Annotated in this window: 48 protein-coding genes and 1 pseudogene (1 of these 49 only partly in view); 19 read left to right on the plus strand and 30 right to left on the minus strand. The window is 69.8% G+C overall.

Features of this window, described 5'->3' with window-relative positions:
- Nucleotides 1-154 precede the first annotated feature (154 nt).
- Nucleotides 155-1537 carry an ATP-dependent RNA helicase DbpA gene (gene dbpA / locus ACW5E8_RS13370; RefSeq protein ID WP_456966023.1) on the minus strand — a complete coding sequence of 461 codons (1383 nt, stop codon included), beginning with the start codon at nucleotides 1535-1537 and terminating at the stop codon, nucleotides 155-157.
- Between the two features lie 161 nt (nucleotides 1538-1698).
- On the minus strand, nucleotides 1699-3591 hold the full coding sequence (locus tag ACW5E8_RS13375) for a DUF885 domain-containing protein (protein ID WP_456966024.1): 1893 nt from the start codon (nucleotides 3589-3591) through the stop codon (nucleotides 1699-1701).
- Nucleotides 3592-3711: 120 nt separating this feature from the next.
- Here ACW5E8_RS13375 and folE point away from each other — a divergent pair, with 120 nt between their 5' ends.
- On the plus strand, nucleotides 3712-4314 hold the full coding sequence (folE, locus tag ACW5E8_RS13380; protein ID WP_456966025.1) for a GTP cyclohydrolase I FolE: 603 nt from the start codon (nucleotides 3712-3714) through the stop codon (nucleotides 4312-4314).
- On the opposite strand, the gene ACW5E8_RS13385 is transcribed toward folE, so the two are convergent.
- Nucleotides 4292-4627, minus strand: coding sequence for a hypothetical protein (locus ACW5E8_RS13385; protein ID WP_456966026.1), 336 nt, complete (start codon nucleotides 4625-4627; stop codon nucleotides 4292-4294). The genes folE and ACW5E8_RS13385 overlap by 23 nt on opposite strands.
- 190 nt (nucleotides 4628-4817) lie before the next feature.
- On the opposite strand from ACW5E8_RS13385, the gene ACW5E8_RS13390 reads away from it, so the two are divergent.
- On the plus strand, nucleotides 4818-5048 hold the full coding sequence (locus ACW5E8_RS13390; protein ID WP_456966027.1) for a hypothetical protein: 231 nt from the start codon (nucleotides 4818-4820) through the stop codon (nucleotides 5046-5048).
- A gap of 7 nt (nucleotides 5049-5055) precedes the next feature.
- Here ACW5E8_RS13390 and ACW5E8_RS13395 read toward each other — a convergent pair whose 3' ends face one another.
- Genes ACW5E8_RS13395 through ACW5E8_RS13410 form a run of 4 tightly spaced genes read right to left on the minus strand, consistent with a single transcriptional unit; the run spans nucleotide 5056 to nucleotide 6856 of the window.
- Nucleotides 5056-5478: a barstar family protein gene (locus tag ACW5E8_RS13395; RefSeq protein ID WP_456966028.1), complete on the minus strand. Its 423-nt coding sequence runs from the start codon at nucleotides 5476-5478 to the stop codon at nucleotides 5056-5058.
- On the minus strand, nucleotides 5475-5960 hold the full coding sequence (locus ACW5E8_RS13400) for a ribonuclease domain-containing protein (protein WP_456966029.1): 486 nt from the start codon (nucleotides 5958-5960) through the stop codon (nucleotides 5475-5477). The genes ACW5E8_RS13395 and ACW5E8_RS13400 overlap by 4 nt, the downstream gene beginning before the upstream one ends.
- Nucleotides 5961-5969: 9 nt before the next feature.
- Nucleotides 5970-6308 (minus strand): I78 family peptidase inhibitor, encoded by a 339-nt coding sequence (locus ACW5E8_RS13405; RefSeq protein ID WP_456966030.1) that lies wholly within the window; start codon nucleotides 6306-6308, stop codon nucleotides 5970-5972.
- 56 nt (nucleotides 6309-6364) lie between these two features.
- On the minus strand, nucleotides 6365-6856 hold the full coding sequence (locus ACW5E8_RS13410) for an MgtC/SapB family protein (RefSeq protein ID WP_456966031.1): 492 nt from the start codon (nucleotides 6854-6856) through the stop codon (nucleotides 6365-6367).
- 152 nt (nucleotides 6857-7008) lie between these two features.
- On the opposite strand from ACW5E8_RS13410, the gene ACW5E8_RS13415 reads away from it, so the two are divergent.
- Nucleotides 7009-8355: a lytic murein transglycosylase gene (locus ACW5E8_RS13415; RefSeq protein WP_456966032.1), complete on the plus strand. Its 1347-nt coding sequence runs from the start codon at nucleotides 7009-7011 to the stop codon at nucleotides 8353-8355.
- A 6-nt stretch (nucleotides 8356-8361) separates the two neighbouring features.
- Here ACW5E8_RS13415 and ACW5E8_RS13420 read toward each other — a convergent pair whose 3' ends face one another.
- Nucleotides 8362-9021, minus strand: a complete 660-nt coding sequence (locus tag ACW5E8_RS13420; protein WP_456966033.1) for a glutathione S-transferase family protein — start codon at nucleotides 9019-9021, stop codon at nucleotides 8362-8364.
- 266 nt (nucleotides 9022-9287) lie between these two features.
- Between ACW5E8_RS13420 and ACW5E8_RS13425 the strand changes: the two are divergent.
- A pseudogene (locus tag ACW5E8_RS13425) lies at nucleotides 9288-10887 on the plus strand (M28 family metallopeptidase).
- 4 nt (nucleotides 10888-10891) lie between these two features.
- On the opposite strand, the gene ACW5E8_RS13430 reads toward ACW5E8_RS13425, so the two are convergent.
- Nucleotides 10892-12337 carry an Hsp70 family protein gene (locus ACW5E8_RS13430; protein ID WP_456966034.1) on the minus strand — a complete coding sequence of 482 codons (1446 nt, stop codon included), beginning with the start codon at nucleotides 12335-12337 and terminating at the stop codon, nucleotides 10892-10894.
- Nucleotides 12338-12457: 120 nt separating this feature from the next.
- On the opposite strand from ACW5E8_RS13430, the gene ACW5E8_RS13435 reads away from it, so the two are divergent.
- Entirely contained in the window at nucleotides 12458-13078 is a 621-nt protein-coding gene (locus tag ACW5E8_RS13435) for a DUF938 domain-containing protein (RefSeq protein WP_456966035.1), read from the plus strand.
- A 108-nt stretch (nucleotides 13079-13186) separates the two neighbouring features.
- On the opposite strand, the gene ACW5E8_RS13440 is transcribed toward ACW5E8_RS13435, so the two are convergent.
- The 5 genes from ACW5E8_RS13440 to ACW5E8_RS13460 form a co-directional block, all read right to left on the minus strand.
- Entirely contained in the window at nucleotides 13187-14086 is a 900-nt protein-coding gene (locus ACW5E8_RS13440) for a glycerophosphodiester phosphodiesterase (RefSeq protein ID WP_456966036.1), read from the minus strand.
- Nucleotides 14083-14253 carry a hypothetical protein gene (locus ACW5E8_RS13445; protein WP_456966037.1) on the minus strand — a complete coding sequence of 57 codons (171 nt, stop codon included), beginning with the start codon at nucleotides 14251-14253 and terminating at the stop codon, nucleotides 14083-14085. The genes ACW5E8_RS13440 and ACW5E8_RS13445 overlap by 4 nt, the downstream gene beginning before the upstream one ends.
- Nucleotides 14253-17390, minus strand: a complete 3138-nt coding sequence (locus ACW5E8_RS13450; protein WP_456966038.1) for a TonB-dependent receptor — start codon at nucleotides 17388-17390, stop codon at nucleotides 14253-14255. The genes ACW5E8_RS13445 and ACW5E8_RS13450 overlap by 1 nt, the downstream gene beginning before the upstream one ends.
- A 74-nt stretch (nucleotides 17391-17464) precedes the next feature.
- Nucleotides 17465-18325, minus strand: a complete 861-nt coding sequence (locus ACW5E8_RS13455; protein WP_456966203.1) for a FecR family protein — start codon at nucleotides 18323-18325, stop codon at nucleotides 17465-17467.
- A 35-nt stretch (nucleotides 18326-18360) separates the two neighbouring features.
- Entirely contained in the window at nucleotides 18361-18972 is a 612-nt protein-coding gene (locus tag ACW5E8_RS13460) for an RNA polymerase sigma factor (protein ID WP_456966039.1), read from the minus strand.
- Between the two features lie 153 nt (nucleotides 18973-19125).
- Between ACW5E8_RS13460 and ACW5E8_RS13465 the strand changes: the two genes are divergently transcribed.
- The 3 genes from ACW5E8_RS13465 (at nucleotide 19126) to ACW5E8_RS13475 (ending at nucleotide 21632) form a co-directional block, all read left to right on the plus strand.
- Nucleotides 19126-20073 carry an aldo/keto reductase gene (locus ACW5E8_RS13465; RefSeq protein ID WP_456966040.1) on the plus strand — a complete coding sequence of 316 codons (948 nt, stop codon included), beginning with the start codon at nucleotides 19126-19128 and terminating at the stop codon, nucleotides 20071-20073.
- Nucleotides 20074-20207: 134 nt separating this feature from the next.
- Nucleotides 20208-21275, plus strand: coding sequence for a DUF5694 domain-containing protein (locus tag ACW5E8_RS13470; protein WP_456966041.1), 1068 nt, complete (start codon nucleotides 20208-20210; stop codon nucleotides 21273-21275).
- A gap of 120 nt (nucleotides 21276-21395) precedes the next feature.
- Complete coding sequence (locus tag ACW5E8_RS13475; protein WP_456966042.1) at nucleotides 21396-21632, plus strand: hypothetical protein; 237 nt, start codon at nucleotides 21396-21398, stop codon at nucleotides 21630-21632.
- A gap of 94 nt (nucleotides 21633-21726) precedes the next feature.
- Here the strand turns inward: ACW5E8_RS13475 and ACW5E8_RS13480 are convergent, their stop codons facing one another.
- Nucleotides 21727-24825 carry an ESPR-type extended signal peptide-containing protein gene (locus ACW5E8_RS13480; protein WP_456966043.1) on the minus strand — a complete coding sequence of 1033 codons (3099 nt, stop codon included), beginning with the start codon at nucleotides 24823-24825 and terminating at the stop codon, nucleotides 21727-21729.
- Nucleotides 24826-25118: 293 nt separating this feature from the next.
- On the opposite strand from ACW5E8_RS13480, the gene ACW5E8_RS13485 reads away from it, so the two are divergent.
- Nucleotides 25119-26474 (plus strand): sensor histidine kinase, encoded by a 1356-nt coding sequence (locus ACW5E8_RS13485; protein ID WP_456966044.1) that lies wholly within the window; start codon nucleotides 25119-25121, stop codon nucleotides 26472-26474.
- A 27-nt stretch (nucleotides 26475-26501) separates the two neighbouring features.
- Here the strand turns inward: ACW5E8_RS13485 and ACW5E8_RS13490 are convergent, their stop codons facing one another.
- Nucleotides 26502-27248: a response regulator transcription factor gene (locus tag ACW5E8_RS13490; RefSeq protein WP_456966045.1), complete on the minus strand. Its 747-nt coding sequence runs from the start codon at nucleotides 27246-27248 to the stop codon at nucleotides 26502-26504.
- 74 nt (nucleotides 27249-27322) lie between these two features.
- Nucleotides 27323-31057, minus strand: a complete 3735-nt coding sequence (locus ACW5E8_RS13495) for an indolepyruvate ferredoxin oxidoreductase family protein (protein ID WP_456966046.1) — start codon at nucleotides 31055-31057, stop codon at nucleotides 27323-27325.
- Between the two features lie 259 nt (nucleotides 31058-31316).
- Between ACW5E8_RS13495 and ACW5E8_RS13500 the strand changes: the two genes are divergently transcribed.
- Nucleotides 31317-31955: a tetratricopeptide repeat protein gene (locus ACW5E8_RS13500; RefSeq protein WP_456966047.1), complete on the plus strand. Its 639-nt coding sequence runs from the start codon at nucleotides 31317-31319 to the stop codon at nucleotides 31953-31955.
- Nucleotides 31956-32002: 47 nt separating this feature from the next.
- Here ACW5E8_RS13500 and ACW5E8_RS13505 read toward each other — a convergent pair whose 3' ends face one another.
- Nucleotides 32003-32722: an ankyrin repeat domain-containing protein gene (locus ACW5E8_RS13505; RefSeq protein ID WP_456966048.1), complete on the minus strand. Its 720-nt coding sequence runs from the start codon at nucleotides 32720-32722 to the stop codon at nucleotides 32003-32005.
- A gap of 30 nt (nucleotides 32723-32752) precedes the next feature.
- Entirely contained in the window at nucleotides 32753-34288 is a 1536-nt protein-coding gene (locus ACW5E8_RS13510; RefSeq protein WP_456966049.1) for a lipase family protein, read from the minus strand.
- A gap of 121 nt (nucleotides 34289-34409) precedes the next feature.
- On the opposite strand from ACW5E8_RS13510, the gene ggt reads away from it, so the two are divergent.
- On the plus strand, nucleotides 34410-36137 hold the full coding sequence (gene ggt / locus ACW5E8_RS13515) for a gamma-glutamyltransferase (protein ID WP_456966050.1): 1728 nt from the start codon (nucleotides 34410-34412) through the stop codon (nucleotides 36135-36137).
- 90 nt (nucleotides 36138-36227) lie between these two features.
- A complete protein-coding gene (locus ACW5E8_RS13520) occupies nucleotides 36228-37256 on the plus strand; it encodes a hypothetical protein (protein ID WP_456966051.1) in 1029 nt (342 codons plus the stop codon).
- 38 nt (nucleotides 37257-37294) lie between these two features.
- Here ACW5E8_RS13520 and ACW5E8_RS13525 read toward each other — a convergent pair whose 3' ends face one another.
- From ACW5E8_RS13525 to ACW5E8_RS13570, 10 genes are all read right to left on the minus strand, one after another.
- Complete coding sequence (locus ACW5E8_RS13525; RefSeq protein WP_456966052.1) at nucleotides 37295-38020, minus strand: ankyrin repeat domain-containing protein; 726 nt, start codon at nucleotides 38018-38020, stop codon at nucleotides 37295-37297.
- 122 nt (nucleotides 38021-38142) lie between these two features.
- Complete coding sequence (locus ACW5E8_RS13530) at nucleotides 38143-39801, minus strand: Mbeg1-like protein (protein WP_456966053.1); 1659 nt, start codon at nucleotides 39799-39801, stop codon at nucleotides 38143-38145.
- Nucleotides 39802-39898: 97 nt separating this feature from the next.
- Nucleotides 39899-41257, minus strand: a complete 1359-nt coding sequence (locus tag ACW5E8_RS13535; protein WP_456966054.1) for a putative porin — start codon at nucleotides 41255-41257, stop codon at nucleotides 39899-39901.
- Nucleotides 41258-41291: 34 nt separating this feature from the next.
- On the minus strand, nucleotides 41292-42638 hold the full coding sequence (locus ACW5E8_RS13540; RefSeq protein WP_456966055.1) for a DUF3100 domain-containing protein: 1347 nt from the start codon (nucleotides 42636-42638) through the stop codon (nucleotides 41292-41294).
- Nucleotides 42639-42691: 53 nt separating this feature from the next.
- Nucleotides 42692-42889: a tautomerase family protein gene (locus tag ACW5E8_RS13545; RefSeq protein WP_456966056.1), complete on the minus strand. Its 198-nt coding sequence runs from the start codon at nucleotides 42887-42889 to the stop codon at nucleotides 42692-42694.
- Between the two features lie 3 nt (nucleotides 42890-42892).
- Nucleotides 42893-43660: a 2-keto-4-pentenoate hydratase gene (locus tag ACW5E8_RS13550; protein WP_456966057.1), complete on the minus strand. Its 768-nt coding sequence runs from the start codon at nucleotides 43658-43660 to the stop codon at nucleotides 42893-42895.
- Nucleotides 43657-44682 carry a 4-hydroxy-2-oxovalerate aldolase gene (gene dmpG / locus ACW5E8_RS13555; protein ID WP_456966058.1) on the minus strand — a complete coding sequence of 342 codons (1026 nt, stop codon included), beginning with the start codon at nucleotides 44680-44682 and terminating at the stop codon, nucleotides 43657-43659. Before dmpG ends, ACW5E8_RS13550 begins: the two co-directional genes overlap by 4 nt.
- Complete coding sequence (locus ACW5E8_RS13560; RefSeq protein ID WP_456966059.1) at nucleotides 44682-45623, minus strand: acetaldehyde dehydrogenase (acetylating); 942 nt, start codon at nucleotides 45621-45623, stop codon at nucleotides 44682-44684. Before ACW5E8_RS13560 ends, dmpG begins: the two co-directional genes overlap by 1 nt.
- A gap of 4 nt (nucleotides 45624-45627) precedes the next feature.
- A complete protein-coding gene (locus tag ACW5E8_RS13565; RefSeq protein WP_456966060.1) occupies nucleotides 45628-46440 on the minus strand; it encodes a 2-keto-4-pentenoate hydratase in 813 nt (270 codons plus the stop codon).
- On the minus strand, nucleotides 46421-47908 hold the full coding sequence (locus tag ACW5E8_RS13570) for a 2-hydroxymuconic semialdehyde dehydrogenase (RefSeq protein WP_456966061.1): 1488 nt from the start codon (nucleotides 47906-47908) through the stop codon (nucleotides 46421-46423). The genes ACW5E8_RS13565 and ACW5E8_RS13570 overlap by 20 nt, the downstream gene beginning before the upstream one ends.
- A gap of 244 nt (nucleotides 47909-48152) precedes the next feature.
- Between ACW5E8_RS13570 and ACW5E8_RS13575 the strand changes: the two genes are divergently transcribed.
- The 5 genes from ACW5E8_RS13575 to ACW5E8_RS13595 are packed head-to-tail and all read left to right on the plus strand — an operon-like array spanning nucleotide 48153 to nucleotide 52446.
- Nucleotides 48153-49307 (plus strand): amidohydrolase, encoded by a 1155-nt coding sequence (locus ACW5E8_RS13575; protein WP_456966062.1) that lies wholly within the window; start codon nucleotides 48153-48155, stop codon nucleotides 49305-49307.
- Nucleotides 49308-49344: 37 nt separating this feature from the next.
- Complete coding sequence (locus tag ACW5E8_RS13580) at nucleotides 49345-50244, plus strand: hypothetical protein (RefSeq protein ID WP_456966063.1); 900 nt, start codon at nucleotides 49345-49347, stop codon at nucleotides 50242-50244.
- A complete protein-coding gene (locus tag ACW5E8_RS13585) occupies nucleotides 50241-51098 on the plus strand; it encodes a VOC family protein (protein ID WP_456966064.1) in 858 nt (285 codons plus the stop codon). The genes ACW5E8_RS13580 and ACW5E8_RS13585 overlap by 4 nt, the downstream gene beginning before the upstream one ends.
- Nucleotides 51095-51799: a class II aldolase/adducin family protein gene (locus tag ACW5E8_RS13590; RefSeq protein WP_456966065.1), complete on the plus strand. Its 705-nt coding sequence runs from the start codon at nucleotides 51095-51097 to the stop codon at nucleotides 51797-51799. Before ACW5E8_RS13585 ends, ACW5E8_RS13590 begins: the two co-directional genes overlap by 4 nt.
- Nucleotides 51799-52446 (plus strand): ChuX/HutX family heme-like substrate-binding protein, encoded by a 648-nt coding sequence (locus tag ACW5E8_RS13595; RefSeq protein ID WP_456966066.1) that lies wholly within the window; start codon nucleotides 51799-51801, stop codon nucleotides 52444-52446. Before ACW5E8_RS13590 ends, ACW5E8_RS13595 begins: the two co-directional genes overlap by 1 nt.
- Here the strand turns inward: ACW5E8_RS13595 and ACW5E8_RS13600 are convergent.
- Nucleotides 52443-53174 (minus strand): GntR family transcriptional regulator, encoded by a 732-nt coding sequence (locus ACW5E8_RS13600; protein WP_456966067.1) that lies wholly within the window; start codon nucleotides 53172-53174, stop codon nucleotides 52443-52445. The genes ACW5E8_RS13595 and ACW5E8_RS13600 overlap by 4 nt on opposite strands.
- 325 nt (nucleotides 53175-53499) lie before the next feature.
- On the opposite strand from ACW5E8_RS13600, the gene ACW5E8_RS13605 reads away from it, so the two are divergent.
- Nucleotides 53500-56478, plus strand: a complete 2979-nt coding sequence (locus ACW5E8_RS13605) for a TonB-dependent receptor plug domain-containing protein (RefSeq protein ID WP_456966068.1) — start codon at nucleotides 53500-53502, stop codon at nucleotides 56476-56478.
- Between the two features lie 18 nt (nucleotides 56479-56496).
- Nucleotides 56497-56604, plus strand: the beginning of a protein-coding gene (locus ACW5E8_RS13610; RefSeq protein WP_456966069.1) for an alpha/beta hydrolase. The gene runs 1074 nt beyond the window's last position; only the first 108 of its 1182 coding nucleotides appear in the window; its start codon is at nucleotides 56497-56499; its stop codon lies beyond the right edge, outside the window.

The following is a 56604-nucleotide window of genomic DNA, read 5'->3' on the forward strand; positions in this document are numbered from 1 at the left end:
ATGAGCACTCAAGGGCCTTGGCACCCGGCGCCCGAGAGGATCAATGGCGCGCCATTCCCTCAGTTGGGAGATGAACCCGAAAACAGCCTCGATGGCTGCACGAAGCAGGCGGCACGGAGCGCCGCGGACCCGCCGGCAGCGTTTCGATCCGTGGCTAGATCGGCTGTACCCGGAACTTCCGTCCCTTGATCTTCCCGGCGCGCAGGCGCTCGAGTGCCTGCGTGGCCTTGCCGCGCGCGATGGCGACGTAGCTGCGAGTGGCGAAGACGTCGATCTTGCCGATCGCGTCCTTGTGCAGGCCGGCGTCGCCGGTCAGGGCACCGACGATGTCGCCGGGGCGCAGCTTGTCGCCGCGGCCGGCGTCGATGCGGAGCGTGGCCATCGCGGGTGTGGGCACGTTGGTGGCCTTGCCCGACAGCGGCGCCACGCTTTCCCAGCGCAAGGGCTTGCCTTGGCGTTCGGCGACGAGATCCGCGCGCGGGCGTTCGCGCGGCGTGACCAGGCTCAGCGCCAGACCGGCGCGCCCGGCGCGTCCGGTACGGCCGACGCGGTGCAGGTAGGTGTCGACGTCGGTGGGCAGTTCGTAGTTCACCACCGCGCCGATGTCTTCGACGTCCAGGCCGCGCGCGGCGACGTCGCTGGCCACCAGCACGCTGCAGCTGCGGTTGGCGAACTGCAGCAGCACCTCGTCGCGGTCGCGCTGCTCCATGTCGCCGTGCAGGGCGAGCGCGGAGAAGCCGTAGTGTTCGAGCGATCCGACCACGTCCCGGGTATCGGCACGGGTGTTGCAGAACACCACCGCGGACTCCGGGTTGTGGCGCAGCAGCAGCGCGGCCAGCAGCGGCGCGCGGCGCGCCGGGTCGGCCTCGAAGAACAGCTGTTCGATTGCGGCCGGCTGGGCGCCGCCGTCGATGCTGACCTCCAGCGGCTCGCGCAGCATGGCCTGGCCCAGCGCGCGGATCGCGTCGGGGAAGGTGGCCGAGAACAGCAGGCCCTGGCGGTCCTTCGGCGTGCGCTTCACCAGGTCGCGGATGTCGTCCTCGAAGCCCATGTCGAGCATGCGGTCGGCTTCATCCAGCACCAGGGTGCGCACGGACTTCAGTGACAGCGCGCCCTTGGCGGCGAGCTCCTGGATGCGGCCGGGCGTGCCGACCACGACGTGCGGGGCGTGGGTGAGCGAGGCCAGCTGCGGGCCCAGCGGGATGCCGCCGCAGAGGATCGAGACCTTCAGGTTCGGGATGCCCAGCGCCAGCCGCCGCAGCTGCTTGCCGACCTGGTCCGCCAGTTCGCGCGTCGGGCACAGCACCAGCGCCTGGGTCGTGCCGAGCGCGGGATCGAGCCGGTGCAGCAGGCCGAGGCCGAAGGCGGCGGTCTTGCCGCTGCCGGTCGGTGCCTGCGCGATCACGTCGCGGCCTCCCAGGATCGCGGGCAGCGCCTGCGCCTGGATCGGGGTCATGGTGGTGAAGCCCAGGGCTTCGACGCCCTGCAGCAGGGCGGGTGGAACCTCGAGCGAGGCGAAATCGGGGGGCGTGGTCATGTGGACATGATGGCAGGCATCGCGGGTGCAGCCGTCAATCGCGTGCGATCGCGGCTATAGCCGCTCCCACAGGTGCAGGCATGGGATGTGGGTCTTGGGCGATCGCGGCTATAGCCGCTCCCACAAAAGTGTGGGAGCGGCGTGCCTGTCCCCGGCGGGGATCAGCCGGCCTTCTGCGACTCCACCCAGCGGTTCACGCGCCGCTCCAGCAGGTCCAGCGGCATCGCGCCGCCGCCCAGCACGGCGTCGTGGAAGCCGCGGATGTCGAAGGCTTCGCCCAGCTCGGCCTCGGCGTGCGCGCGCAGCTCCTGGATCCGGATCATGCCGACCTTGTACGCCGTCGCCTGGCCGGGGTTGACCAGGTAGCGCTGCACCTCGGACTTGATCGCGGCGTCGGGCACCGAGCTGTTGGCGCGGAAGTAGTCCACGGCCTGCTGCTCGGTCCAGCCCTTGGCGTGCATGCCGGTGTCGACCACCAGGCGGATCGCGCGCCACATCTCGGACATCAGGCGGCCGTATTCGGAATACGGGGTCTGGTAGGTGTCGGGCATCTCCTTCGCCAGCCACTCCGAGTACAGGCCCCAGCCCTCGGTGTAGGCGGTATCGAAGTTCTGGGTGCGGAAGGTCGGCACGCCGGTGAGTTCCTGCGCGATCGAGATCTGCATGTGATGGCCCGGCAGGCCCTCGTGGTACGCGATCACCTCGAGCTCGGTCTTGGGCATCGAGTCCATGTCCGACAGGTGCGCGTAGTACACGCCCGGGCGCGAGCCGTCGGGCGAGGCCGGGTTGTAGTGCTGCGCGGCGCCGTCCTGCTCGCGGAAGGCCTCCACGCGCTTCACCACCAGGTCCGCCTTGGGCAGCAGGCCGAAGTACTGCGGCAGGTACTGCTTGATGTTGTCGATGGCCGCGGTGGCATCGTCGATATAGGCCTGGCGGCCGGCGTCGGTATTGGGGTACAGGCGCGAGGGGTCGGCCTGGACGTGCTTGAAGAAGGCCTGCAGGTCGCCCTCGAAGCCGATCTGCGCCTGCACCTTCTCCAGTTCGCCGCGCAGGCGCGCGACTTCCGACAGGCCGAGTTCGTGGATCTGGTCGGCGGTCATGTCGGTGGAGGTATTTTCGTGGAGCTGGTACGCGTAGTACGCGGCGCCGTTGGGATGGGTCTGGCCGACGCCGGTGGGGTTCACCGAGGCCTTGGGCAGCTCTCCGGTGCCAAAGGCGATCAGGCGGTCATAGGCGGGCTTGACCGCTTCCAGCAGGGCCTTGCGGGCCTCGTCCTTCAGCTCGGCTGCGCGCTCCGGGGTGACCGTGCCGGCCTTGGCCAGCGCATCGGCCTTGGCCTGGGCGTCGGCCCACAGCGCGCTGTCGGCGCCGCCGTCGAATGGCGCGCCGCCCACCACCTTCTTCGACTGGTCGATCACGCCTTCCCAGGCGAACTTCGGCGGGCGGATGCCGTCGGCCGCGGCCTTGCCGGCGCGCTCGACCAGGGTGTCGAATACCTGCGGCAGCGCGCGCAGGCGCGAGACATAGGCCAGGTAGTCGGACTCGGTGTCGACGCGGTGGAAATTGATCATGAAGGTCGGGGCCATGCTGTGCATGCCGTTCATCTGGTCGAAGGCGTAGCCGTCGAGCAGGAAGGGCATGCCGTCGCGGGCGCTCTCGTACTGCTTCTTCCACAGGTCCCAGGACAGCTGCGCTTCGGGATCGAGGCGGTCGTAGTCGAAGCTCGACTCCATCTCCTTCACCGAGGCTTCCATCCAGTCCAGGCGCTTCTGGATGCCGGCATCGGACACGTCGTCGATCTGGTCGTACAGCTCCTTGCGGCCGAGGAAGGTCATGCGGATCGGGCTGAACTGCATCTGCTCCTCGAACTTCTCCTCGAACCAGGCATTGAGGCGCGCGGTCTCGGCTTCGCGCTCTTCCGCGGTCGCGGGGGCGGCCGTGGTGGTGGGGGTGGTCGGGGTGTCGGTGGCGGCGCGGTCGCAGGCGGCCAGGCCGAGCGGGAGGACCAGCGCCAGGGCGATGGCGAGGGGTGAGCGGGCGGAAGCTGGGCGCATTGCGGACTCTCCGGGAGGGTGGGACAACGCCGCATTGTGTGGCCGCCGCGCCCCCGCCGCCACGGCGGATGGTCATGACCGGCGCGGTACCATGTGCGGTCCAGGATCAGGAGCAACGCCATGGGCCAGCCCGATGATGAACAGCGCAACGGCGTGGGCCGCGGCGAGGCCGAGCAGGCCGTCCGTACCCTGCTGCGCTGGGCCGGCGACAACCCGACGCGCGAGGGCCTGCTCGATACGCCCAAGCGCGTGGTCGACGCCTATGGCGACTGGTTCAGCGGCTATGCCGAGGAGCCGCGCGAGTACCTCGAGCGCACCTTCGAAGAGGTCTGCGGCTACGACGAGATGATCGTGCTGCGCGACATCCAGTTCGAAAGCCACTGCGAGCACCACATGGCGCCGATCATCGGCAAGGCGCACGTCGGCTACCTGCCCGACGGCAAGGTGGTGGGCATCAGCAAGCTGGCGCGCGTGGTCGAGGCCTATGCGCGCCGCTTCCAGGTGCAGGAAAAGATGACCGCCCAGATCGCCAACGTGATCCAGGACGTGCTGAAGCCGCGCGGCGTGGGCGTGGTGGTCGAAGCCAGCCACGAATGCATGACCACCCGCGGCGTGCACAAGCGCGGCGTCAGCATGGTGACCTCGAAGATGGTCGGCGGCTTCCGCGACGACGCGCGCACGCGTCAGGAATTCCTGCGCTTTATCGGGGATCCGCGGGGGTAACCGGGTCTTCTTCGTCCATCGTCGGGTCGACCGGCGGCGGGCGGGTGGCGTCGTCCAGCGGGGTGTCGTCCGTGGGCGGCGGGAGCGGGTCCATCGGCGGGACTTCGGGGTCGGTGGGCATCGGCAGCGGATCGACGGGCGCGAGCTCGTGCAGCGGCTCCGCCTCCGACAGGGGCGCGGGGTCCGTGGTGCCTGCAGCGGGCACGTTTGCCGACGGCAGTTCGTCCACCGGTGTGTAGGCTTCGCTCGGGTCGCTGCAGGCGCTCAGTGACAGCGCCAGGGCGGCAAGGGCGGCGGGTAGCAGTCGCGTCATCGCGGCGGTCCTCTCGGGGGTGGGCCTGCGCGAAGTATCGTGAACGCGGCGTGTTCGGGGCGTGTTCGCCGCCGGGCCGCTCGTGGCAGGTATCGCCGCCATGGCGGTCCCGCATCCGCGGCACCGCCTTGATCGCCGAGCGTCCGGCATGCACGCTGCGGGGCACCGCACCCTCGAACGGAATCACGCCATGCGCTTCGCCCTTGCCCTCTGTGCCGCCGCGTTCGTGCTCGCCGGCTGCGCCGGCATGTCCGAGTACCACGACACCAACGCCGCGGTCGATGCCAATCCGATGTGCGTGAGCCGCCCCGATCGCCCCGGCGAGCCGGTGTCGCGGGACTGCGAGCGCAGGAGCGAGGGCAGCATCAGCTCCAGGCGCGAAAGCCAGCCGGTCGACTTCCGCAAGGACCAGGACGACTGAGCCCGGCTCAGGCGTCGGGCGGCGTCACAGGAAGCAGCGCCCAGAACGGCACGCCTGCGCGTGCGTGGGCGGTCGCGGCCTCGTCCAGGATATCCAGCAGCGTGGCGAAGTCGTCCGGCGCGGCATCGCGCAGGTCGGCGCAGTGGTCGAGCAGCAGCACGTAGCCGGGCGCGGGCAGCCAGGACAGGTCGCCCAGGCTGTCGGCGAGCGCATCCCAGTTGCCGCCGAAGGTGGCGGGGAACTGCAGCGCTTCGGCGATCTGGTCGAGCAGGGCGTCCTTGTCGTCGGCGGCCGCCAGGTTGGCCACGGCAACGGTGAAGTCGAGCGCGTTGGCGGCTTCGACCAGGGCCGCGCGGTCACGGATGTCGACGAAATAGGCCGCGGCCTGGCTGGCGTCGGCCAGCAGGCTGCCGAGTTCGATGTCGATCATGGGCGGTCCCTGCGCTGGAAGGCGCGGAAGCTGCGGTAGTGGTCGGCGGTGTAATACCACTCGGCGGGCGGATCGCCGCCGGTGACGATGCGCCGGGCGCCGCGGTGGCCAAGCCCGGGGGTGTCGACGGTGTATTCGCGGTAGTGGCCGCGCTGGCGCTCGGGCAGCAGGCGCTCGCGGTTCTGGAACACGCTGCCGTCCTGGCGATGCGGGAAGGGGCCGCCGCGATCGATCAGGGCCAGGGTGGCGTGGGCCTCGGCGGGCAGGAAGGCGAGTGCGGGGTCGGACCGGGTGCCGCCATCGCCGCGCGCTGGCGGCGGCAGGGTGGGTGCGCTGTCCGGCAGCGCGTGCGTGTCCGCGGCCGGTGGCAGGCCTGGGCCGCTTTCGCGCTCCAGCACCTGCCACATGCCGAACAGGCACAGGGCCGCGACCAGCCAGATCCAGCTGCGCGGTGTCGTTCCCCTGGCCTTCCCCCGTGCCATGGTCCCGCGTCAGCCGCAGGTGGCCCGCGTGATCACGCCCTTGTCGTCCAGGTGCAGGTTCAGGCGTCCTTCGCGGTAGTCCATGGTCACCGCCATGCCCGGCCGGATGACGCGCACGCCGCGGGCGCCGGCGGCCGATTTCGCCTGCTCGGCAACGGCTTCGGTAATGGACTGGCCGACGAACGCGGCGGCGGCCTTGTCGTCGCAGCTGCCGCTCACACCGTCGATGACGGTGGGCGGCGGGCGGTCGGCCGCGGGTTCGCGCGCGGTCGAGCAGGCGGCGACCATGCAGGCCAGCGGTGCCACCAGCAGGGCGGCAAGGGTGCGGGCGGGGCGGTGATCGTGCATTGGGGAGTCCTCGCGGTCGGTGTTGGATCATGCCGCAACTGCGGCGCGTGCGTTTTTCAGTCCTCGCCGGGATCGGGCCCGGGTTCGGCCGTGCCGATGCGGCGTTCCAGGCGGCGGAACACGGCCAGCACCAGCACGCACAGCAGCGACGCGCCGAACGCCAGCAGGTAGTTGCCGAGGCCGGCGGCGATGCCGATGGCGGCGGCCATCAGCAGCGAGCTGGCGGTGGTCAGGCCGTGCACCTGCTCCTTGCCGCGGGCGCGCAGGATGGCGCCGGCGCCGACGAAGCCGACGGCGGCGACCACGGCCTCGATCAGTCGGCCGGGATCGATGCGCAGCAGGTCGCGGTACTGCTCCTGGGCAAAGTGCTGGGCGACCACGTCGCCGAGGCCGACGATCAGCGCCGCGGCGCCGGCGATCATCATGTGCGTGCGCAAGCCGGCGGAATGGTGGCCGAGCTCGCGTTCGATGCCGAGCACGCCGCCCAGCGCCATCGCGGCGGCCACGCGCAGCAGGATCCAGAGTTCGCCATCGTGCAGGGCTTCCATCGCGGTCGTTCCGGTTGCGGACGGTTGATGACAACGCAGTGGCGGTCTGTTGGCCGTGAAGCCGTGGCGCCGCGCGCTGTCGTTCATGCGGCGTGACGGTTCGCGGTGTGGGTGCGTGCCTACAATCCGGCGAGTCGAATCCGGAGCTTGCGATGCGTCTTTTCCCTGCCCTTGCAGCGCTGTTGTTGGCCTTGCCCGCGTCACTGGCTTTGGCGCAGGACGCCATGCCCGCCGCTGCGCCGGCAGGGCCGACACCGGCAGTCGATGATGCTGCGCCAGCCGCCGCTGATGCATCGGCTCCAAAGGTGCCGCAGGCACCCGCGCAGCCGGTGGCCTCCGCGGCCGAGCTGGCTACCTTCACGGGCTGCATGGCACGCGTGCGCGGCTCAGCCGGCACCAAGGGCGTCGACGGCGCCAGCTTCGACCGCCTGACCGCGGATCTCGCGCCGGACATGACGGTGCTGCCGCTGCTCGACCAGCAGCCCGAGTTCACCACGCCGATCTGGGACTACCTGGCGGCGCTGGTCGACCGGCAGCGCGTGGACGACGGGCTGGCCATGCTCACCGCGCATGCCGACACCCTGGCGCGGGTGCAGGCGGAGTACGGCGTCGACCCGGCGACGGTGGTGGCGGTGTGGGGCGTGGAGAGCGACTACGGGCGCAGCTTCGGCAAGCGGCCGCTGCTGACGTCGCTGTCGACGCTGTCGTGCTTCGGGCGACGGCAGCCGTTCTTCCAGGGCGAGCTGATCGCGACCCTGCAGCTGCTGGCGCGCGGGGACCTGGTCGATCCGGGCATCACCGGCTCGTGGGCGGGGGCGTTCGGGCATACGCAGTTCATGCCGACCACCTACCAGCGGATCGCGGTGGACTTCGATGGCGACGGGCGCCGCGACCTGGTCGGCAGCATCCCGGATGCGCTGGGATCGACGGCGAACTACCTGAAAAAGTCAGGTTGGCGCAACGGCGAACCGTGGGGCTACGAGGTGGCGTTGCCGCAAGGCTTCAACGCCACGCAGGCGGGTCGGACGAATCGCAAACCGCTGTCGGAGTGGGTGAAGCAGGGCGTGACGCGCGTAGATGGCAGTGCGATCGGTGGCGTGGCTGCGGATGCGCGCGCGGCGGTGATCCTGCCTGCGGGCGCGGCGGGGCCGGCGTTCGTGGTGTTCAAGAACTTCGATGCGATCTATTCGTACAACGCGGCGGAAAGCTATGCCCTGGCGATCGCGCACCTGGCCGACCGGCTGCGCGGCGGCGGCGGATTCGCAAAGGCGTGGCCGACGGATGATCCCGGGATCGGGCGGGCGGAGCGGCGTGAACTGCAGGCGCTGCTGCTGGCGCACGGGCATGCGATCGGCGAGGCCGACGGCATGGTGGGCACGCTGACGCGGCGTGCGATCGCGCAGGAGCAGGCGCGGCTGGGGATGGCGCCGGCGGATGGGCGCGCTGGACTGCGGATCCTGGAGGCGTTGCGGCGCGAAGGAGCTGTGCGGACGCCCTGACCGTCATCAGTCGCGGTCGGGGGCCCCGAGCGGGAAGAGCGGGCGGTAGGGCCGGGCTTCGTCGACCGCACGCGCGATGGAGGGGTGGGCGAGCAGCCGGGCGCGGTACGCGCGGAGCGTGGGGAAGGCGTCGGGGATCGGGTGGGTCCAGTCGGCGTAGAAGAGCGACGGAGCGGCCGCGCAGTCGGCGAGGGTGAAGTCGGGCCCGGTGGCCCAGGTCCGGCCTGCCAGGTGTCCATCCAGCCAGGCATAGGCGCGGTCCAGGCGTTCGCGGGCGATGTCGAGGCCTGCTTCGGGCGGCACGGGCAGGCGGCCGAGGGCGGCTTCGACCGCGATCTGCATGGCGTCCATGACGTGGAGGTCGAAGAAGCGGTCGAGGAAGCGGACGTCGAGCGCGGCCATCGGGTCGGCGGGGATGAGGCGCGCGGGGCCGGGATGGGATAGCTGCAGGTACTCGATGATGATGCTGGTCTCGACGAGCTGCCGGTCGCCGTCGACCAGCAGCGGGAACTTGCGCAGGGGCCAGCGCTGCAACCAGTCGGCGGTGTGCTCCGGCGTGTCCGGGCCGATGGTGCGGAACTCGAACGCGGTGCCGTTCTCGTAGAGGGCGATGAGGACCTTCTGGGTGTAGGACGAGAAGGGGTGGCCGTAGAGTGCGAGGGGCATCGGGGTGTCCTTGCAGATCGTGCGGGGCGGAGCCGCGATTGCGGGGCCGGAGGTGGTCCGAAGCGTGCGCCGGCTGGTTTCGGCGGGCAAGGGCGGTCCGTCACGGAACCGCATGCGACAGAATGGTGCCGTTGCCGAACCGGATGATTCCCATGGTGCGATTGTTGGGTGCGATGTTCGCGGGCCTGCTCCTTGGCGCTTGCAGCGGCGATGCGCCGCCCGCGGCGGACGAGGGCGCGGGCGCGGGCGTGGCACAGCCTGCGGCGATGGCGCCGGGGGCGATCAGCAGCGACAGGCTTGCCGCGCATCTGCGCATGCTGGCCCTCCGACGCGTTCGCAGGCCGCGCGCCGGACACGCCCGGCGAAGAGAAGACGGTGGCCTACATCAGCGAACAGTTCGCGGCGGCGGGTCTCCAGCCCGCGGGCGAAGCGGGCGGCTGGATGCAAGCCGTCACGCTGGAGCGGACACAGATCGCGGGTCCGGTGACGTCGTCGTTCACGATCGGCGACGCGGTGTGGGACCTGGCCAACGCCGAGGACATCGCGCTGGAGACGTTGCATCCGTCGGGCCGCGTGGACCTGCGCGACGTGCCGTTGGTGTTCGCCGGCTACGGCATCACCGCGCCGGAGCTGGACTGGGACGACTACGCCGGCCTGGACGTGCGCGGCAAGATCGTGGTGGTGCTGGTCAACGATCCCGACTTCGAAACGGAGCCCGGGCGCTTCGGCGGCCCTGCGATGACGTGGTATGGGCGCTGGGCCTACAAGTACATCGAGGCGGCGAAGCGCGGCGCTGCGGGCGTGCTGATCGTGCACGAGACCGAACCGGCGGCGTATCCATGGGCGACGGTGCGCAACGGGCGCCTGGCGCCGCAGTTCGACATCGTGCGCGACGACGCGGCCGCGCATCACCTGCCGGTACGTGGCTGGATCCAGCGCGCGACGGCCGAGCGCCTGTTCGCGGACGCGGGGCTGTCGTTCGATGAGGCGAAGCGTGAAGCGCAGCAGCACGGCTTCCGGGCGCGCGCGCTGGGTGATGCGACGTTCTCGGCGGCGTTCGATGTCGAGCGCAACCGCATCACCAGCCGCAACGTGGTGGGGCTGCTTCCCGGCGACGACCGCGCCGACGAGACTGTGATTGTCTCCGGGCACTGGGACAGCTTCGGCATCGGTGATCCCGACGACAGCGGCGACGCGATCATCAACGGCGCGGTCGACAACGCGACCGCGATCGCGTCGATGATCGAGATCGCGCGGGTAATGGCCGAAGGGCCGCCGCCGGCGCGCAGCGTGCTGTTCATCGCGCTGACCGCCGAGGAAAGCGGGCTGCTGGGCGCGACGTACTACGCCGCCAAGCCGCTGCGCCCGCTGGCCACGACGGCCGCGGCGATCAACATGGAGATGTGGAGCCCCGACGGGCCGACGCGCGACATCTCGAGCTGGGGCCTGGGCAAGGTCTCGCTGGAGCGTGACCTGCAAGCGGCGGCAGAGGCCGAAGGGCGCACGTATTCCAGCGACCCGAACCTCGAGGCCGGCTTCTTCTACCGCGCCGACCATTTCGCGTTTGCGCAGGCCGGCGTGCCCGCCATCACCGTGGGACCGGGCATGGACCAGGTCGATGGCGGCGTGGCCGGCGGCATGGCTGCGCGCGCGGACTACTTCGCCAAGCGCTACCACCAGCCCGGCGACGACTTCGATGACGGCTGGGACATGCGCGGGCCGGTCGCGGATACCGAAGTGGTGCTGCGGCTGGTGCGTGAAGTCGCGGGTTCGGCCGGCTGGCCGGAGTGGGATGCCGACAGCGAGTTCCGCGGAGCGCGTGAGGCGAGTGCGTCGCAACGCGCGCAGGGCTCCCCGCGCGACTGAGGGCTCAGGCAGCAGCCGCGCGCGCGAGCCCGGTCACCACGCCCAGCGACGCGTCGCCGCGCACGATCTCCACGCCCGGGAACACCTCGCCCACCAGTGCCGGCACGTAGGGCGAGCGCGACATGCCGCCGGTGAGGTAGATCACTTCCGGCACCTCGATCGCGCCAGCGCTGGCCTCGCGCATGAGCGCGCGCAGCTGGGTGAGGAACGGCCGCTCGGCGGCGGCCTCGAGGTGCGCGTGGTCGATCGCGCAGGCCAGGCCCGGCTCGATGTAGTCGAGGTCGATGTCCACGCGCCCGGTGCCGCTCAGTTCGATCTTGGCCCGCTCGACCGCGCGGTTCAGGCGCACGGTGTGGCCGGCCTGCTGCAGCGCCATCAGGCGCGCGCCGTAGGGCGCCTCCACCTCGTCGAACACCGCGTTGCGGAAGTTGCCTTGGCGCTGCAGGTCCTGCACGTGCGACGCCTCGTAGAAGCGGTGCACGGGCGTGCGGGTGATGTTCTTGCCGAACAGCGGCATCACCCCGCGCATGCTCAGTTCCAGGTCCACGTCGGTACCGCCGACCGGCTCGCCCCAGGCCCCGTGGATCACCGGTGCCGGCGCATCGCCGCCCACCAGCGCCAGCGCCATGTCGGTCGTGCCGCCGCCGATGTCGAGGATCATCGTGCGGCACGCGCGCTGGCTGCGGCGGTGGAAGTCATAGGCGGCCGCGGCCGGTTCTTCCAGGAATTCGACGGCCTCGAATCCGGCTGCATGCGCGGCGTCGGTGAGGATCTCCAGCGCCTGCACGCCACCGCCCTCCTGCATCGAGCTGCGGAAGCGCACCGGACGGCCCATGACCGCCGAGCGCACGTCGGCGCCGAGCTGCGCGGAGGCGGTGCTGCGGATGTGGCGCAGCACGTGGGTGGCGATACCCAGCAGCACGTCGCGCGCGTGCGCCTCGAGCTTGTAGCCGAGCATCGATTTCGGCGAGACCACCAGGTGGCCCTCGCCGGCGGACAGGAAGGCATCGACCGCTTCGTCGCCGTACAGCGCGTCGTCGAGGTCGGCCTTGGCGTCCATCGCCTCGCGCACTTCGGCGGCGGCCCAGTTGCGGCGCACGGCGGCGATCGCCGCGCGGCGGATCTCGATATCGCTGCGCATGCGCAGCGTGGGCACCTGGGCGAGCGCGTCGGCGCGCAGGTGCGCCGGCTGCGCCATGGCCGCTTGCCGCAGGCGTTCGAGGCGCGCCATTTCGCGGGTCTGCTCGCCCTTGGCGCTGGTCATCCAGCGCGCCACCTCGTCCTGCAGCGCATCGGTCAGCTCGAACTTCTGCAGGTCCGGCAGCCGCTGCGGAAAGAACGCCGTGGTGCGGAACTGCTCCTGGTCGCCGAAGCGGATCAGCTGCACCTGGCCGTCCACCACGGCGCCCGCGGCCGAATAGCTCGTGCCGAAATCGATTCCAATCCGCATGTCCAACGCCTGCCCGTGCATTTACGAACGCCATTGTGACGGCGCCGCGCACGGATGCCGAGCGGCGAGCGCCGCCGCAGTGCGATTTGTATGCTGCAGACACCGAAGCCGGACACCGCCATGAGCCACGCCACTGCCAAACCCCATGCACCTTCCTGTGACCGCAATCGCGAGCCCATCCTCGCGGTGCTGCTCGAGCACTTCGCCGGCCGCAGCCGCGTGCTTGAAATCGCCAGCGGCACCGGCCAGCACGCGGTGCACTTCGCGGCTGCGATGCCGTGGCTTACCTGGCAGACCTCCGATGTCGCCGACAGCCTGCCCGGCATCCGCGCCTGGCTGGACGAAGCGAACCTGCCCAACACGCCGCCGCCGCTGGCGCTCGACGCGTTGCAGTCGCCCTGGCCGGCGGTCGATGCCGATGCGGTGTTCACCGCCAATTCCCTGCACATCATGGGCGTTGACGCGGTGGAGGCGTTCTTCCACGGCGTCGGGCAGGTGCTCGCAGGCGCACCAGGCGGCACGCTGGTGGCCTACGGCCCGTTCAACTACGCCGGCGCCTACAGCAGCGAAAGCAACCGCGACTTCGACGCCTGGCTGAAGGCGCGCGACCCGCGTTCGGGCATCCGCGACTTCGAGGTGGTGGATGCCCTCGCGGCCGATGCGGGACTCATGCTCCTGGCCGATGTGGCCATGCCGGCGAACAACCGTTGCCTGGCATGGCGGCGCAGCGGCCAAGGCTGATCGCCCGGCGGCACGCGTCCATGCCGTAGAAGAACAGCGGCAAGGATTGCTCCCTGCCGCTGCGAGTTGCGATGAAGACTTGCTGCCGAAACCCTGCTACTGCTACTGCTACTGCTGCTGCTCCACGAACTCGATCGCGCCTTCCGGGTGGTTGGTGAAGAGGACATCCACGCCGAGATCGAGGTACTTGCGCCAGGCGTCAGGTGTGTCGACGACTTCCGAATAGACCTGCACGCCGGCAGCCTGCAGTGCCTTCACGTCGTCCCTGTCGGCGATGGAGTCGCGCAGCAGGATGCAGGTGGCATGGTGCTGTTGCAGCGTCGCCAGGAAATCGCGATGGCCCCACTTGTGCGCACCCAGCAAGCAGGTGCGGATGCGCGGGTTGATCGCGTGCAGGGCGTCGATGGTGCGGTAGTCGGACGATTGCAGGATGAACCTGTCTTCCAGCCCGTTCTGGCGCACTGCCGCTTCCACCAGGGTTGCGAATGCCACCGGATCCACATCGGTCACGCCCGGCATGGACTTGGGCACCTTGGTCTCGCCATAGAAGGTGACGTCCTCCTTCCGGTAGCGCTGCAGGACTTCATCCACCGTGGGGATGCGCGCACCCGGCACCGCCTTGTGGCCTTCCACGGCATAGATGTCGCGCACCTTCGTTCCGCAGTCGAACTGTCGGGTCTGCTCGAGGGTCAGGCCGCGGACCGGTCCGGCCACCACGTCCGAGCCCGGGTCGGGAGTGCAGATGTCGGGATTGATGGTGGCGTCGTGATGCACGATCAGCTGGTCGTCGACCGTCATCACCATATCGAGCTCCAGTACGTCGACGTCCAGCGCGATGGCGTGGTCGAACGCGCTGATGGTGTTCTCGGGGCGATGCATCGCTCCGCCGCGGTGGGCGGCGACGGCCGGCTGGACGAGTACCTCCGGCGCGGCCGGTTCCGCCGTGGTGCAGGCCGACAGCGCCACGGCAAGGCAGGCGGACAGTGCCCAGGCGTCTGCGCGCATCATTTGGCATCTCCGCGGCGGTCCGCATATTCGGCCTGCAGCAGGCGCGCCAGTTCTTTCGGGTTGTCGGTCAGGATCATGCTCACTCCGGTGTCGATCATTTCGCGCCACGTCGCATGGCGGATTTCGGTGGTTCGCGGCAGGCTTCCACGCGTCTGTCGACGCGCCATCAGAAGCTGAACTTCGCGTTGACGTAGAAGTAGCGGCCGTAGACGTCGTAAACGCCACCGCCGCCCTTGAAGATGCGCGGCCGGTACGGCACCTGGGTGTCGAACAGGTTGTTGATGCCCACGCGGAAGGTGGCGCGCTCGTTCATGTGCCAGCCGACGGTCAGGTCGTTGTAGAGCCTTGCCGGGAGCCTGTTTCCTTCGTAGGCCTCGTCGGACACGTTGGTGTAGTTGACCGACTTGCCCCAGTAGCGGTTGTTCAGGCCGATTTCCCAGTCGCCGATGTCGTAGTTCAGGGACAGGTTGCCGCGGAAGTCCGGGTTCTGGTAACCGCCGTCGTAGATGATCCGGCTGGTGGCCACGCCCGGCAGGGTGGTGGTTTCGTACGTGAGCAGGTAGCTGGCGCGCAGGCCCATGCTCAGCCGGCCCGGGCCGAGGTCGAAGCGGTAGTTCGCGCCGAGGTCGATGCCCTTGGCCTCGGATTCGGACACGTTCATGAAGCTGGTATCGACGCCTTCGGCATAGCCGCGCGAATCACGGGTGACGCGGTCGCAGAACTGGTTGTCGATGCTGGGCAGGTCCATGCACAGGTTCAGGATGTTCTGCTGCGAGACCGCGGTGATCATGTTGTCGAGCTTGATGTTCCAGTAGTCCAGGGTCACGTCCAGGTTGCGCACGAACAGCGGCTGCCAGACCAGGCCCGCGCTGACGCTGTCGGAGATCTCCGGGGTGACGTCCTGGCTGCCGCCGGTGATGACGTAGCCGGTGCCGATTTCGCTGGGCAGGTAGGGCGTGTCGACGCCCAGTTGCTGCATCAGTGCCGCGCAGTTGGCCATGCGGGTCGGGTTGGCCTGGTAACTGGTTTCAAGGCACGCATCGCGCACGCCGATTTCCTGCACGGCGCGCGAGGAGTACAGCTCGCCGAAGTTGGGAACGCGCACGCTCCTGGACTTGGTGGCGCGGAAGGTCAGGCTCTCGATCGGTGCCCAGCTCGCCCCCAGCTTCCAGGTGTTGGTGGAATCGAAGTCGCTGTAGTCCGAATGGCGGTACGCGCCTTCCAGGGTCAGGCGGTGCGCGAAGGGCAGGTCCTTCAGCACGGGCACCACCAGCTCCGCATAGATCTCGGACACGTCGTTGGACGCTGAAAGTTCCGGCTCGTAGGGCGCCCAGGTGCCCAGGTGCGACAGTTCGTTGGCCGGCGGCGCGGCCCCGTTGTCGTCGACGTTGTAGATGGATTCCTTGCGGTGTTCGATGCCGAGAACGGCCTGCACTTCGCCGGCCGGCAGGGAGAACAGGTTGCCGGCCAGGCTGCCGCCGAAGATCGTCTGCCTCTGTTCGCGGTGCTTGCGGCGCGTGGCCATCATCCAGTCGCGCAGTTCCGGGCTGAGTTCTTCAGTGCTGAAGACGTCGAGCGGCACGCAGCCGAGTGCGCGGGCGGCCTCATCGCGGCACACCGGAATGCCGTCCTCATCGGCGATCACGTCGCGCGCGGCGAGCAGGCGCGAGGCCATCGGCACGTTGTTGGCGTGGATGTCATTGGTGCTGCGGCCGTGCTGCCAGAACGCTTCCCATTGGAATCCGCCGGCAATCTCGCCGTCGAACGCGGCGCCGATGTTGAAGGTCTGGCGGTCGCTGTGATCGGTCATCTGGCCGAAGTTTTCATAGCTGCGCTGCACGACAGTCGACTCCAGGCCATTGGCCAGCATGACGTCGCGGAAGGAGTCGGGCAGGAACGGATTGTCCAGGTAGGCAACCGCGCCACCGGCCCCGTTGATCCAGGTCAGGCGGTCGTCGTCGCGATACGGGCGGCGGTAGGCGTCGTACTTGGAGCGGCCGTAGTCGAAGTTCAGGCCGAAGTTCACCCGGTCGGTCAACTGATAGTTGAGATGACCCATGAGGGACGCGTTTTCGATCGGCGCGATCATGAAGTCGCTCCAATGCTGGCTCTGCGGCATGCCGCCATCGCCGCCATCGCGCGAGGTGCCGCAGCCGGCATGGCAGGTGTTGTAGGCGCCCACGTAGGCCGAGCCGTCCGGGTTCAACAGATACGTGTCCCCGCCGACGAAGATGGTCGGGACCGGCTGCAGGTACATGTTGGTGGTGTTGTAACGGATGATGCGGTCGGGGATGCCATCGTCGGGTCCGGTGTTTTCCGGGTTGGCCTGATAGCTGAGGTTCTCGTCCTTCGCATAGCGGTCATAGACGTGGATGGGGTCGTTCTTCGCCCAGGTGCCGCCGAACATCATGGAGCCGCGCCCGTCGGCGAAGCTGGTGCCGGCCACGATCGAGAACTGGGTCTTGTCGCCACCGCCGTCCTGGGTGGTGCCGGTGGTTGCCGAGAATTCAAGCCCTTCGAAATCCTTCCGGGTGATGATGTTGGCTGCGCCGGTCACGGCATCCGCGCCGTAGACCGCGGCCGCGCCGCCGGTGATGATCTCGACGCGGTCGACCATTGCGGCGGGAATCATGTTGATGTCGACCGCCGACGAGGACTGGCCGCTGGACACGCGACGACGCCCGTCGACCAGCGTCAGCGAGCGGGCGACGCCCATGTTGCGCAGTTCGATGGTCGCCATGCCGCCGTCGTACTGGCCTTCGGGCGAGCTGTTGTAGGGGCCGTTGCCGGGACCGACCGCGACGTCCTGCAATACGGTTTCGTACAGCGTGGTCTTGCCCTGGCTCATGGCACGGTCCATGTCGATCACCCCGATGGGCATCGACGATTCCAGCTCCGGCCGCGCGATGCGCGAGCCGGTGACCACCATGTTGGAGAGCGTTGAAACCTCGTCCCCGGGCGCCTCGGTGGCGCCCGGTGCCGCAGGGGTTTCCGGGCCCAGGACCACGACGTTGTTGTCGAACGAGCGAACCGCCAGGCCCGTTCCCGCGATCAGCCGGTCGAGTGCGGCGCGCGGTGGCAGCGTTCCCGACACGCCATTGACGATGCGGTCCTGTGCGTCGTCGCCGGATACGATGACCTGGATTCCGGCCTGCTGCGCGAACTCGCGGATTCCGCTCGACGCATCCTGCCGTTGAACGTTGAACTCATGCACCTGGTCCTGTGCATGCAGGGGGGCTGAAAGTGAGATCGCAACCACGGCGGCGGCGATCGAGATGGCCAAGCGGGAGGAGGTAGGGCGCACTGCGTGGGGTTCCTGTTGGGAGGACGTACCCCTTTGATGACGGCGCACCCGGCGGTTTCCTTCACGCTGGCGGATTAATTTTTTATGACAGGCGATCCCCTGGTCTGAAGAACGATCCGGCCGTCCCGGTGGGTGACCTGCGCACCGGCAATGACCGCTGCGGCCTGTGCGAACTGTTCCGGGTCGTTCGCCTTGAACAGCCCCACGATCCTGACGTCGCCGACGGCCGGGTCCTCCACCACGATCTGGATGCGGTTGACGCGATTGAATCGTTTCGACGCGGCCAGGATCGACTCGTTGTCCAGTGAGATCTGCCCGGGGTCCCGTGCCTGCGGCATGGACGCGTCGGGGTCCAGCGTCAGCTGGTCGCCGGCGTTCAGCACGATGCCCCGGTCGGCCTCGCCGTCGGCCCAGACCAGCACGCTGCCCTCCGACACGTTCACCAGCGCGCCCCTGCTGCCGACCCGTGTGACCGAGTAGACGGTGCCCACCGCCTGGGCGAACACCTCGCCGGAGCGGACCACGAACGGGCGCTTCGCATCCTTGGCCACGTTGAAGACGGCTTCACTGCTTTCCAGCGTCACGGTGCGGGCGTGGTCCGTCATCTGGACGGTGACATTCGCGCCGTCACCGAGGGTGACGATGCTGCCATCCGACAGGTTGAGGGCGTCGCGGGTGACGATGGGATCCGGCGTGGTCGGCCAGAAGCGGGCCGGCGCCACGACGATCAGGGCCAGAAGGCATGCCGCGATCGCGCCGATGGCCAGTCGGTGGCGCCGGGGGGGCGATGGCCTTGCCTGTCCGTAATCCGCGTCGTTGCCGGACGCAAGCACGGAGGGGCCGCGCACCACCGCGGTCTCGATCGCGTGGAGCGCCGCCTGGGCTCGCAACAGGGCGCCCTGGCGACGACGGTCCGCCCGCAGCCAGGCCTCCATCTCGGCGCGACGCCGGTCTGTCATCTGCCCATGGTTCAGACGGACCGCCCACCTCGCTGCCTCTTCTTCCGACTGCCTGTTTGAGTGGGGGTGCTCCAACCGTGTTCACCTTCGCTTGTACCGTGTGCTTCCTGCTCCGATATCGCCTTCAGCAGGTGTCTGATGCCGCGCACGATGTGGTTTTCGACAACGTTCTCGCTGACGCCCAACTGGCGCGCTGTTTCCGCCTGCGACAATCCGTGTATCCGGCGCAGTTCTATCACCTGCCGACAGGTCCAGGATAGGCGCGACAGGAGTTCCGCCATCTGTTCCAGCGTCTGGCCGGACTCGGCGGAACGGTCCGGCAATGGACCTTCATCCATGACGTACAGCCACTCGGTTTCCGTCATCGAGACGGAATTCTTGTGCCTGGCGGAGCGGACCGTATCGATGGCGACCGCACGGGCGGTGGTGAAGAAGTAGGAGCGGCCGTTGCGGATGTGCTCCACCGAGTCGAGCTCGGAGATCCGGCAGTAGGCTTCCTGGATCACGTCATCGATGTCGAGCACCGAGCGCCAGTGGCGGATCAGCCAGCTGCGGACCTCGGCTTCGTGCGGAAGGACCTCCTCGGCGACCCAGGCTGCGATGCGATTGCGATTGGTATCCATGGGGCGTCGCCTGGGGCGTGCATCAGGACACCGCGTCGGGTGCGGTCTGCTGCGCAGCGCGAGGGGGAGGCGCTGACGTTAGCCACTCGTTATTCAAGGCCTGTGACAGCATTGCTGTGGTAAAAACCTGCAGGTGACCTTGAGGCCCCGCGCATGATCACCCGACGCGACTACCTGAAGCTGTCCGCCCTGGCGGGCGTGGTCCTGGCGATCAATCCCAAGTTGCTGCTTGCCGACGACAGTCCGCGCGCGGTGATCAATCGCGTGATTCCAGGCACCAGCGAGCAGCTGCCGGTGGTGGGCCTGGGCAGTTCGGCCTCGTTCTCGCGCATCGCCGGCGAAGGGGATGCCGCGCGCATCCGCGGGATCCTCGAGGCGCTGGTCGGCCACGGCGGCAGCGTGTTCGACACCGCGCCCAGCTACGGCGCGTCGGAAGAGGTGGCCGGCCGGGTCGCCCAGGAGGCGGGCCTTGGCGACAGGCTGTTCTGGGCCACCAAGCTCAACGTCGCCGGCAGAGGCGGCGGTGCGGCGGATCCGGCGGCCGCGCGCGCGCAGCTGGAGCAGTCGTTCGCGCGCGTGGGCAAGTCGCCGATCGACCTGGTGCAGGTGCACAACATGGGCGACGTGCCGACCCAGCTCGGCATCCTCCGCGAGGCCCGCGAGGCCGGACGCATCCGCTATATCGGCGCGACCAACACTTCGGAGGGCCGCTACGCGGAGCTGGAGCCGCTCATGCGCGACAAGGCGCTCGATTTCATCGGCGTGGATTACGCGGTCGACAACCGTGCGATGGAAGAGCGCATCTTCCCGCTGGCACAGGAGCATGGCATCGGCGTGCTGGTGTACGCGCCCTTCGGGCGCAGGCGGTTGTGGCAGAAGGTCGAAGGCCAGGCGCTGCCGGACTGGGCGGCGGAGTACGACATCGCCACCTGGGGCCAGTTCTTCCTGAAGTTCGTGGTCTCGCACCCGGCGGTCACGGTGGCCACGCCGGCCACCAGCCAGGTGCGCAACGTGATCGACAACCTGGGCGCCGCGACGGGGCGCCTGCCCGACGAGGCGGCCCGGAAACGGATGATCGCGCACGTCGAATCGCTGGCCTGACGAGCGTATCGGGCCGTGCTGGCGCGGTCATGCGCCGGTGCGGGAGCGGGCCGATCGGCACCGTGACGATCGATGGTTGAGCGCGCCGCGCATGGCGACAAGGATGGTGGCCCATCCGCCACCACACGAGTGCCATGAAGATTCCTGCACTGATCCTGCTGGCCGCCGTCGCGTCGGTCGCGCCCGCGCACGCGCAGTTCACCCCGCCCCTGGGCGTGCAGCCCGCGGTGGGCGGCCCACGCACCGAGATGATGAACCTCGGCAGCGTGCACCTCTCCGCCCACGAGGGCTGGAAGCGCGAGTGGCTGGCGCCCCTGAACGCGAAGCTGGTGGACTGGAAGCCCGGCATGGTCACCATCGAACGCCTGTCGGGTGCACAGTGCGAAATGATGCGGGCCACGCCGCAGCGTTACGCGGCGGTCCATGACCACTACTGTGCCGACGCCGGCGGCTTCCAGCGCGCGCTGGAGATGTCGCAGCCGCAGGCCGATGCCGAGGTGCGCAAGCAGTTGTCGGACTGGCCGGACTCGCCCTCGGCGGGGCAGCGCCGCCATCTGGCGATGCTGTTCCTCGCGGCGGGCGAGCGACCGTCGGCGCTGGTGCAGTGGCTGCGGCTGCCGCCGGACGAGCGCCGCGAGGGCGACGGCCTCACCGCCGAGGCGATCAAGGTGCTCGACCGCAGTGCGGGACGGATGAGCGAGGACTACGAGATTGGCGCCGCGGTCGCGGCCGCGGCGGGCCTGGAGCGGGTGCATGCGGTCGACGACCACACCGCCTACGGGATCGATTACGGCGATGAGGACGGCTTCAACGCGTGGCAGCTCGCGCGCTTCGGGCGCCTGGCCGAGCTGCCGTTCCGCAAGGCTGCGGCCGAGCGGGTGGCCGCGGTGGATGACGACCAGAGCCTGCTGGCGTTGTACCGCGACATGAACGCCGCGGGGGCGCAGGACCGGCAGGTGCAGGCGGACTTCGGCGGTGCGTTCGCCGACGCGTCTGCGCAGCAGTACGGCCGCCACTACGGTGGCTGGTGGGAAACGCGCAATCTGCGCATGGTCGCGAACATCCGCGAGGCGATTTCGAGCGAACCCGGCGTCCGGGTCCTCAACATCGTCGGTGCTTCGCACAAGCCCTGGTACGACCAGTGGGCGAGGCAGATGGCGGACGTGGATGTGGTCGACGCGCACGAGGTGCTGGCCGACTGAGCGGATGCGCCTGGCCCTGAACGGCTTCGTCGCGCTTGACCTGGGTCAGCGCACGCCCGCGGCCGCGGGCGGAGGATGGGGCCATCGGCGCCTGCGCGCGCCGCCCGGCAGGAGACGACGATGGAATTCCATGTCCGCGCGTCGCGCCCGATGCCGCCGCTGGCGGTGATCGAGGACGCGCTGCTCGCCTTCGACCCGTCCGCGGTGGTCGACATCGATCCCGCGCACGGCCTGCGCGTGAACGCGGCGATCGACGCCGCGCAGCTGATGGCCCTGCTCAACGAGGTCGGGGGTGCGGTGGAACCCGGCGAGGTCGAGCAGCAGCCCTCGGTCTGCTGCGGTGGCTGCAGCGGCTGAGGCGACTCCGGCCCGCGGCCGCCAGGATCGCAGCGGCCCACTCCAGACCGATCCCTGTGTGGCACCGCCGGCACATGCCGGCGGTGCACTGCCGTTACCAGCCGAAGCCGGCACCGATGCCGATGGAGCTGTCGCCACCGCTGACGGCACCACCGATATTGATCGCGGCCCTTTCGCTCAGGGCGCGCTGGTAGCCGATCGACATGGCCGCCTCGCCGCCCTGGTAGCCGACGCCCACGCCGAGCCGGTTGTCGGTGCGGATCCCGGCCGTGCCCATCGCCATGTTCAGCATCGCCGCGCTCATCGCACCCTGGCGGTCGATGCGCCGGTCCTGATGGCTCAGCCGCTGCCCGAGCTCGTTGCCCAGCGCCTCGAAGCGGTCGTCGAATGCCGCGAACCGGCTGTCGGTATAGGCATTGGCCGAGTTCAGCGTCTGCGTGGCCACGGTGTCGGTGTAGCCGTTGGCCGAGGCCAGCGTCGCCGCGTCGCCCGCCTGCATCTGCCCGACGTTGGCGGCATCCGTGGCGTTCACCCCCGCCGCGACGTTGGTGATCCGCCGCTGGTTGTCGGCGCTGCCCACAGAGACCGTGTTCGCCTCGTCGGCCACCGAGCCCTGGCCCAAGGCCACCGCACCGTCCCCGGTCGCCGTGGCGCCCTGGCCGATCGCCGTGCCGCCTTCGCCGGTGACCGTGGCGCCGCTGCCCACCGCAGTGTCGTTGGGGGCCTCGGCGTGGCTGCCCGCGCCGACCGCCAGCCCGTCGCCGGTGCCCTGCGGCCAGTCCCCGCCGCCGCCACCGCCGCCGCCGGCCTCCAGGGCATCGAGCCGGCCGTTGAACCCGGTCAGCAGGCTGTCGATCGCCCCGAACGCCGACCCGACGTTGTTATAGCTGCTGCCCTGGATCATGAAGCTCGGCGCCGACAGGATGCCCTGCGCGGTCACCCCGGCACCGCCGCCCAGCGCGGCCGCAGTGGACTCCAGCGCATCGAACAGCTGCGCGCCGTTGACCGCGTCCGTGCTCGACGCCTCGACCGCGCCGGCGGCCAGGTTGGTGATCGTGGTCCCGTCCTCGCCCGCGAGCGAGATCGTCGCCTGCGCGTCGTCGTCGTAGGTCACCGCGTTGGTCACCCCTTCGATGTCGCCGATCAGGCCCTCGATGTCGCTCACCCGCTGGTTGGTCGCGAACAGCTGCGCGCCGTTCACCACGTCGACGCTCTCCGCTGACAGCTCGCCAGCAGTGACGCCGGTGATCTGGCGGGTCATGCCCGTCCACTCGTTGCCCACGGTCACGGCGTCGTCGCGCGACGTGACCGAGTCGGAGCCGATCGCCACCGAATTTGCGCCCATCGCATAGGCGTTCGCACCCAGGACCACGGAGCTCGCGCCCATCGCCTGGGCGTTGGTGCCGATGGCGATGCCGTAATCGCCCCAGGTCTGCGCGTACGACCCCAGCGCGACGGATTCGATGCCGTTCGCCTGGGCGCCGCCGCCCACGGCCGTGCTCAGGTCATTCTGGGCGTTGGCGCCGGCCCCCACCGCGACGCTGTTCGTGCCCCATGCGCCGGTGTTCTGTTCGATGCACATGACCCCCATGCAGGTCATCGTGGCGCCGAGCGCGATCGCGCTGTCGCCACCCGCCTGCGACAGGGTGCCGAGCGCGACCGCGTCCTGGCCGGACGCACCCGCCATGCCACCCAGTGCGATGCTCCTGAATCCACTCGGCTCCCAGGGATTGGTCTGGATACCGATGGCGATCGAGGCGGCTGCATCTGCGCGCGCATCGATGCCCATCGCGATGCCGTACTCGCCCAGGGCCTGCGCGTTCGATCCGAGCGCGACGCTGCCGAACCCGGCGGCGTTCGAGAGGTAACCACCGGCGAGGCCGAAAGACGCGGCGACCGCGTCGGTACCGAACGCGCTGCCGTACTCGCCGCTGGCGATGGCCCCGTAGCCGACGGCGCTGCTGAATTCGCCCTGCGCCGAGGTGCCCGTGCCCAGCGCCAGCGCGCCGGTACCCAGCGCCAGGCTGCCGCTGCCGGTGGCGACGGAGTAGTCGCCCTCGGCGGCGCTCTGGTAACCGAGTGCGGTGCTCTCGATGCCGCCGGCGATCGCGTTCGGGCCGACCGCGCTGGCGTTGTCGCCGAAGGCGAAGGCGGCATCGCTGCCGTCACCCAGCCCGTTCACCGAAAGGTAGTCGTTGGCGTCGCCGATGCTGTCGCCCAGCTCGTCGAGCTGCGCCTTGTTCACTGCGTCGGTGTCTTCGGTACCCGCGGCGACGTTGATGACCTGGCGCTCGTTGCCGGCCGCACCCATCGACACCGTGTTGTCGCGGCTGGCCACCGATCCATTGCCCAGCGCCACGCTGTTCGCTCCCGATGCGTGTGAGTAGTAGCCGATGGCAACGCTTTCGTCCGCCTCGGCCATCGCCGCGGCCCCCAGCGCCGTCGATTGCAGGCCGATCGCGGCCGACATCGCGCCCACCGAGGTGGCGTACTCGGTGTTCGCACCGGCCAGCGAGCCCACGGCCACGCCGTAGTTGTCCCAGGTCGCCGCAGCCGAGCCGATCGCCACCGACATGTTGCCGTTGGACTGGGTCTGCATCATCCCGGCCCAGCTGTTGCCGATGGCCACGCTCATTTCGCCCGTGGCCAGGACGTTTTCGCCCAGCGCCACGCTGCTGTAGCCGGTGGCCTGCGACCCGTAGCCGATCGCCGTCGCGAACCACTGGTTGGCGACGGTCTGGCCGCCCACTGCCGTGGTGGCCATTTCCAGCGCCTGGCTGTTGAAGCCCGTCGCCGTGGATTGGTCACCGACGGCCAATGCGCCGGCGCCGGCGGCGACACTCCCGGCCCCCGATGCAATGGCGGCGTCACTGCCGTCGCCGGCGCCGTCTGCGGCGAAGTAAGGGCTGGCATCGGTCCCCAGCGTGTTCGCCACCAGGTGCTGCAGCTGCGCGCAATCCACCACCACGCCGGTTTGGCCGGGGAGATTGACGGTACAGGCCTGGTCGCCGCTGTCGGCGGCCTGCGCGGACGGCGCCAGCATGAAGCTCGCCGACAGCACCACCGCGCCGAGCGCAGCGTTGGCGAGACGGCCCGCCCGGCCCGTCTTCCTGCCATTCGCCGACGCCAACTCCGACGCCACCACAAGCCTCCCCAGCGAACGGCTCCATACCAGACTGAATACCTTGTTCATCGATCCTCTCCACCTTCGGATTGTTTGGGGCAAACGACGCCCGTCGGCCTCGAGATCCGCAAAACGGACCTGGCCGCTGCATCGATGCAGCTGTTGTCGGAATCACCCTGCCGTGGACGAACCTGGCCGCTGTATGCCGCGCGCCGACCGCGTTGAAACTACGTCGCGACGGGATGTGTTGTCACACACGCCTTGCTCAATGAATACTCACCGGGTTCTCACCGGTGCCGATCGGCACGTGCGCGATCACACACCTGCCTGCGTGTCCAAGGCAGCTTCGAGGTGCTTCCGGAATGTGGAACGGCTTCATCCATTGGCTGCGCAGTGCGCCAATCACCGATCCCCTGGACCGCCGCAACGCACCGGTGATGCAGGTATTGCTGTTGTTCTACGGCATCCTGTTGCCGCTGATCTGGATCTGGCACGGCGTGACCCGCGGCGGCGTTCTCGAAGGCTCGCTGGTCGTCCTGTTGATGGACATGGCCATCGCCGCGCTGGCCTGGGTGAGCATCGCGTTGATCCGGCATGGCCGTTTCAGGCCGGCGATCGTGCTGTTCCTCGCGCCGCAGCTGATCTCGATGCTGGTCACCTTTTCCCGGCTCGGCGTGCAATCGCAGCTGGCCGATCCGGCGCCGACGATGCTGACGCTGGTGATCAGCGGCCTCGTGCTGGGGCGCAGCGCGCTATGGACGGTCTTCGGCCTGCTGATGCTGGTGTTCGCCACCGGCTTCGCGAGCGATGCGGTCCGCGCCAGCCAGCTCGGCGTACCGCTGCGGACGGCCTTGGCCAATGCACCCGTGGTCGTGATCAGCTATGCGCTGATCACCATCGTCCTCGACCGCTTGATCCAGGCGCTGCGCGAGAGCCTGGCCGAATCCAATGCGCGTGGCCGCGACCTGCAGCGCGAAATGGCCGAACGCGAGCGCGCCCAGTCGCAGCTGATCCACGCGCAGAAGATGGAAGCCACCGGGCGCCTGGCCAGCGGCCTCTCGCACGATTTCAACAACATCCTCGACGTGATCATGGGCTATGCCGGACAGCGGCATGACATTCCGGACATCGAGAACCGCGGTGCGCGGGACAAGGCATTCACCAAGGCGCTGAGTGGAGTCGAAGTGGCGGCCGCGCGCGGCACGGCCCTCACCCGCAAGCTGCTGGTCTTCAGCCGCCACGAGATGCTGCGGCCGCAGGTGGTCGAGGTGGGTCGGCTCATCGGTGAGCTGCAACCGATGCTGCGGCAGCTGTTGCCACGGACCATAGGCCTGGACATGCCCGACCCGACTGCGCCACTGCATGTCCGGATCGACCGGGGCGAATTCGAAATGATGGTCCTCAACATCGCCGCCAACGCACGCGATGCGATGGAGCACGGCGGCCGCTTCAGCATCCGGTTGTCGGGGAGCCCCGACGGCATCGTCGAGATCGCACTCTCCGACACCGGCCAGGGCATGGACGAGCAGCTGCTGCAACACATCTTCGAGCCGTTCTTCACCACCAAGGACGAGGTGGACGGAACCGGGCTCGGACTGGCGGTGATCCACGACCTGCTCGAGAGCGCCGGCGGCAACATCGGCGTGCGCAGCGTCGTGGGGGAAGGCAGCACTTTCGTGGTCCAGCTGCCGGCAGTACCTCCGCCGACTGCCGATTGAACAGCGGCGACGTCCGGATGCCGCGCTTCAATCGCGGCGCGCGTACTCCAGCACGTAGCCCTTGCCGTGCACGGCGGTAAGCGGCAGGGGTTCGCCGCATTGCTTCATGACTTTCCTGCGCAGGCGGTAGATCACCGATTCGATCCGGTGCGGATCGTAATCGTGCACGTTCTCGGCCACGGCCGCGACCAGCTGCTCGCGGGTCACCAGTTCGCCCGGCGCGGCGGCGAGGCAGCCCATGATCCGCTGCTCGGTCTTGCTCAGCGCCACGGTGCGTCCCGTCGGTGAAACCATGCACCAATCCTTGGCGTCGAAATGCCAGCGCACGCCCGCTACGGATGCGTTCTGGCCGCGCAACCTGCGCAGCAGGCTTCGTATCGTCGCGGCCAGAAGCTCGACCTGGGCCGGCTTGACCAGATGGGCGTCCGCACCCTGGCTGAGGCTCCTGATCTGGTCGGACGCTTCGCCATGGCCGGTGAGCATGACGATGCCGATGCCCGGCAACAGCGCACGCACCGCTTGCGCGACGCTGAAACCGTCGGCATCGGGCAGGCCGACATCGAGTACGGCGATATCGGCCACGTTCGACCGCAATGCTTCATACAAGGCGGCGGCCGTGCCAACCCCGACGACGGTGAAGCCGTAAGCCGTCAATCCCGGCATCAGGATGTCTTCGCGCAGCTCGGCATCGTCTTCGAGCAACACGACGCGTGGTGACTCGTCAACCGCAGCTGTCATCGTGCGGATCTCCAGCCTGTGCCAGGAACGACGCATGCGCGGGAACGCGTGCCATCGGGCGCTCCGGGCCTGCGGCGATACTCTAACCCAGCCATCGGGGCCAATTGCCGCTATGCCGCCGCCTGCACGATGCGCAGCGGATTGGCCCATTCGCGCAGCAGCTCCGCCTCGCGCGCCTTCGCCGTTTCCAGGTGCGCGTGCTTGACGTGGCCGTAGCCGCGGACGTGTTCGGGGATGGAGGCGATCTCCGCGGCCAGCGCGATGTTGCCGCTGTCCAGGCCATCAAGCAGTCCGCTGACGGTGCGCTCGTAGTCGTCGATCAGCGCGCGCTCCATGCGCCGCTCTTCGGTATGGCCGAACACGTCGAGCGCGGTGCCGCGCAGGCCGCGCAGCTTGGCCAGCACGCCGAACGCGGTGAGCATCCACGGGCCGAAGGCCTGCTTCTGCAGCTCACCGTTTGCGTTGCGCTTGGCCAGCAGCGGTGGCGCGAGGTGGAACTGCAGTGTGTAGTCGCCTTCGAACTGCTGCTCCAGGCGGCGCTTGAACTCGCCGCTGGTGTACAGGCGCGCCACTTCGTACTCGTCCTTGTAGGCCATGAGCTTGAAGAAATAGCGGGCGACGGCCTCGCCGAGGTCGCTGGCGCCGGGCGCGCGCGCCTGCTCGGCCGCGCGGACTTTCGCCACGAAGTCGGTGTAGCGGCGGGCGTACTTCGCGTTCTGGTAGTCGGTGAGGAAGGCGCTACGGCGCGCGACCAGTTCGTCGAGCGAGCGCGAGAGGCGGGCGTCGTCGAGCGGCAGGTAGGCGACCTGGTCGTCCGCGGACGGCAGGTGGCGCAGGTCGTCCTCGGTACGCGCCGGCATGGGCGCGCTGGTGGCACCCCATTCGTTGCCTTCCCAGTCGCCGGGCGGCAGCGCGTCGAGCGCGTTAGGGGTGGCTTCGGCGGCGGTGCGGGCGTTGCGCACGACGCCGGCGGCGTCGTACACGGCGTCCGGGTTCACGGCCGCCAGGCGGCCCCAGGCGAAGGCGGTGCGGTTCATGTCGACCGCGGCGCCGTTCAATTCCACCGCGCGCATCAGCGCGTCGAACGACAGCGGCACCAGGCCGCGCTGCCAGGCGTAGCCGAGCATGAACAGGTTGCTGGCGATGGCGTCGCCCATCAGCGCGTTGGCGAGCTGGGTGGCGTCCACCATGTGCAGCGCGGCGTCCGCGGCGGTGGCGCCTACGTCCGCGTCGCCGCCAAGCGCCTGGCGTACGGCGCTGGCGATGTCGGCGGCCGGGAACTGCATGTCCGGGCGGGTGGTGAAGCTGCCGGGCATCGCCTCGTGGCTGTTGAGCACCACCTGCGAACGGCCGGCGCGGATCTTCGACAGCGCCCAGTAGTCGTTGACCACGACCATGTCGCAGCCGAGCACCAGGTCGGCTTCGCCGGCGGCGATGCGCGAGGCGTGGATGTCGGCAGGCGTGCGTGCGATGCGGATGTGGGTGGTCACCGCGCCGCCCTTCTGCGCGAGCCCGGTCTGGTCGAGCACGGTGGAGCCGCGGCCTTCCAGGTGCCCGGCCATGCCGATCAGCGCGCCGATGGTGACCACGCCGGTGCCGCCGACGCCGGTGATCAGGATGTTCCAGGGCTGCGCGAGGTCGCTGGCGAACACCGGCTCCGGCAGCTTGGCCAGCTGCTCGGCGGCGTTGACCTTGCGGCCCTTGCGCGGCTTGCCGCCGAGCACGGTGACGAAGCTCGGGCAGAAGCCTTCGACGCAGCTGTAGTCCTTGTTGCAGTTGGACTGGTCGATCTCGCGCTTGCGGCCGAACTCGGTCTCCTTGGGCAGCACCGAGACGCAGAACGACTTCTTGCCGCAGTCGCCGCAGCCTTCGCAGACCAGGGTGTTCACGAACACGCGCTTCTGCGGATCCACCAGCTTGCCGCGCTTGCGGCGGCGGCGCTTCTCGGTGGCGCAGGTCTGGTCGAAGATCAGCACGCTGGTGCCCTTCACTTCGCGCAGGCGCTTCTGCACCGCATCCAGCTCGCGGCGGTCATGGAAGGTGACGCCGGCCGGGAAGATTGACGGGTCGCTCCACTTCTCGATCTCGTCGGACAGCAGTGCGATCACCTCCACGCCTTCGCTTTTCACCTGGTGGGCGATCTGCGGGACGCTAAGCGTGCCGTCCACCGGCTGGCCGCCGGTCATCGCCACCGCGTCGTTGTAGAGGATCTTGTAGGTGATGTTGACGCCGGTGGCGATCGACTGGCGGATGGCCAGCGTGCCGGAGTGGAAGTAGGTGCCGTCGCCGAGGTTCTGGAACACGTGCGGCGTCTCGGTGAACGGCGCCTGCCCGGACCAGGTCACGCCTTCGCCGCCCATGTGGGTGAAGGTGTCGGTGCTGCGGTCCATCCACGTGACCATGTAGTGGCAGCCGATGCCGGCCATAGCGCGCGAGCCTTCCGGCACCACGGTGGAGCTGTTGTGCGGGCAGCCGGAGCAGTAGTGCGGCACGCGCGGGAACTGCGCGCGCGGCAGCGCCAGCGCGCCTTCCTTCTCTTCCATCCAGCGCAGTACGTCGCGCATGTGTTCGCTGTCATGGAAGCGCTGGATGCGGCGCGCGATCACCGCGGCGATGGTCGCCGGGGTGAGCTCGCCGGTGCTGGGCAGGATCCACTCGCCTGCCTCGTCGTACTTGCCGACGATCGACGGACGGCGGCCGCCATCCAGGCCAAAGTCGAAGTTGTAGAACAGCTCCTTCATCTGGCTTTCGATGAAGGCGTGCTTCTCCTCCACTACCAGGATGTCCTCCAGGCCACGCGCGAACGCGCGAATGCCGACCGGCTCCAGCGGCCAGGTCATGCCGACCTTGTAGACGCGGATGCCGAGCGCCGCGCACGCGTGCGCATCGAGGCCCAGGTATTCCAGCGCCTGCAGCACGTCGAGGTAGCTTTTGCCGGTGGTCACGATGCCGAGCCGCGCGGCGGACGAGTCGATCACCACGCGGTCGATGCCGTTGGCGCGCGCGAATGCCTGCGCTGCCTTCACCGCGTAGCGGTGCAGGCGCATCTCCTGGTCCATCGGCGGGTCGGGCCAGCGGATGTTGAGGCCGCCGGGCGGCAGCTCGAAATCGTCCGGCGTGACGATCTGCAGCGCGAACGGGTCGACATCCACCGACGCCGACGACTCCACCGTCTCGGCAATGGTCTTGAAGCCGATCCAGCGCCCGGTGTAGCGGCTCATCGCCCAGCCCACCAGGCCCATGTCGAGGATGTCCTGCACGCCGGCCGGGTTGAGGATCGGCATCAGCGCGCTGCTGAACTCGCCCTCGGAGCCGTGCGGCAGGGTGGACGAGCGGCACGCATGGTCGTCGGCGGCCAGCGCCAGCACGCCGCCGTGCTTCGAGGTGCCGGCGGCGTTGGCGTGCTTGAACACGTCGCCGGAGCGGTCCACGCCCGGGCCCTTGCCGTACCACATGCCGAACACGCCCTCGACCTTGGCGCCCGGGAACAGGTTGGTCTGCTGCGTGCCCCAGACCATGGTGGCGCCGAGGTCCTCGTTGAGGCCCGGCTGGAAGCGCACCTGCGCAGCCTCGAGGTGCTTGCGCGCGCGCCACAGTTCCAGGTCGAAGCCGCCCAGCGGGCTGCCGCGGTAGCCGGAGACGAAGCCGGCGGTCTCCAGCCCGGCGGCCTCGTCGCGCAGGCGCTGCATCATCGGCAGCCGCACCAGGGCCTGCACGCCGCTCAGGTAGATGCGCCCCTGCGTGCGGGTGTACTTGTCCTCAAGGCCGTAGTCGTGATCGGTCACGCCGTGGGTCAGGCCCAGGTTGGCGGACGCGGGCGAGGAGAGTTCGGCGGTGCTGGTCATGACAGGACCCTGTGGCAGGCGGAGCGCTGGCGGAGGGGCGCGTCTGCACGGCCCGCGTGCGCGGGAGCGCAGGGCCGGGGACGGGACGCGAAAGCGGCGCGAATTCTAGCAAGTGGCCGTGAGGCCGTGACTTTGGCCGCGGCCGGAGGCCGTCCCTGCCGGGGGCTCCAGGGCCCGATCCGCGCCCGGGGCTGAATCCATCCGGCGCACCCGCTACCATGCACGCGGGGTGCAGGGGCCCCGCCACAGCAGCCACGCAATGAAACGCCATCTCGCACGCCGCCTCGGCGCGGCCCTCCTCGTCCTGCTCCCGTTCGCCGTGTGCGCCCAGGAGATCCCCAAGCCGAAGGAGTTCTATTTCGAAGCCGACAGCGACGTGACACGTCCGCTGCAGCTGTATCCCGGCACCGACGACGCCACGGTCGAACGCCTGCTCAAGGCCCGCGAGCGCGGCCGCCGTGGGGAAGGCGCATTGGCATCCGCCCAGCTGGCGCAGATCGCCTATGCCTCCGGCCGCGCCGAAACCGGCGCCGCGCTCTATTCCGAAGCGCGGTCGCGCGCGGACGGCGCGCGCATGCGCGATGCGCTGCACTGGAACCACGGCTGGGACCTGTATCGCAGCGGCGACTTCGCCGGCGCACTGGAGCAGTGGCGCGTCGCCGGCGCCGAGCGCCTGAAGGGGCCGTCTTGGCTGCCGCCGACGCTGGCCCTGGGCCTGTGGCAGCTCGACCGCAAGGACGAGGCGGTGCGCTGGTATGCCGCAGCCGTGCGCACCGAGCCGCAGCAGTGGCAGGCGCCGGACCTGGCGCAGCTGCTGCCGGAGTGGAGCGCCGACGATCGCGCGCTGCTGGCCGAGGTGGTCGCGGCCTGGCAGGCGAATCCGCCGGCCTGGCCCTGAGCGCGTTGGCCTGATGGCCATTCGGTCCCTGGCGGGACCGCTGCGGACTACTCGCCCACGCCCGCTTCCAGCGGGACATCGTGCGCTCGCAGCCATGCGATCACCGCTTCGCGTTCCTGCCGCGCCCGCGCATTGAGCAGCGCGTCGTCGAGCTGGAAATAATAGGGCTGGAAGCTGTCGCCGGCGGAATTGGTGGCGTGCGCCGGCGCGCCGGCTTCGAGCAGCATCAGCACGACCGCGCCCGCGTTGATCGCACCGGCCGCATGCAGCGGCGTGCCGCCGTTGTTGTCGGCCGCGCCGGGATCCGCGCCGGCGTCGAGCAGCATCCGCACCTGCGCTTCGCCGCGGCCGAGGATGGCGCGCGCCAGCGGGGTTTCCCCGGTCACGCTGTTGGGCAGGTCGGGGTTGCCGCCGCGCTCGAGCAGGGTGCGCAGGATGTCGGGATCGTCGCCGAAGGCCGCGGCATGCACCGCGCTGCCGCCAGCGGGGGCCTGCCGGTTGGGATCGGCGCCGGCGTCGAGCAGCGCATCCACTGACGCGCCCTGTCCGGCGGCCACCGCCAGCTGCAGCAGGCTGGTGCCGTCCGCGCCCGGCGTGTCGGGGTGGATCCCGGTGAGGCCGGCGCGCAACGCTTCGGCGTCGCCGCGAAGCGCGGCATCGGCAAGCGGCGCAAGCTGGGGCTCAATGAAGGCGTGGTCCATGGTCGGCGGTCGGCTGCAGGCGGCCGCGCTTGCCGCAAGGAGGAGGATCAGGGCACTGGTGCGCATGCCCACGGATGGTGCCACAGCGGCGCGCGGTCAGCGGAACCAGTTGCGCACGGCCTGGATGCCGCCGCCGACCACGTCGATGCCGGTTTCCAGCGCGTTGCCGCCGAAGTCGGCCACGGCCTCGACCACCTTGCCGCCGCCGGAGACCACGCTTGCCGCGACGTCGCCTACCGGTCCATCGATGCGCGCGTCGATGCGGTCGGCCAGTGCGTCGGCGCCGTGGCGCACGGTGTCGCCGGTGGAATTGAACACGCCCTCCACCGCGTCGCCGGCAATGCGGAAGCCGCCCTGGATGCCGTTGCCGTTGGCGAGGTCGGTGTTCACCACCTCGGCGATGTCGCTGGCAAGGTCGTGCGTGTTGCGCGCGAAATCATCCTGCAGCGCGTCGGGCACCAGGTCGGCGAGGGCGCGACCGGTATCGCTCGGGTTCTGGTAGCCGGGCTGCCACGGCTGCTGCTGGATCATGGCCTGGGTGAGCAGTTCGGGGCTGTGGCTGACCGCGCCGCGCACCAGGCTGGCGACATCGCCCAGCACCGGGACGTTGAGGCGATCCAGCACTTCGAGGCCGGTGCCAAGGCCGATCGCGACCGGCGTTGGCAGCCCGGTTTCCAGGGCCAGGCCGCGCGGCACCAGGCTCAGGTCCTGCACGCCCTCGGGCTTGACCACGATCTGCGTGCCCAGCGCGTCGGGCGCGGCGAGCGCGAACGGGCTCGACTCCTGGAACTGCGTCAGCAGGTCCTCGTGCATGGAGTAGCGGCGGATCAGGCCGCCCTCGGCCAGGTCGCGCGCGGCCTGCGGGTCGATGCCCATGCGGTCGAGGGTATTGGGATGGATGCCGGACGCGTCGAAGGTCACCGCCGGCACGCCCGAGGCCAGCGAAGCGACCGACGCCAGCCCGCCGCCCTGCGAATGCCCAGTGATGGCGAGGTTGGTGGCGTTGCCACTTTCGTCCATGGTGCCGAAGCGGCGCTCGAACTCGACCGCGGTCTGCGTGGCCAGGCCGCTGAACTTGTCGACCTGGTCGCTGGTGGTGAAGCCCGCGCCCTGGCGGAAGTTGTTCATCCAGTCCGCGCCGGTGCCGTCGGTGCCGCGGTAGGCGAGCACGAAGTTGCCGTCGCAGTCCCTGTAGATCTCGGCCTTGAAATGCTGGGCCAGCAGCTGGTCGCCGCCGTCGAGGTACTGCGCGCGCCAGGCGGCGGGATCCTCGATGCCGACGGCGCCGAGGTCGGCATCGGTGACCGCGCTCCAGCCGGCCGGCGGTGCCGGACGGCCTTCATAGACCGCAGTCGCCAGCTGCGACAGCACCACGTCGAATTCCCGTGCCTGCGTACCGCCGGCCACGGCGGAGAGCCCGCCCGGGCCGACGCCATCGGGCGCGCACTGGGGCGCGGCGGGAGCAGCGGAGGCCAGCGCCGACAGCTGCGGGTGGTAGCTCGGCTCGTGGCGGCCCTGGAGCGGCTGCAGGGCCGGGGCGTTGGCCGCCGGTGCGGTCGGCGGCGGCGCGGCCTGCAGGCTGCGCAGATGGATGCCGGCGGCCGAGTCGTTGTCCAGGCGTGCGTGCAGCATGGCGGCGTTCCTGCAGGGTCTGCGTCCAGTGGACCGTCGCCCGGCACCGCCTTCAAGCGGGGGCGCACCCTAGGTCGGGCTTGCTAAGGTGCGTTTCCCGCAGCCTCCGGCCCGCATCGCCATGTCCATCCGCGTCCCGCTTGCCCTTGCCGCGCTGCTGTTCGCCACGGCGCCCTCGGCTGCCGCCGACCGCATCACCGGCCAGCCCTTCGCCACCCGCAGCGAAGTGCATGCGCCGCAGGCCATGGCCGCGACCTCGCACCCGCTCGCCACGCAGATCGCGCTGGACGTGATGAAGGCCGGCGGCTCGGCGGTGGACGCCGCCATCGCCGCCAATGCGGCCCTGGGGTTGATGGAGCCGACCGGCAACGGCATCGGCGGCGACCTGTTCGCGATCGTCTGGGACCCGAAGACGCAGCGGCTGCACGGCTACAACGGCTCCGGCCGCTCGCCGATGTCGCTGGCAGCGGCCGAGTTCGAACGGCGCGGCCTGGCCGACATCCCGGCGCACGGCCCGCTCCCGGTGACGGTGCCGGGCGCGGTCGACGGCTGGTTCGCGCTGCACGAACGCTTCGGCAAGCGCACGATGGCCCAGAACCTCGCGCCCACGATCCGCTATGCGCGCGACGGCCATCCCGTGCACGAGACCATCGCCTATTACTGGGCGCGCTCGGTGCCGCGGCTGTCGAAGTGGCCGGGCTTCAGCGAGCAGTTCACCGTCGCGGACGCGGCGGGTGGCGAGCGCCGCGCACCGCGCAACGGCGAGACCTGGAAGAACCCGAACCTCGCAGACACCCTGCAGAAGATCGCCGACGGCGGCCGCGACGCGTTCTACAGCGGCGACATCGCGCGCACGATGGATGCCTACTTCAGGCAGCACGACGGCTTCCTGACCCATGACGACCTGGCCGCCCACCGCGGCGAGTGGGTGGAGCCGGTGTCCACCAATTACCGCGGCCATGACGTCTGGGAGCTGCCGCCCAACGGCCAGGGCATCGCCGCGCTGCAGATCCTGAACCTGCTGGAGCCCTACGACCTCGCGTCCTACGGCTTCGGCAGCCCCGAGCACGTGCACCTGTTCGTCGAGGCCAAGAAGATCGCCTTCGCCGACCGCGCGCGCTGGTATGCCGATCCCGCCTTCCATCCGGCGCCGGTGGCGAAGCTGATCTCAAAGGACCATGCCCGCGAGCGCGGCAAATTGATGTCGATCGACCGCGTGCTGCGTGAAGTGCAGCCGGCCACGCCGAAGCAGCTCGACGAAGGCGACACCATCTACCTCACCACCGCCGATGCCGACGGCATGATGGTGTCGCTGATCCAGTCCAACTACCGCGGCATGGGCAGCGGCATGGCGCCGCCGGGGCTGGGCTTCATCCTGCAGGACCGCGGCGAGCAGTTCGTGCTCGGTGACCCGGAACATCCCAACGCCTACGCCCCGGGCAAGCGGCCCTTCCACACCATCATTCCCGCGTTCGTGACCAGGGACGGCCAGCCGTGGCTGTCCTATGGCCTGATGGGCGGCGCGATGCAGCCGCAGGGACACGTGCAGATCCTGCTCAACATGATCGACTTCGGCATGAACCTGCAGGAAGCCGGCGACGCGCCGCGCATCCACCATGACGGCTCCACCGAGCCCGCGGGCCGCGCGACGGTGATGTCCGACGGCGGCTGGATCGAACTGGAATCGGGTTTCCCGCAGGTCACGGTGCGCGCGCTGATGGGCCGCGGGCACTCGGTGCGCTCCGCGCTCGGTCCATTCGGCGGCTACCAGGCGATCATGGTGAATCCGCACGGCGGCTGGACCGGTGCCAGCGAATCGCGCAAGGACGGGCAGGCCGCCGGCTACTGAACGGACGCTTGCGCCGCGTGCCCGGCGTGGCATCGCCGGCACGCCGGCGCGGATATGCTGCGGACGGTCGATCACGAGATGGAGCCGTGCATGCGCATCCGATTCCTGCTGCTGCCCTTCCTGCTGCTGCCCGCGCTGTCCGCGCCTGCGCTTGCGCAGATGCAACAGCCGCCCGAACCCACCCAGGAAGAACTGGAGCGTGCGCAGCAGCGTGCCGAAGCCTGGCAGGCCTACAGCCTGCGCGTGGCGCGCGCGCTGGGGCGCTCGGACGGTGCCCGCGACCTGGCATTGGCCGCGGTGCTGGAAGCAACGGCGCGCCCGAACGAAGGTGCCACCGTGCTGGCCGCCGATGCCGCGCGTTGGCGTGCCGAAGCGGCCACCAAGGGCGCGGGTGACACCATCACCCAGCAGCTGCTGGTGGCCGCCGCCATGGTGGGTGACCACCAGGCCGGGGCCGCTGCAGCGGCGCGCCGCTGGCAGTCGCTCGAGCCGGGCAACCTCGCGCCGGTGATGTTCCAGGGGCTGGATGCCGAAGGCGTGCTCGCGGCTGCCGCGCAGTCGGGCCGCAACACGCCCGACCCGTATCCGCTGCAGCGCTGGGCCGCCGGCGCGCTGCGCCGCCATCCGCCGACCGCGTCGGAATGGGCGACGTTGGACGACGGCGCGCGCCCGTCGAATGAGGTCCACGCCGCAGGCTGGGCGGCATCGCTGCAGGCCCTGCTGCTGCCGGACTACCGCGAGGTGCTGGGTGCATGCACTGGCCGCGAGCTGCGCGCGCCCGGTCGCGCCGCGGCCTGCGGCCGCATGGCGGAACTACTGCTGGCGCGGCCGCAGACCGTGCTCGACGAGCGCATCGGCCTGTCGATGGCACGCGAGCAGGCGGGAAGTGCGGCCGAGGCGGGCGCCCTGGATGCGCGCCGTCGCGGCGTCGACTGGCGCCAGGAGCAGCTGGGCGAACTGGCCATGCGCGAGGATGGCGATGACGCGGCGTTCGCACGCCTGCTGGCCGATCCCTCGCTCGATACCGAAGACCAGTTGGGGCGCCGCCTGCTGTCCGCCGCCGGTGTGGCGATCGAACCGCCGGCCGGCTGGCAGGCGCCTTGGCAGCGCCGGCGCTGATCGCGCGCCGGGAAAGCTGAGGAAACGCGCGCGCGGCCTCAGCCGCGCGGCTGCACCGTGATGCCTTCCGCCTCGAGCAAGGCGTCGATCTTTGCGAGGTCGCGGCGGGTGGAAGCGTTGAGCAGTTTCGGATCGCCGCGATACAGGTAGTCCTGGAAGGTCGCGCCGGTGCGGTCGGTGGCGCGCGGGTCGGCGCCGCCTTCCAGGAAGCGCAGCACCGCGGCGGAATCCTTCACCAGCGCCGCCTGGTGCAGCGGCGTGGTGCCGTTGCGGTCGGCCACGTCCAGGCGCGCGCCCGCGCGCAGCAGCATGTCGATGTTGTCCTCGCTGTCGGCGCGCAGCGCGTCGTACAGCGGCGTCGCGCCGGTCACGGTGTTCGGCGTGTCGGGCGACATGCCGTGTTCGAGCAGCGCGTCCAGCCAGCCCTCGCTCTTGCCCATGGCGGCCAGGTGCAGCGCGGTGCGGCCGTCGCGGTCGCCCAGCGCGGGATCGGCGCCCAGCGCGAGCAGCAGGCGGAACGCGCCGCGATCGCCGGCTTTCATCGCCCACTGCAGCAGCGGCTGGCCCTGCTCGTCGACGGCGTTGGGGTTGGCGCCGGCGGCCAGCAGCTCGCGTGCGAGCGTTTCGTCGCCGCCCGTGATGGCGGCGGCGAACTGCGCGTTGCCGGGGTTTTCGAAGGCCTTGCCTGGAGTCACATCTGTCCCTTGCCGGGCACAGCCGGCGGTGGAGGCGAGCATCAGCGACGCGGCCAGGAGCGCGCGCACGCAATGCCGCGCCGTCCAGGAAGGCGGCGCGGCGGGTGTGCGTGCGGGGGCGGCGTCGGGCATGGCGACCAAGGTACTACGCCGGAGCTTCAGCCTGCGCGCGGGTCAAGCGCACGCCGGGATCAGAACCAGTTCCGGGGGTTCAGCGTCTCGCCCAGCCACTGCACGCCGTCGGCCGTCGCCTGGCCCACGTCGCCCGCGAAGTCGGCCACGGCCTCGACGCCGTCGCCGACCACGTCGGTCACGGTGTCGATGGCGCTACCGACGGCATCGGCCACGTCGCTCACCACCTGGCCGCTGCCTTCGACGACGCCGGCCACGGCGTCGAGCGGTGCGTCGAGGCCGGTGGCGTCGCCGATGTCACGCAGCAGGCCGCCGCCGGCGTTGGCCAGGTTCTGGGTGGTGTCGCCGACCAGGCCGAGGGCGCCGTCGGCGATGTCGCCGACGCTGTCGATACCGAAGTCGAGCACGTCGCCAAGCACCTGGGCGACGCCGTCGACGTTGTCGCCCTGGGCGAATTCGCTGCCGGCCTGGCCGAAGCCGTCAACCATCTCGGCGCCGTTGCTCCAGAGGTCGCCAACCACGTCCTGGCCCTGGCGGATCACGCTGCCGAGCTGGTTGAGGTTGTACTCGCCCAGGCGCTCGAGGCCGTCGCGGCCGACGTTGCCGACCACGCCGATGGTCTCGCCGAGCACGTCGCCGCCGACGTCGAGTAGCTGGTCCGTGGCCCAGCCGAGGCCGGGACGGCCGCCGGCGGTGAGCAGGTCGCCTGCAAGGTCGCCGATGCGGTCGAGGCCGTTGTTGACCGTGTCCCCGAACTGTTCGGGACCGGTCGGGCGCGTGGATGGATCGTATGCGGCGTTCTGGCGCAGGGCATCGACGTAGGAGGCACCATCGCCGCCGCCGCCGTGCAGGGCCTTGAGGTCGCCCAGCCCGCCCATGCCCGCGGGCGGGTCGATGCGCAGCTCGTGGCCGACCGCGTTGGGCGGCGACATGCCCAGCAACGGAATGATCGGCAGGTCCTGCTGCGCGCCGTTGAGCGGATCGCCATTGACGATGTAGCGGCGCAGCTGGCCGCTGTCGGCGGCGTCTTCGCGGACGGCGTTGGGATTGAAGCCCAGCGACTCGAGTGTCTGGTCGCTGAGCCCGGATGCATTGAAGGTCACGCCCGGCACGCCCGTGGCGAGCGAGGCGGCCGAAGCGAGGCCGCCACCAAGCGAGTGCCCGGTGAAGGCGACGTTGCCATCGCCGAAGACGCGGTGCGCGGCCTCGGCGAGCGCCACGGCATCCCGGTACTGGCCGCTTTCGAAGCCCAGGCCCTGCAGCGCGTTGTCGTCGGCGTCGCCGGTGGGCGAGAGGCCCCAGTCGTCGGTGCCGCGGTAGGCCACCACGTACTGGCCCTGGTCGTTCTGGTAGATCGCAGCGTCGAAGCCTTCCGACGTGCTGAGCAGCGTCGGGTCGATCGGAATCTCGTTGCCCTGGGCGTCGACCAGCGAGTTGCCGTCGGCGCTGGGCTCCAGCTGTGTCCAGCCCGCCTCGGCCAGCGCCTGCTCGGTCTGCGGGTTGTCGGCGGCATAGACGTCGTTGGCCATCATCGCCAGCTGCAGGTCAAGGTCGGGCTGCGGCTGCGTGCCCGACACCTGGTTTGCGAAGGTGCCGTCGCCCTGCGGATAGCGGTTGGCGACCTGCTGCAGCGGTGGCGGCGTCTGCAGGCCCGGTGCGAAGCGGTCGAGCCGCAGCTGGTCGGCGGTGCACAGCTGGTTGGCAATGTGGAGGCTCATGGCCGGCTCCCTGGATCGATGCCATGAGCCTATCCAGCCCGGGCCGGGGCGCCAGCTGGGAGTGACCCTAGTCGGGTGCGCGTGCTCCAGCCGGGGCTCAAAAGTTCACGAGGAACGCCAGGCGGACCCGGTCGAGCCAGTCGTCGGGGTCCCGGGTGCCCGCGTACAGCGCGCTGTAGGGCTTGTAGTGGTACCAGTAGGCGCTGAGCATCGTGCGCGGCGCGGGCACGTAGTCCACGCTCAGCGCATGCAGGCGATAGTTGGTCCCGAGGCCGATGTTGTCGTGCGAAAACGCTGCCAGCACGGCATCGGCTTCGGCCACCGAATATCCCCAGGTGAAGCGCCAGTCGCCGGGCGCCGCGGCCTTGCCCAGCATGAGGTCGACGCCGTAGCCGGTGTCCGCATCGACCCGGGCGCCGAGGTTCTTCACGTAATCGACGGCCAGCCGCAGCGGCCATTGCGCGTCGAGCCCGGTCCAGGTGACGCCGGCCATGGCGTTGGCAAGATGGAAGTCGGACAGATAGCTGCCGTCGGGCGCGCGCAGGTTGCTGCGGAAGTCCCCGTTGTCGGCGCCGGCCAGACTGCCAAGCCCGTAGCGGTAGTAGGCGGCATGGACATCGAAGGCCCAGGCCTGGTCGGCCGGTGACACATAGCCGAGCTGGCCGCCGAACATGCGGCTGTCCGGCCCCGCGGCGTCTTCGTCGACGAGGAAGGCGAGGGCGTTGGCGCGCACGGTGCCGCCGGTGGCCAGCGGTGCCTGCCACGTGGCGCCGATGCCCTGCGGATTGACGTCGCCGTCCCAGACCAGGTCGCTGCGCACGAACGGCTGCGGCATCTTGCCGCCGTACAGGCTGAGGCGGCCGGCGTCGAACCGGACGTAGGCCATGTCGAGGCTCACCTCGAGGTCGTCGAGCCAATTGGACAGCTGCACGTCGCTGCTGTTGGGATCATTGGCGTCGCCGGTGGCCAGGCGCGCGCCGACGGTGACGCGGTCGCTGGCCGCCCAGGTGGCGCCGAGGCGGCCGCGCACCTGCATGCTGCTGCGGTTCCTGGCGCCGTCGTCCGACCCGTCGCCCTGCGCCCGCAGACGGAAGTCGCCCGAGACCCTGAGCCGGGGTGAAGCGTCGGCGGGGGCCGCGGCCACCGATGCCGGCGCTGGGACCGGCGCCGGCGTCGGCGCAGCGGTTGCCAAGGCAGTTGTCGGCGCAGGAGCGGTGGCTTCGCCGGCAAGCCGGAGCAGCCAGTCTTCGAGCCGCTGGATCCTGGCATCGCGCTCGGCCTGTTCGGCCTTCAGTGCCTCGAGCTCGTTGCGCAGGGCGGCGATGTTGTCGGGGGCGGCTTCCTGTGCATGCGCGATGCTTATGGCGGACGCGAACAGCGCCAAGGCAAGCAGCCTGGCGCTTGGACGTCGCCTGCCATCGGCCGGTTGGGTGTCGTTCGTGCATGGCATCGACATGCCGGGCTCCTGGTGGATGGCCGGTGGCCTCACGTCAATGGAACAGCTCGGCGATCGTCGCCGAACCGAGGAAGGCGCCGGTGGCCGCGGTCAGCGACACCAGCACGATCCGCCAGCCGAGGCGGCGGAACATCGGCAGCTTGCGCGCGACCGAGAAGCCGGCCAGCGCCAGCACGGTGGTGGTGATGCTCATGAACTCCACCTGCTTGACGACAGTGGTGACGCCGTCGGCCAGCGGCCAGGCACCGGGGATCGTGGCCAGCGTGGCCGCCACCGCCAGGAACAGCATCAGTGGCAGCTTCGGCAGGGCGCGCTTGAGCGCGAGCCCGAGCAGCACGATGCCCACCATCACGCCCGCGCCCGGCAGGGTCTGCAGCGGCGGCACGCTGTGGCCGATGGCGTTGCTGACGGTGATGCCTGCCACCATCAGCAGCAGGGCGAGGAGCCCGTCGACGAAGGTCGGTGTGTCGTCCTCGTCTTCCAGCGCTTCGTCCGGATCGAGGCGATCGGCCACCGGCGCGTGCCGTGCGAGCGCGGTCCGGCCCAATACCGGTTCCAGGCGCACGTACAGCCAGTTGCACAGCGGCAGGGTGATGAACACCGCAACGTAGAAACCGACCACGCCGGCGATCAGGTTCGCCGCGCCGGCGATCGCCGTGAGTTCGCGCGCGATCTCCGGGGAGTGCCCGGCCGTGATCGGGCCGAGTGCCGCCGCCATCAGGCTGCCCGAACCGATGCCGGCGCCCATGGCGAGCGAGCGCGGATCGAAGATGCCAAGCGACGCCACGAAGCTCGCCAGCAGGGTGATGTACACCGCGCCCAGCACGGTGCCGGTGATGTACTCGGCCAGTACCCCGCGGCCTTCGGGCGACTGCATGCCGTACTTCTGGCCGATGATGACCATGCCGGTCTCGCGGCCGATCGAGAACGTGGCGCCCACCGTTTCACGCTTGATGCCCAGCAGCAGCGCCAGTGGCAGCGCCAGCACCATCGTGCCGAAGGCGTGGCCCACTTCTTGGAACGCCAGCGCCCAGCCCACCTCGCGCAGCACCGGCATGGAGTAGCCGGCCATCAGGCCCAGCTTCACGATGAAGAGCAGCAGGGCGACGTTGAGCAGCCGGCCCGCATAGCGCTGCACCGGTGGTCCCAGGCGCAGCGCCGCGGGCAGGCGCGCGTGCCAGGCGGCGAGCAGGGTGGTCAGGAGCAGGGCCACGAGCATCGGCAGGATCACGATCTGCGCCGACCACAGCGGCACCGCCATCGGGCCCAGCCACTCGGTCGCGGCAGTCACGGCCAGCACGACCGCAAGGAGCAACCACAGCTTCGGCGGGAACGCCCGGGCGCGGGAAGCGGGAGGCTGCGGGGACACGGCGTCGGGCATGGTCGGGTTCGCTCGGGATGGAGATGCGCGCGGCAGGTGCGGTTGGTGCGATGTCAGCCGGAACCCGGCGGCGGCGATTTTGGTTCACCCGCGGTGAACCAGTCGGCGGGCTCGATCTCATGGAAGATCACGCGCACGGCGGTCACGGGGACGCCGAGGTGCGCGACCGCGGCGTCGGTGACGGCGCGCGCGAACGCGGCCTTCTGCGCATGGCTGCGACCGGCCAGGATGTTGGCGTGGATCAGGGGCATGGATCAGGCCTCGACGTGGAAACCGCAGCGTCCGAGCGACTGCATCTCGAGCGACACGAAGGAGAGGGCGACCAGCGTGCTGGCGGCGGTGGCACCGCCGGCCAGCACGAGGTCGCCCGGGGACAGGGATTCGCCGGCTTCCGCGACCACGCGCGCCGCCGCGACCAGCGAGCGCAGCGGGTGGCCGAGGATGGCCGACGTGGAGCCGAACGCCTGCGGTCGGCCGTCGAAGGCCATCACCAGGCCGAGGTTGTCGAGGTCCGTCGCCGGGCTGCGCCACGGGCCGACGACGAAGCCCGAGGACGAGCTGTTGTCGGCGACCACGTCGGTCAGGGAGAAGCGGAAGTCCTGGTAGCGCGAGTCGATGATTTCCAGCGCAGGCGCGACCGCCTCCACGCAGGCCAGCGCCTGCGCCGCGGTGACACGGCCGGCGAGCGGCTTGCCGATCAGGAAGGCGATCTCCGGCTCCACGCGCGGGTGCACGTAATCCGACAGCGAAACGCTGCCGCCGTCGTCGACCAGCATGCCCGAGGTGAGCCGCCCCCAGATCAGGTCGGACACGCCCATCTGCACCATCTTGGCGCGGCTGGTGAAGCCCATCTTGATGCCGATGCGCGATTCGCCACGCGCCAGTCGGCGTGCAACGCTCGCGTGCTGCACCGCGTAGGCCTCGTCGAGCGTGATCGGCTGTTCGAGTTGCGGCGTGGCCGCAGCGGTATGCGCGGCGGTGTCCAGGCGCTCGGCGAGCGCCCCGATGTCGGCGTGGCTCATCCCGTGGCCTCCTGTGTGTGTTGCGCGACGAGGTCCAGCGCCACGTCGACGATCATGTCTTCCTGTCCGCCCACCATCCTCCGGCGGCCGAGCTCGACCAGGATCGCGCGCGTGTCCAGGCCATGGTCGGCCGCCGCCTTCTCGGCGTGCCGCAGGAAGCTCGAGTACACGCCGGCGTAGCCCAGGCTCAGGGTTTCGCGATCGACGCGCACTGGACGGTCCTGCAGCGGGCGCACCAGGTCGTCGGCGGCGTCCATCAGGCCGAACAGTTCGCAGCCGTGGTTCCAGCCCATGCGCTCGGCGGTGGCGACGAAGACCTCCAGCGGCGCGTTGCCAGCGCCCGCGCCCATGCCGGCCAGCGAGGCATCCACGCGGGTCGCGCCTTCCTCCACCGCGACGATGGAATTGGCCACGCCCAGCGACAGGTTGTGGTGGGCGTGGATGCCGATCTGCGTCTCCGGCCGCAGCGCCTGGCGCAGCGCGCGCACGCGCTCGCGCGTGGCGTCCATGGTCAGTGCGCCTCCCGAGTCGGTGACGTAGACGCAGTGGGCGCCGTACGACTCCATCTTCAGCGCCTGCGCCGCCAGCGCGGCAGGCTCGAGCATGTGCGACATCATCAGGAAGCCCGCGACGTCGATGCCGAGCCGGCGTGCTTCTTCGATGTGCTGGCGGGCGACGTCGGCCTCGGAGCAGTGTGTGGCCACGCGCACCGAGCGCACGCCCGCGGAGACCGCGTCGCGCAGCTCGTGCACCGTGCCGATGCCGGGCAGCAGCAGGGTGGTGACGATGGCGCGCGTGGCGCTTTCTGCCACCGCCTCGATCCACTCGAGGTCGGCGTGCCGGCCGAAGCCGTAGTTGAAGCTGGAGCCGGCGAGCCCGTCGCCGTGCGCGACCTCGATCGCCGCGACCCCGGCCGCGTCCAGCGCGCGGGTGATGGCGCGCACATGTTCGACGCCGTACTGGTGGCGGATGGCGTGCATGCCGTCGCGCAGGGTCACGTCCTGGATGTAGAGGCGATCCATCACGCGGCCTCCGGGGCGAACGACAGTTCGGCGATGCGCTCGGCGGCGGCCAGCGCGGCCGAGGTCATGATGTCGAGGTTGCCGGCGTAGGCCGGCAGGTAGTGGCCGGCGCCTTCCACTTCCAGGAACACGCTCACCTTTAAGCCAGGCGCGGCATCGGGCTGGCGCAGGATCGCCGCGCAGGCCGCGGCGTCGAGCGCTTCGAACTGCAGCGCCTGTTTGAGCCGGTAGCCGGGGACATAGGCGGCCACGCGCGCCACCATCGCCTCGACCGCGGCGCGGATCGCATCGACGTCGCCGCCTTCGGTCAGGCAGTACACGGTGTCACGCATGATCAGCGGCGGCTCGGCCGGATTGAGCACGATGATCGCCTTGCCGCGCGCGGCGCCGCCGACGGTCTCCAGTCCGCGCGCGGTGGTCTGCGTGAACTCGTCGATGTTGGCGCGGGTGCCGGGCCCGGCGGACCGGGAGGCGATGGACGCCACGATCTCGGCATACCTCACCGGCGCCACGCCAGCGACCGCGGCCACGATCGGGATCGTGGCCTGGCCCCCGCAGGTGATCATGTTGATGTTGGGCGCATGGATGTGCGCGTCAAGGTTCACTGCCGGCACCACGTACGGGCCGATGCCCGCGGGCGTGAGGTCGACCACGCGCTTGCCGTCGGCGGCCAGCACCGCGGCGTGGCGCAGGTGCGCGCCGGCCGAGGTGGCATCGAAGACGATGCCGATGTCGTCGTAGCCAGGCAGCGCGCGCAGGGCGTCGAGGCCCTGGTGCGTGGTCGCCACGCCCAGGCGCATCGCGCGCTGCAGGCCGTCCGACGCCGGATCGACGCCGACCAGCGCGCCCATCTCCAGGCGGATGCCGTTGCGCAGCAGCTTCATCATCAGGTCGGTGCCGATGTTGCCGGAGCCGAGGATCGCGACCTTCGTCGTGGTCATGCCGCTACTCCCGCGTGAATGCCGCGCCGACCCGGCCGAGGCCGGAGATCCGCGCTTCGAAGACGTCGCCGGCCGCCACCGGCACCATCGGCCCGAGCGCGCCCGACAGCACGATGTCGCCCGCACGCAGCGGGCGGCCCATGTGCGCGACCGTGCGCGCAAGCCAGGCCACGGCATTGAGCGGATTGCCCAGGCAGGCGGCGCCGCACCCTACCGACACCGGTTCGCCGGACTTCTCCAGGCTCATGCCGCAAAGCACCAGGTCGAGCGTGTCGAGCTTCTTCGGCGAGCCACCGAGCACGTACACGCCCGACGAGGCGTTGTCGGCGATGGTGTCCAGGATCCCGATGCGCCAGTCGCGCACGCGGCTGTCGACCACTTCGATCGCGGGCAGTGCGTAGCCGATGGCATTGAGCACCTGGCCCATGCCCGGGCGCTCGTCGTCGAGGTCGCGCTCCATCACGAACGCGATCTCGGCCTCGACCCGGGGCTGGATCAGGCGCGATAGCGGAATCTCCCGGCCGTCGCCGTATTCCATGTCGTCGAACAGCAGGCCGAAGTCGGGCTGGTCGACGCCCAGCTGCTGCTGCACCGAGGCCGAGGTCAGGCCGATCTTGCGGCCGACCACGCGCCGGCCGGAGGCTTCCGCTTCGCCGGCGAGCAGCGACTGCACCGCGTAGGCCCCTGCCAGTCCCTGCGACTGGAACAGCGTGCCCGGCGGATCACAGGCCACGCCGCTGCGCGCGGCTTCGCCGAGCATGGTGGCGGCGCGGCGAATGCCCGGATCGGTGCGCGCGTCAGAGCTTGATGCAGACATTGCGCAGCTCCGTATAGAACTCCAGCCCGTGCACGCCGCCCTCGCGGCCGATGCCGGATTGCCTGGCGCCACCGAAGGCGGTGCGCAGGTCGCGCAGGAACCAGCAGTTCACCCAGGCCACGCCGACTTCGATCGCGGCGGCGACGCGGTGCCCGCGCGCGAGGTCCTGCGTCCAGATCGTGGTCGCAAGGCCATAGGGGCTCGCGTTGGCGCGGGCGATGGCCTCGTCCTCGCGGTCGAAGGGCGCGACGTGGCAGCAGGGCCCGAAGATCTCCTCGGTGACCACCGAGGAGTCGTCGGCAAGCCCGGTCCAGACGGTGGGCTGGACCCAGTAGCCGCCGGCGAGCGCGGCCGGCATGTCGGGCACGCCGCCGCCGGTGACGACGGTGGCGCCGTCTTCGCGCGCGCGCCGGTAATAGGACAGCACCTTGTCGCGGTGGGCGGCGCTGATCAGCGGGCCGAAGCTGGTGGCCTCGTCGTAGGGCGCGCCGGGCACCAGGGCCTCGGCGGCGGCCTTCAGGCTCTGCACGAACGTGTCGAACACCGGGCGCTCCACATATACGCGCTCGGTGCCCAAGCAGACCTGGCCTGTGTTGAGAAAGGCCGCGCGCGCGATGCCCGCGACCGCGGCATCGAGGTCGCAGTCGGCGAAGACGATGCCGGCGTTCTTGCCGCCCAGTTCGAACGACACCGGACGCACGCCGGCCGCGGCGGCCTTCATGATCGCGGTGCCGGTGCGGGTCTCGCCGGTGAAGGTGATGGCGTCGACGCCGGGGTGTTCGGTCAGGAACTGGCCGGCGCTGTCGGGGCCAAAGCCGTGCACGACGTTGAACACGCCATCGGGCACGCCGGCATCGCGGATTACCTCGGCCAGCAGGGTCGTGGTCGAGGGGGTGTCCTCCGACGGCTTGACCACCACCGTGTTGCCGAAGGCCAGCGCCGGCGCGACCTTCCAGGTCATCAGCAGCAGCGGCAGGTTCCAGGGGCAGATCACCGCGATCACGCCGCGCGGCGTGCGCAGGCCGTAGTTGAGCGCGCCGCGTCCGTCGGGCGTGGGCGTGCGGAAGCTCTCGGTGGCGCTGTTTGCGATCTGGTCGGCGAAGACGTCGAAGTTGGCGGCGCCGCGCGGGATGTCGAGGTGGCTGGCCATCGCCGCCGGCTTGCCGGTGTCGCGGATCTCGGCGGCGAGGAATTCGTCGAAGCGGCTGCGGACACCTTCGGCGATGCGGCGCAGGGCGTCCGCGCGTTGGGCATCGGTAAACCTGGACCAGGGGCCGTGCAGCGCCCTTTGCGCCGCGGCCACTGCTTCGTCGACCATCGCGGCATCGGCTTCGTGCACCAGGCCTGCGACCGCACCGGTGGTCGGGTCGCGATTTTCGAACAGCGCTTGCGACGATGCCCGCGGGCGCCCGTCGATGAAGTGCGTGATGACGGGGAGGCTGGGGTCGGGCGCGGCGGCGAGGGTCATGGTGTCCGTACCGGAAACGGGTGGCGCCGGGATTGGCGGAATTCGGTTGCCCTGCCGACCACGCATGGCGGGGGCTGTTGGGGCAGTCTTGGCGAAAAAGTCGAAATTAGTCAAACGATTCAGGCGAAATATGCCAAACACTGCCTGTTGGATGCAACAAATATCGAAATTAAGTTTGACGTGCTCTGCCGGTTATGGTCCTATCCAGACTCCGCGAGTCCTGCCTCCCGCCATCCGAGTCCCCATGACCTCCATCCATCCCGCGCTCGAGGGTCTTGCCTCCGAAATGGCTGACTGGCGCCAGCGCATCCACGCCTGGCCCGAACTTGGGTTCGAGGAGTTCCGCACCGCCGCCCTGGTGGCCGAAGTGCTGGAGTCGCTGGGCCTCGAGGTGCACACCGGCCTAGGCGGCACCGGCGTGGTGGCCGTGATCGACAGCGGCAAGCCCGGCCTGTCGATCGGCCTGCGCGCGGACATGGACGCGCTGCCGATGGACGAGGAAAACGAACTGCCCTTCCGCTCGCAGCGCGAAGGCGTCGCACATACCTGCGGGCACGATGGCCATACCGCGGCGCTGCTCGGCACCGCCAAGCACCTGGTTGCGCACCCTCCTGCCAGCGGCCGCGTGGTGCTGATCTTCCAGCCGGCCGAAGAAGGCGGGCGCGGCGCGATCAAAATGATCGACGACGGGCTGTTCACCCGATTCCACTGCGATGAGGTCTATGCCTTCCACAACATGCCGCTGCTCGGCCGGGGCCGGGCCAGCGTGCGTCCGGGCGCGACGCTGCAGTCGCTGGCGGTGTTCGAGATCGGGATCGAAGGCGTCGGCGGCCATGCGGCCGCGCCCCACAAGGCGACCGACCCGCTGCAGGTCGCCGCGCGCCTGGCTGTGGAGATCTCCGCCATCGTGGGCCGACACATCGATCCTATGGAAGCCGCGCTGATCAATGTCGGCAAGCTGCAGGCCGGCACCACCCACAACATCATCCCGGCCACGGCCTCGCTCAGCGGCACCATGCGCGCGCTGTCCACCGAGGTGCACGATGCGCTGCAGGCGCGCCTCAAGGCGCTGTGCGAAGGCTATTCCCTGATGTCGGGCTGCAGCATCACCTGCACGTTCCCGCACTCCTGCCCGCCGTGCATCAACGGCCCGGAGCAGTCCACACTGGCCGCACAGGCGATCGCCGATGTGCTCGGCGAAGGCAATGTCGAAACCGACCGCCGCGCCTATCCGTTCTCAGACGATTTTTCGTACATGCTCGAGCAGTGGCCCGGCGCCTACCTGTTCCTGGGCATGGACAGCGCCATGTGCCACCACCCGACCTTCAGCTTCGACGACGGGCTGCTGCCCGTGGCCGCCAGCGTGTTCGCGCGCATCGTGGAGCGGCGGCTGGGCTAGGGGCGCGCATCCGTCACTGCAACCCGGGGAGTACGCAATGACCATCAGCATCGAAGACCTGCGCTACGTGCGCATGGGCAGCGCCGACCCCGTGGCTTCGGCCGCCGCCGCGATGGACCTGCTGGGCATGCAGGAGGCCTGGCGCGCGAACGACGTCGTGGCCCTGCGCAGCGACCATCGCGACTACACCCTGCTGTTCGAGCGCGGCAGCGTGGCGCGGCCGTCGATCGGGCTGGAAGTGCGCGACGAGGCGACATTGGAGCGCGCGGCCACATTGCTGCTTGCGCAGGGCGTGGCCGACATCCGCGACCCGGAACTTGCCGCGCGGCGCCAGGTGCGGGCGTTGCTTGGCTTCACCACGCCCGGCGGGCTGGGCGTGGAGCTGGTGGTGCGTCCCTTGCACAAGGGATGGCGGTTCCACCCGGGCCATGACAGCGGCCTCGTCGGCCTGGCCGCGGTGGCCATCCGCACGCCGGAGATCGCGCGCGACGAAGCGCTCTGGACAGGCGTGTTCGGGATGCGCATCGCCGACTGGATCGGCGACGCCGCTTACTTGGGGTTCGACCGCGCCCACCACCGCCTGTCGCTGCATCCTTCGGACGCGGCCGGGCTGGTGTCGGTGGAGTTCGGGCTCGAGTCCTGCGACAAGGTGATGCAGCTGTCCTACCGCGCCCGCGAGCAGGGGCTGCCGCTGCGCCACGGGCCGGGCCGGCGCTGCACGTCGGACCAGGTATTCCTGAGTGTTGAGGGTGCCGACGGCACGCTGTACACCGCGGTGGCCGAGGGAAGCGAGCCGGGCGACGATGCGAGGCCGCGCCAGTTTTCCCCGGTGCCGTCGTCGTACTGCGCCTGGGGCAGCGCCTGCGACATTCCCGAGTACTGCGCCCAGGGCGTCGGGCGCCCGCGGCCGCAGCTGCGCGAGGTGGGCAAGCCGTGATCAGGCTGCGCGATGTCTGCTACGTGCGACTGGGCACGCGCGACCTCGCGGCCGCAACCAGCTACGCCACTGCCATCCTCGGCCTGGAGGTCGGCGAAACAGCCGGCCATGCCGCCTATTTCCGCTCCGACCAGCGCGAACACACGCTGTATTATTTCGAGGGCGACCCGGCCGACCAAGTGGTCGCGTTCGAGGTCGATGCCATGGCCGAGCTCGAGGCCGCCGCCACGCAGCTCGAGGCGCTTGGCCATGCCGTGCACGTCGGTACGGCCGCCGAGGCCGACCAGCGCAAGGTGCGCGCGTTCATCGGGTTCAATGACCCCACCGGCAACCGCATCGAATTCGCCTGGCGTCCTGCGGTCAGCGGACGGCGCTACCACGGCAGCCGCGACGCCGGGATCACCGGCTTCAGCCATGTCGGCCTGTGCACCACCGACGCCGCGCGCGACGAGCGCTTCTGGACCACTATCTGCAATGCGCGCGTCAGCGACCGCATCGGCGATGCGCCGTTGCTGCGCATCGACGCGATCCACCACAAGATCGCGCTGTTCCCGACCAACCGCGCCGGCATCCAGCACATCAACCACCAGGTCGAACGCACCGACGACGTGCAGCGCTCCTTCAACTTCATCCGCGAGCGCGGGATCCCGGTGGTGTTCGGCCCGGGCAAGCATCCGACGTCGTCGGCGCGCTTCCTGTATTTCGAAGGGCCCGACGGCATGGTGTTCGAGTATTCCTCGGGCGTGTGCGACATCGCCGACGAACTGCTTTACCGCGAGCGCCAGTTCGAGTTCGGGCCCAAGGGCTTCTGCGAGTGGGGCGCCCGGCCCGACATCCGCGAGTTCCGCACGTGAGCGCGGGGGTGCCCACGCCCGGCGCCGACCAGACGCGCCGGGTTCGCGTTGCCGCCCGCGCGCTGGCGCGACAAGGCCTGGTGCATGCCTACGGGCACTGCAGCCTGCGCCTGGACGCAGGCCACTTCCTGGTCGGGCCGTCGAAGCCGCTCGGCCTGGTGGGCGAGGGCGAGGCCTGCACCGTGGTCCCGATCGACGGACCCCTGCCCGAAGGCGTGCTGCCCGAAGTGCGCATCCACCGCGAGATCTACCGCGCCCGCCCCGCGGTCGGCGGCGTCGCCCGCGTGCAGCCGCCGAAGCTGATGAGCCTGGGCGTGCTCGGCCGCACCCCGGTGGCGCGGCACGGTTTCGGCAGCTATTTCCATCCGCGGCCGCCGCTCTGGGACGATCCGCTGCTGGTGCGCGACGACGCCAGCGCGCACGCGCTCGTGCAGCAGCTCGGCGACGCGCGCGCGATCGTGATGCGCGGCAACGGCGCCGTGGTGGCCGGCGACTCGCTGGAGATGGCCGTGGTGCTGGCCTGGTACCTCGAGGACGCGGCCCGGGTCGAACTCGACTGCCTGGCCACCGGCCTCGACGCGACCGCGTTCACCGCGGCCGAGTCCGGCGCGCGTGCCACGTGGAACGGACGGCTGCTTGAACGCATGTGGGACTACCTGGCCCACGGCGACCCCGAACTCACCCTGCCCAAGGACTGCTGATGAATTCCAGGACGCTGCTGTCGCGCCTGCCACTACTGCTCGCGCTCGGCATGGCCGCACCTGCCCATGCGCAGGACCTGTGCGCGTCGGTCGACGATGCCCGCGTGGTCCAGAACTACTACGCCAACATCCGCCCGGGCGGCCCGCCGCCGGCCGCGGCGCGGCTGTACCGCATGCCCGAGGCCACCCTGGTCAGCGCGCTGCACCCGGACCAGGCCTATGGCGTGCGTTCGAACCGCCTGTTCTTCGAGGAGGTCTGGAAGTCCATCGATGCCTGGGGCAAGGACACGAAGATCGGCCTGGTGTTCACGTCGGGCGGCATGCACGCCTGGAACTTCCCCAGCACCGTGCCGCAGACCCAGGCGGGCTACAGCCCGCTCTGGTACGACATGTACGCCGACGACGGCGCGGGCGTGCACGGGCACATCACCCCGCAGGAGGTCGAGCAGATCTGGGCGCTGCAGCTGCCGACCCTGAAGCCCGACAAGTTCACCCGCATCCTCGGCTTCTATGGCCGGGACGGCCACCTGATCGTGGGCCTGTACGTGTCGGAAGGCACCAAGGCCTTCGATCCGAAGGCGGTGGAGGGCTTCGAGCGCACCCGTGAGCTGCTCCGCAGCCATCCGCGGATCTGCAGCCCGGGCTAGGCCCTCGCAGGGGCGCTGCCTTCCAGCGCCTGCATCTTCGACATCGCGTCGCGGACCACGTCATAGGTCCGCATCAGATGATCCTGGGTCAGGCGGCAGGCGCGCACGGCATTGCGGTCCATCGCCGCTTCGAAGATCTCCACGTGCTCGTCGTGCACGAAGCGGCGGCGGTTCGAATAGCTCAGCGACACCCGGCGGTAGCGCTCGGCCTGGTGGTAGAGCAGTTCCTGCAGCTTGGCCAGCCAGGGCGAGTCGCAGGCGGCGATCAGCGCGGTGTGGAAGGCGTGGTTGCGCGCCTCCCACAGGTCCACGAGCGCCTGCGGCGCTGCATCGCCGGACAAAGGGAGTTCGGCTTCCACTTCGCTGAGTCCGGCAAAGGCCGCTCGGACCTGCTGCTCCCAGGCGTCGTCGCCGTGCTCGATCGACAGGCGCAGCGCCTCGGTCTCGACCAGGGTACGCACGCGTGAAATGTCGTCGAGCTCGTCCAGCGACAGCGGCGCCACCCAGAAGCCGCGCTGCTCCTGGGAATTGACCAACTGGTCGCCGACCAGGCGGGCCAAGGCCTCGCGCAGGGGCGACATCCCGATGCCGTACTGCTGGACCAGGGATTCAAGCTTGAGTTTGCTGCCCGGGACCAGGCGTCCGGCAACGATGTCCTGGCGGAGGCGCTGGTAGGCCTGGCGGGCAAGCGTGCGCGCCGACGGCGGCGCCGGATCTGGCTGGCTCATGGATGCAGGATGCTCGCAGGAATTTCGGAAATCAATGCGCAAAACCGTGACGCGATGCAGCATCCGCCACCCCCGATGATTGCGGAAGCAAGTGAGCGAGTGTGCGTAATTGATTGAGAATTATCGATTTTAATCAACATTGTTCGCCGCAGTGACGATCAACCGCCGAGCGGTCCGGTAAAAATATCGGAATTTGTTGACATTCATTCGACGCCTCTGCTCATATCGGCCACCACGTCCATCGCCTGTCACCGCATCAGTGTGATGGAAGAAATCGATCGCCATGCACGGCGATTCACCCATCAGGATCTTCCGGGGAAGCATCATGAGCAAGCGTGCACGTTGTCTTAGGGGAGTGGTCGGCGGCGTCAGCCTGCTGGCGTTGGGAATCTCGGGCGTACTGCAGGCCCAGACGCCGCAGGCCGGAGCCGATGTCGGGCACACGCTGGACACGGTGGTCGTGACCGGCACCAACATCCGTGGCGCCACGCCGGCAGGCAACGAGGTGCTGGTCATCGGCGCCGAGGAGATCAAGGCCAGCGGCAAGGCGACCATCGGCGACTTCCTGCGCGAGCTGCCGGCCAACTTCGCCGGCGGCGTGGGCATGAGCGACAACTCGCAGGGCGGGCAGGACGCGAGCGTGGCCGGCTCGAACATGACCGGCGGCCAGGGCGTGAACCTGCGCGGCCTCGGCGCGCTGTCGACGCTGGTGCTGGTGAACGGCCGCCGCGTCGCCGCGTCCGGGCAGTACGGCGACTTCGTCGACATCTCCAACATCCCGACCAATGCCGTGTCGCACATCGAAGTGCTGCTGGATGGCGCCTCGGCCGTCTACGGATCCGATGCCGTGGGCGGCGTGGTCAACATCCTGCTCAAGCGCAGCGACGACGGCGCGCACACCACCTTCCGCGTCGGCACCACCGACGGCGGCGCCAACCAGTACCAGTTCGGCCAGACCTGGGGCCGGCAGTGGGACGGCGGCGGCATGGTGCTTGGCTATGAGTTCAACCGCCAGGACAACCTGCTCGCGACCGACCTTGGCATCCACAACGGTGGCGACTTCAGCAGCCGGGGTGGCGTCAACTGGCGCCGCGCCGCGGCCCGCGCCGGCAGCGCGGCCAACCTGTTCGCAGGCGGTGCCGCCGGCAACGGCAACGTGGTGTATCGCGTCCCCGGCGGCGCGGGCATCGGCCTCACCGCGGCCGACCTGGTCGCGGTCACCGACGGCGTGGGCAATACCTACAACGCGTGGGAGATGGTCGACATCCTGCCGGAGATGGACCGGCATGCCGCATTCCTCGGCTTCGAGCAGCGCGTCGGCGAGTCCACCGATCTGTATGCCGACCTACGCTATACGCGTCGCCGCGGCGAGTACAACCAGGGCTATCTCCCGCTCTACGGCACTCTCGGTCCGTCCAACCCGTACTTCATCCCGGGCGTGGTGAACAATTTCGGCGTGGTCGTCGACGACCGGCCGCTGGGCCGCGAGGTGGGCGTCGACAGCCTGGCGGCATCGATCGGTGCGAGCTTCGAGCTCGGCGGCAGCTGGCGCGGCGACGCGGCGCTGTCCTACAGCCGCGACGAGCAGAGCCGTGATTCCGACGTGCAGCGCAACGCGAACATCTACGACTACCTGCCCACGACCGCCGGCGGAAGCGTGCAGGCGCCGACCTCGATCCAGTGCAGCCTCGGGCTCCCCGGCAACGCCAGTCCCGCGGCGTTGGCGTACTGCGCGCAGCTCGATTACCAGCCCTTCAATCCCTGGACCACCGAAGGCCTGTCCGAGCAGGTGCTGTCGCAGCTGATCGGCTACGAGAACCTCGACTTCACCTCCTGGCTGGCGCAGGCAAGCTTCAAGGTCGACGGCGACCTGTTCGCGATGGGCGGGGGCACCGCCAAGCTGGCGGCGGGCGTCGACTGGCGGCGCGAGCACATCGGCGGCGAACTCGAGTTCAACTGGCGCAGCATCGAAGACCAGTACGCCCGCTTCGGCACCACGCAGCGCGACGTCACCGCCCTGTTCGCGGAACTTGCGTTCCCGTTGATCGGCAAGGACAACGCCTCGGCGTTCGCGAAGAAGCTCGATCTGTCGATTGCCGGGCGCTACGAGCGCGGCCGCGGCTTGGGCCACTTCTCGACCTTCAACCCGAAGGTCGGCCTGGACTTCAAGCCGACCGATAACCTCAGCCTGCGCGGCAGCTGGGGCACGTCGTTCCATGCGCCGCCCATGCGCTACGCCTACAACGGCGTGCAGCCGATCACGGGCGGCAACGGCGCCTTCATGCGTGCCGACCTGTACAACGCGCCCTGCGACACCACCATGGTGCCGCTCAACGGCGTCACCGGCACCCCGGGCGGTCCGGGCAACTGCACCTTCACCGCGATCGTCGTCAGCGGTGGCGCCGGCCCCACGCTGCGGCCGGAAGAGTCGGAAACCTGGACGCTGGGCTTCGACTACGCGCCCGAGTGGGCCCCGGGCCTGAAGATCGGCGCGAGCTACTTCAACCTGAAGGTCGACGACCGCATCGTGCGCATCCAGGCCGGCGCGCTGGGCGGCATCCTCGCGCAGCTGTTTGCCACCGGCAGCACGCCGTACATCGACAGCCTGGAGATCAACCCCGGCATCGATCGCGTGCGCGCCCTGATCGAGAACGACCCGCGCTACCTCGGGCAGCTGGGCGCGGGTCCGGTGCAGGCGCCCGGGGACGTGGCCATGATCGTCAACGCCACCCAGCTCAATCTCGCCTCGCTGAAGATGGACGGTGTCGACTTCAGCCTGCGCTACGGCTGGGACACCGCGGGCGCCGGTGCCTTCGACGTCTTCGCCCGCGGCACCTGGCTCAAGAGCTACGAGGTCCAGGCCATTCCCGGCGGCGACTACGTCGACCAGCTCGGCAAGTACAGCCCGGTCGGCAACCCGGTGGAGCTGCGTTCGCAGCAGGGCGTGTCGTGGCAGTCCGGCAACGTCCGCGCGACGCTGACCATGAACTACGTCGACGATTACGAATGCGCGAGCGGCTGCTTCGTGCCCAATGCGCAGGGCATGCCGGTGGCGGCCACGCGTCCGGTCAGGATCGATTCCTGGACCACCTTCGACCTCAACGTCGACTACGATCTCTCCGGCATCGGCGGCTTCTTCCAGGATTCGCGCATCAACTTCGCAGCGGTCAACTTCACCAATCGCACCCCGCCCTTCGTCGACGGCGGCACGGCCGCGAACGACTCGCTGGCCGATCCCTACGACCCGGCCAACGCGACGGCGCTGGGCCGTTCGCTGGTCCTGGCCTTCGACAAGCGCTGGTAATCGATGGAGCACCGCCACATGACGCGTCTGTACCGTTTCCTGCTGCCCGGCCTGCTGGCCGCGTCATGTGCCGTCGTGGCACCGGCCGCCGGCTGCCTGGCCTGGGCACAGCCTGCCGCGACCCCG

The organism is Luteimonas sp. A649 (assembly GCF_054072735.1).

Coding starts and splice junctions, on each gene's coding strand:
- dbpA (WP_456966023.1), bottom strand. CDS start 1,537: ATGACCACGCCCCCCGATTTCGCCTCGCTCGAGGTTCCACCCGCCCTG.
- ACW5E8_RS13375 (WP_456966024.1), bottom strand. CDS start 3,591: ATGCGCCCAGCTTCCGCCCGCTCACCCCTCGCCATCGCCCTGGCGCTG.
- folE (WP_456966025.1), top strand. CDS start 3,712: ATGGGCCAGCCCGATGATGAACAGCGCAACGGCGTGGGCCGCGGCGAG.
- ACW5E8_RS13385 (WP_456966026.1), bottom strand. CDS start 4,627: ATGACGCGACTGCTACCCGCCGCCCTTGCCGCCCTGGCGCTGTCACTG.
- ACW5E8_RS13390 (WP_456966027.1), top strand. CDS start 4,818: ATGCGCTTCGCCCTTGCCCTCTGTGCCGCCGCGTTCGTGCTCGCCGGC.
- ACW5E8_RS13395 (WP_456966028.1), bottom strand. CDS start 5,478: ATGATCGACATCGAACTCGGCAGCCTGCTGGCCGACGCCAGCCAGGCC.
- ACW5E8_RS13400 (WP_456966029.1), bottom strand. CDS start 5,960: ATGGCACGGGGGAAGGCCAGGGGAACGACACCGCGCAGCTGGATCTGG.
- ACW5E8_RS13405 (WP_456966030.1), bottom strand. CDS start 6,308: ATGCACGATCACCGCCCCGCCCGCACCCTTGCCGCCCTGCTGGTGGCA.
- ACW5E8_RS13410 (WP_456966031.1), bottom strand. CDS start 6,856: ATGGAAGCCCTGCACGATGGCGAACTCTGGATCCTGCTGCGCGTGGCC.
- ACW5E8_RS13415 (WP_456966032.1), top strand. CDS start 7,009: ATGCGTCTTTTCCCTGCCCTTGCAGCGCTGTTGTTGGCCTTGCCCGCG.
- ACW5E8_RS13420 (WP_456966033.1), bottom strand. CDS start 9,021: ATGCCCCTCGCACTCTACGGCCACCCCTTCTCGTCCTACACCCAGAAG.
- ACW5E8_RS13430 (WP_456966034.1), bottom strand. CDS start 12,337: ATGCGGATTGGAATCGATTTCGGCACGAGCTATTCGGCCGCGGGCGCC.
- ACW5E8_RS13435 (WP_456966035.1), top strand. CDS start 12,458: ATGAGCCACGCCACTGCCAAACCCCATGCACCTTCCTGTGACCGCAAT.
- ACW5E8_RS13440 (WP_456966036.1), bottom strand. CDS start 14,086: ATGATGCGCGCAGACGCCTGGGCACTGTCCGCCTGCCTTGCCGTGGCG.
- ACW5E8_RS13445 (WP_456966037.1), bottom strand. CDS start 14,253: ATGGCGCGTCGACAGACGCGTGGAAGCCTGCCGCGAACCACCGAAATC.
- ACW5E8_RS13455 (WP_456966203.1), bottom strand. CDS start 18,325: ATGGAGGCCTGGCTGCGGGCGGACCGTCGTCGCCAGGGCGCCCTGTTG.
- ACW5E8_RS13460 (WP_456966039.1), bottom strand. CDS start 18,972: ATGGATACCAATCGCAATCGCATCGCAGCCTGGGTCGCCGAGGAGGTC.
- ACW5E8_RS13465 (WP_456966040.1), top strand. CDS start 19,126: ATGATCACCCGACGCGACTACCTGAAGCTGTCCGCCCTGGCGGGCGTG.
- ACW5E8_RS13470 (WP_456966041.1), top strand. CDS start 20,208: ATGAAGATTCCTGCACTGATCCTGCTGGCCGCCGTCGCGTCGGTCGCG.
- ACW5E8_RS13475 (WP_456966042.1), top strand. CDS start 21,396: ATGGAATTCCATGTCCGCGCGTCGCGCCCGATGCCGCCGCTGGCGGTG.
- ACW5E8_RS13480 (WP_456966043.1), bottom strand. CDS start 24,825: ATGAACAAGGTATTCAGTCTGGTATGGAGCCGTTCGCTGGGGAGGCTT.
- ACW5E8_RS13485 (WP_456966044.1), top strand. CDS start 25,119: ATGTGGAACGGCTTCATCCATTGGCTGCGCAGTGCGCCAATCACCGAT.
- ACW5E8_RS13490 (WP_456966045.1), bottom strand. CDS start 27,248: ATGCGTCGTTCCTGGCACAGGCTGGAGATCCGCACGATGACAGCTGCG.
- ACW5E8_RS13495 (WP_456966046.1), bottom strand. CDS start 31,057: ATGACCAGCACCGCCGAACTCTCCTCGCCCGCGTCCGCCAACCTGGGC.
- ACW5E8_RS13500 (WP_456966047.1), top strand. CDS start 31,317: ATGAAACGCCATCTCGCACGCCGCCTCGGCGCGGCCCTCCTCGTCCTG.
- ACW5E8_RS13505 (WP_456966048.1), bottom strand. CDS start 32,722: ATGCGCACCAGTGCCCTGATCCTCCTCCTTGCGGCAAGCGCGGCCGCC.
- ACW5E8_RS13510 (WP_456966049.1), bottom strand. CDS start 34,288: ATGCTGCACGCACGCCTGGACAACGACTCGGCCGCCGGCATCCATCTG.
- ggt (WP_456966050.1), top strand. CDS start 34,410: ATGTCCATCCGCGTCCCGCTTGCCCTTGCCGCGCTGCTGTTCGCCACG.
- ACW5E8_RS13520 (WP_456966051.1), top strand. CDS start 36,228: ATGCGCATCCGATTCCTGCTGCTGCCCTTCCTGCTGCTGCCCGCGCTG.
- ACW5E8_RS13530 (WP_456966053.1), bottom strand. CDS start 39,801: ATGAGCCTCCACATTGCCAACCAGCTGTGCACCGCCGACCAGCTGCGG.
- ACW5E8_RS13535 (WP_456966054.1), bottom strand. CDS start 41,257: ATGTCGATGCCATGCACGAACGACACCCAACCGGCCGATGGCAGGCGA.
- ACW5E8_RS13540 (WP_456966055.1), bottom strand. CDS start 42,638: ATGCCCGACGCCGTGTCCCCGCAGCCTCCCGCTTCCCGCGCCCGGGCG.
- ACW5E8_RS13545 (WP_456966056.1), bottom strand. CDS start 42,889: ATGCCCCTGATCCACGCCAACATCCTGGCCGGTCGCAGCCATGCGCAG.
- ACW5E8_RS13550 (WP_456966057.1), bottom strand. CDS start 43,660: ATGAGCCACGCCGACATCGGGGCGCTCGCCGAGCGCCTGGACACCGCC.
- dmpG (WP_456966058.1), bottom strand. CDS start 44,682: ATGGATCGCCTCTACATCCAGGACGTGACCCTGCGCGACGGCATGCAC.
- ACW5E8_RS13560 (WP_456966059.1), bottom strand. CDS start 45,623: ATGACCACGACGAAGGTCGCGATCCTCGGCTCCGGCAACATCGGCACC.
- ACW5E8_RS13565 (WP_456966060.1), bottom strand. CDS start 46,440: ATGTCTGCATCAAGCTCTGACGCGCGCACCGATCCGGGCATTCGCCGC.
- ACW5E8_RS13570 (WP_456966061.1), bottom strand. CDS start 47,908: ATGACCCTCGCCGCCGCGCCCGACCCCAGCCTCCCCGTCATCACGCAC.
- ACW5E8_RS13575 (WP_456966062.1), top strand. CDS start 48,153: ATGACCTCCATCCATCCCGCGCTCGAGGGTCTTGCCTCCGAAATGGCT.
- ACW5E8_RS13580 (WP_456966063.1), top strand. CDS start 49,345: ATGACCATCAGCATCGAAGACCTGCGCTACGTGCGCATGGGCAGCGCC.
- ACW5E8_RS13595 (WP_456966066.1), top strand. CDS start 51,799: ATGAATTCCAGGACGCTGCTGTCGCGCCTGCCACTACTGCTCGCGCTC.
- ACW5E8_RS13600 (WP_456966067.1), bottom strand. CDS start 53,174: ATGAGCCAGCCAGATCCGGCGCCGCCGTCGGCGCGCACGCTTGCCCGC.
- ACW5E8_RS13605 (WP_456966068.1), top strand. CDS start 53,500: ATGAGCAAGCGTGCACGTTGTCTTAGGGGAGTGGTCGGCGGCGTCAGC.